We start from the raw sequence: 57,671 nt of genomic DNA, 5'->3' as shown, positions 1-57,671 counted from the left end.
CTACCTGGAGCAATCGCTGTGGAATGGCCTGATCGATCTCAAATTCGGCCGCATGGATATCGGCGTCGACTTCTTCCCGTTCGCCTGCAATTTCCAGAACCTGGGTTTCTGCGGCGCTCTGCCGGGTTGGATTTCCAAGGGCGTGGACGCCTGGCCGCTGGCGCAAACCGGTGGCGTGATCGCGATCAATCCTTCGGCGGCCTGGACGATCAAGTTCGGCGGCTTCGAGGTCAATCCAAACAACGCTTCCACCGCGCAGGGCCTGAAGCTTTCGACGGCCGGCCGCAACATCGGCACCCTGATGCTGGCGCAACTGGATTGGCATACCAATCTGGCCGCGGGGCAGGATGGACAACCCCTGGCCGGCACCTGGCGCATCGGCGGCTGGCGCAACACTGCGCAGTACAAAGACGCCTACCTCAGCGTGGATAACATCGAGGACGTGCTGGGCAGCAACGCGCCGATGATGCAGAACAGCGTGTCGGGCAGTTACTTCATGGGCCAGCAGGAAATCACCCACAACGGTGCCGGCGGGGGACTCAGCGTATTCGGCAATATCGTCCAGGCCGACCCCAACACCGACCTGGTCGACCAGATGATCGACATCGGTCTGCTGTACAACGGCCCCTTCGCTTCCCGGCCGGACGACCGCCTCGGCTTCGCCATCGGGCGCAACCGGGTCAGCAGCCAGGTGGCCAACGCCGAGCGGCTGGTCAATGCGGCGGGGCTCGGTCCGCTACCGGTGCAGGGCTACGAGTACGTCACCGAGCTGAACTACCAGTTCCAGCTCTGGCGCGGCCTTGCCCTGATGCCCAACGTCCAGTACATCCGTCACCCCGGCGGTACCAGCGCAAACCACGATGCCACGGTGTTAGGCCTGCGCTTCGTGGCCAAATTCTGAGCTGGCAGGCCGCGGCGTGCCGTGGCTGGGTCCGAGGCGCCAGCCATGTATGATGGCGGGCAGTATCCGGACAAGCGCCGATTCGGGGCTTGCCACGAGCGTCGTCCCGGCCAGCATCGGGATTTTCAGCCCCTGAGACGCAAGCGCGGCAAGATGGTCCCATGGCGCCATCCGGAACGCCTTTACCCAGATTCAGTTTTTGAGGTCATACATGGCACGCGGCATCAATAAAGTCATCCTGGTCGGCAACCTTGGCGCGGATCCCGAAGTCCGCTACACCGGCAGCGGCACGGCGATCACCAACCTGCGCATCGCCACCTCCGAGCAGTGGACCGACAAGCAGACCGGCCAGAAGCAGGACCGCACCGAATGGCATCGCGTGGTGCTGTTCGGCAAGCTCGGCGAAATCGCCGGCGAATATCTCAAGAAGGGCCGTCAGGTCTATATCGAAGGCTCGCTGCGCACCAGCAAGTACACCGACAAGGACGGCGTCGAGCGCTACACCACCGACATCATCGGCAACGAAATGCAGATGCTCGGCGGCGGCAGCGAAGGCGGCATGGGCGGTGGCGGTGGCGGCGGTTACCAGCAGCGCCAGCAGGGCGGCGGCGCACCGCGCCGTGGCGGCGGTGGTGGTGGGGACGACTTCGGTGGCGGCAACAGCTACGGCAACGCGCCGCAGCGCCAGCCGGCGCCTGCGCAGGACACCGGTCCGGCGTTCAACAACAACTTCGATGACGACGATATTCCGTTCTAACGATTGCCGGAGCTATCTCGGGCATATTTTGTTGCAAAACCCCCTGAATTTTCAGGGGGTTTTGCTTTTATGGGATGGTGAAAAGTAGTGTTGGCTTGCCGGATTCCGCATTCGGGTGACGGCTTGAGCAGATGGCACCGCTTCCATTAATAGCGATCGCCCTTATTAAAGGCTGGCAGGAGCTGCCTGGCCGCCGCCACGAGTGCTGGAGATTGCATAACTTCATGAAAATAGAAATTATTCTTGGTTTTTGATCTCGGGACCAACGATCTAAGCCTCGTCGCATACGATTAAGCCAGACCCGTTCCGGGCATAGACTCCAAAGGCTATACAACACGGCAAAACAAGGAATGCCATGAGCGAACAGGCCACTTCGACGCCACACGCGGTTTCCGTCCGTGGCATCAACAAGACCTACAGCAGCGGTTTTCAGGCTTTGAAATCCATCGACCTCGACATCCGGCGAGGTGAGATCTTTGCGCTGCTTGGCCCCAATGGCGCAGGCAAGACCACCCTGATAAGCATCATTTGCGGCATCGTGAAGCCCAGTGGCGGTACGGTGAGCGCCGATGGCCACGATGTGTTGCGCGATTACCGCGTTACGCGCTCGAAGATCGGGCTGGTGCCGCAGGAGCTGTCGACGGACGCGTTCGAGACAGTGTGGGCGTCGGTCAGGTTCAGCCGGGGTCTGTTCGGGCGTGCCCGTGATGACAAGCACATTGAAAAGGTGTTGCGCGATCTTTCGCTCTGGGAAAAGAAAGACGCGAAAATCATGACGCTGTCCGGCGGCATGAAGCGCCGCGTGTTGATCGCCAAGGCGCTGGCGCACGAGCCAAGTATTTTGTTTCTGGACGAACCGACTGCCGGCGTGGATGTGGAGCTTCGTCACGATATGTGGGAAATGGTGCGCGGGCTGCGGGCAACCGGCGTTACGGTGATCCTGACCACGCACTACATCGAAGAAGCACAGGAAATGGCCGATCGCGTGGGCGTGATCACTCGCGGCGAGTTGATCCTGGTCGAAGACAAGGACGTGCTGATGCGCAAGCTGGGGAAAAAGCAGCTGTCCATCAGCCTGCAGGCGCCGATGCAGGCATTGCCCGAGGGCCTGGAGGAGTACGCGCTGGAACTCTCCGATGACGGCGCGATGCTCACCTACACTTTCGATGCCCAGAGCGACGACACCGGCATTGCCGTGTTGCTGCGCAAGCTGGGCGAACGAGGCGTGGACTTCAAGGATTTGCACACTCTGGAAAGCTCGCTCGAAGACATTTTCGTCAGCCTGGTACGGGGAACGCGATGAACATTCACGCCATTCGTGCCATCTACCGCTTCGAGATGGCTCGCACGTTCCGCACGCTGACGCAGAGCATCGTTTCGCCGGTGCTGTCGACATCGCTGTATTTCATCGTGTTCGGCACCGCCATCGGGTCGCGCATGGGCGAGATCGGCGGCACCAGCTACGGTGCGTTCATCATCCCCGGCCTGATCATGCTGTCGCTGCTCAACGAAAGCATCTCCAATGCCTCATTCGGCATCTATCTACCCAAGTGGTCGGGCACTATCTACGAGTTGCTTTCCGCTCCTGTTTCACCGCTCGAGGCGGTATTCGGCTACGTCGGGGCGGCCTCTACCAAATCGGTGATGCTGGGCTTGCTGATCCTCGTTACGGCGCGTTTCTTTGTGCCTTACAGCATCCTGCATCCGGTATGGATGATTGCCTTCCTGCTGCTCACCGCCGTTACCTTCTGCTCGTTCGGTTTCATCATCGGCCTCTGGGCCGACGACTTCCAGAAACTGCAGGTGATCCCGTTGATGGTGGTTACTCCGTTGACGTTTCTGGGCGGCGCCTTCTATTCGATCGGGATGCTTCCCCCGTTCTGGCAGAAGGTTGCGCTGTTCAATCCCGTGGTGTACCTGATCAGCGGATTTCGCTGGAGCTTCTACGGCCATTCCGACGTCAACGTCGTGTTGAGTGCGGGCATGACCATCGCCTTTCTCGTGTTCTGTGCCGTAGCCATCGCGTGGATTTTTCGCACCGGCTACAAGCTGCGTTCGTAGCAAATGAAGAGATGGCCATCGGGAGCATGCCGGCGAGCGCAGCCGGAGGGCCTCGCTTTGCACCGAGATCGAGCAAACGTGTCTCCACCGCGCTTTTCACCGTGGCAGAGAGGTCGAAGTAGCCAAAGGAGTCAGAACACTTTTCTAGGTCTCCCTAGTGGTCGAACTTTCACCATGCGGCCGAGTTCTGCTGGCTGTCGACCAAGCTTGCCTTGAATCGGCCTTCCCGCAGCGTGTCGGTGCGGTGGTAAGTCTTGTTGAAGTAGGTGACGTATCGCCGACCGAGTGCCCGCATGCAGCGGGACAGAGCACTTCTGACGATCGGAGTGATGAGTAGAAGAGCGTGTTTGGTCGTCAATACACAAGTGTGAACCAGGCAATTCTCTTGCCTGGCGGCTTCCTGCAACAGCCGCAGATAGCATCGATAGTCTTGATCGGATAGGAAGCAAGGTTGCCGATTGTTTTCACGTTGAACCGCGTGCTGCGGGAGACCGGTGAGATTGAGACGAGGCTGGCGTGGCATGATGAGGCTGCAGATAGAGGTAACCTTCCACCTTATTCGCAGTTGGTCCATCGCAGGAGCTCGTAACTAAAGCTCCTTGTCCTGGCTCCCGTTCTGAAACGCCTTGGGTTGTACCAATACGGATACTCATCCAAAACCCCCGATTGATCGGCTTTTTCGGAAGCAGAGTCGGGGTTGTCTCCACGCGAGGCAACGACCATTGGCTCAATTCGTGTGCGCTTTTGCCGATGCGCCGCTTCGATGTACGGTTTGGGCGATGGCCATCAACGCGCTTTCGGTGCCGGTGCAGGCATCGTTGGCCAGCAAGGCAAAGCCTTCGTGTTGTTTCGGATAGAGCACGACCTGGCTGGACATGCCGAAACTGCCGCCGCTGTGCCAGATGATGGGCTGGCCGTGGTCGTTGCCGAGACTCCAGGCCATGGCATGGCCATCGTTCGTGTTGCCCATCAAGACCTGGTGTGACAGGCGGATGGCTGGATCATTGCCATCCAGTTGCCAGCGGACATAGCGCGCCAGGTCTTCAGTGGATGAGTACAGTCCCCATGCCGCGCCCGCGTTGTCCGGATGGTATGGCGCGATGCGACCGTAGTGATCGTAGCCGGTGACCAGCCGCGATTGCTCGCTGCGATTCAAGGTAAAGCCGGTGGATGTCATATCCAGTGGCTGCGTAATGTATTGACGCAACAATGGGTCGAACGGCATGCCGTAAACCTTTTCCAGCCCAAGTCCGATCACCAGAAAGCCGGCATTGGAGTAAGCCTGCTTTTCGCCAGGCGCGCTACGCAGCCTTGTCTGGTGCAGCGCCTTCAGAAACTGTTCGCGACCGAAGCCCTGGTTGAGTGCGACCATGCGAGCATTGAAGTCGGGTGCATTCTTGTTTGCGAAGAGCGCATCGGTGTCGGGAATGTCGCGGGGCATGCCAGAGTAATGTGTGGCCAGCGTGCGCAGGGTGATCGGCCGACCGTTCGCGGCGAGATTGCCGTAGTCACCCGGAAGATCGTTACGGAAATCTCCGTCCAGGCTCATGCGCCCGTCGATGATGGCTTGCGCTGCCAATGTCGCGGTAAAGGTTTTGGTGACTGATGCGATTTCGTAGATGCTCTGGGGTGTTGCCAATGCGGCTTTGTCGCGAGAAGCGCTTCCGTAGTCGTAGTAGTGGGAATGACCGGCTTCGACGACAGCAATGGAAACGCCCACGTGGCAGCGATTGCGAAAGTATTGATTGGCTGCCTGGTCGACGGCGCGGTCGAGTGCTGAATGAAGCGGATTGTCACTTGGCGTCATCGCCGTTGCGGCGTAGGCCGAAACGGAGGCAATCGAGAGCAGGATCAGCGCGGCGCAATTCAGCCCATGCATCTTGGCGGTGAGAGCTGTCGCATTCCGCGTAACGTGCTCAGTCATGGTCGTCCTTTTGAAGGGTTGGAAAGTTTCGTTGCCGAGAACGTCTGCCGCGAGCGAAGAAGTGCTTCGGCAAAGGCTCAGGTCAGCATGGCTGCCAGGGTCGACACGCAAATCGCGGCGCAGGCGACGAACAGGCTGTTGAGCATCAGGGTTTCGAATTTCATGGCGATTGTCCTTTTGATGAGTGGGCGAGGCTTTCGAAGTAGGTACTGCAAAGCCGATGCCAACCTCATCGATGCCTCGAAAATCGCGTAGTAGCGCCATTTTTAAAGCTTTTTCGCGCCATGGCTCGTTGTCCGCGGACAACTGTCCGTGGTGTCCGGACAGTGCTTCGCCATGGAAATGAGGGTTTTTTCCGGCCGGATGTTCGGCGCTGCGAGGGTCGGTGAGTCATGGGTGGCAATATGACGTGAAGCCCTATGCTTAATCCTTCGGCGCTTTCTTGCGTTTCGCTCTTTCCCGGTGCTGATCGTGATTGCCAGAAAAATCAAGGCATTAAGTTATTTTTGGGAAAAAGGGGCTGGTTCAGGCCTCGGAAGCATCGGTCGTTGACAGGATGTTCCTACGAATGAGTAAATGGACGTCTATACCGCCATACCTGCGATGGCGGTTCCAGACAAGCACGATTACCACCATGACCAGCATCCGCATCCGCCCATTCATTGTCCGCACAGCCCGAAAGATGGCCTGCGGATGCTGTTGCTGAAAGTCCTTTTGCCGTACCGGCCGTCCCCGCGGCCCTGACCTGACGTCAACCCCGACGTTTCTCCCCTGACAGCTTCGTGCTGTCCACATCGATGCGTCCTCATCCCCCGACCTAAGGCCGGGCAGGGATGCTGTATCCAGGAACCTGCCATTCCATGTTCAAGCACAGTCTGCTTACGCTCGCCATTGCATCGACCCTGGCAGTTCCCGCGCTGCGGGCCCAGGATGCCGACAAAGCCAACGCCACCCAGCTCGAGGCGGTCACGGTGACCGGCTCCAACATCAAGACCACCGATCTGGAAGGGCCCAATCCGGTGCAAGTGATCACCGCGGCGCAAATCCAGGCCAGCGGCAAAACCACCTTGCCGGATTTCCTTCGCTCCATTTCCGCCAATACCGGCAACAGCGTCAACGAGCAGCTTACCGGCAGCTTTTCGGCCGGCACGGCTGGCATTTCACTGCGCGGCCTGGGGCAGCAAAACACGCTGGTGTTGGTCGACGGCAAGCGCGTCTCCAACTACGCCACGGCCTACAACCTGCAGGAAACCTTTGTCGATCTCAATTCGCTGCCGCTTGCCGCGGTCGAGCGGATCGAGGTGCTGAAAGACGGCGCTTCGGCAGTCTATGGATCGGATGCCATTGCCGGCGTGGTCAACATCATCCTCAAGCAGAATTATCAGGGCGCCGAGGCCGGCGTCAGTTACGGCGGCAGCACCGAGGGTACCGGCCAGACGGAGCACGACTTCCACATTTTGCTCGGCCACGGCGACATCAAGAAAGACGGCTACAACGTGTTTTTCGCGCTGGATGGTACACGCAGCAATCAGTTGAGCCAGGACGACGTCAGCTGGCTGCGCAACAGCGATTTTCGCAATCAGCCCGGCGGCACGCTCGCGTGGGTGCCGACCAACTATTACAACAACGATCCGACGCAAGGGTTTGCCAATGCGGTCGGTCCGGTGCAGCGGGTGCCTTATGGCGCCATCACGCCGGGCATGGCCGGAACGGTATGGGCCTATAACCCGGCGCAATACACGACCCTGATTCCGGGCATCGAGCGGTATCACGCCGTGCTCAAGGGAACGCTGAAGCTCACCGACAGCATCCAGGCCTACGCCGAAGCCATCTACAGCCGCAGCAATGCCTCTTTCATCTTTGGGCCGCCATTGGCGATAGGCAGTGGCCTGCGCTCGTGGAACAACGCTACGCAGCAGTTGGTGAATATCGATACCACGTTGCCGGTAGGTAACCCCGCCAACCCGTACAGTGTGCCGACGCCGGTGAATACCAATCTGTGGCAGCTGGGTCAGCGCAACAAGCGCGACCACACCCAGTTCAATCGCGTGCTCGCCGGTCTGCAAGGGCATGACGGCGGTTGGGATTGGGATATATCCGTGGAGCACTCGGAAAGCCAGCTCGACGAGAACGTCACCAATTTCGGCAACCGCTATGCGTTCCAGTCGTTGCTGGCCGATGGCGGTTACGATCTCGCATCCGACGACAATCCCGCGTCGGCGACCGATGCGTTGCGCATTGCCACGCAACGTCCCGCCAGCAGCACGCTGTCCTCTTTGGATGCCACGGCCACCCGGTCATTGTTCGATCTGCCGGCTGGCACGGTCGGTTTTGCCACTGGCTATCAGTTCCGCAACGAATCGATGAATTCTCAGACCTCCGCCCAGGTACTTTCGGGTACCGAGCTGCGGCCGGCCATCGACATCATCGACGGTTCGCGCAACGTGCAAGCGGCCTATGCGGAATTCAACGTTCCCATCCTCAGCACGCTGGAGGCCGATGTCGCCGGGCGCGTGGATCACTACAGCGATTTCGGCAAGGCCTTCGCACCGAAATTCAGCCTGCGCTACCAGCCATTGGACTGGTTGCTGTTGCGCGGCTCGTTTTCGCGCGGCTTTCGCGCGCCGTCGTTGCCGGAAATCACACACAGTACGGCGGTGGCATACAACGCGGTGATCGATCCGTACGATCCCATCACGCCCGGTCAGCCACGCGGGTTTACCGAAGTGTATGCCGCCAATCCGAACCTGCGGCCAGAGCGCTCCAGAAACTTGAATGCCGGCTTTGTCGTTTCCCCGACGGCCAATACCAGCTTCGGCGTGGATTACTACCACATCGTGCAAAACGGCATCATCGCGCCGGATAACGAGCAGCAGATGGTCGACGACAAGGATCCGCGCGTCATCCGAAACGCGCAGGGCCAGATCATCACCCTGTACAACCAGTACATCAACCAGCAAAGCCTGACCACCGACGGTGCTGATATCGACCTCAAGCACGTGGTGCACACCCAGCAGTTCGGCAGCTTCACACTGGACGGCAGTTGGACCCGGTTGTTCAAGTACAGCCAGCCATTGGGCGCCGGCCAGGCGCCGGTCAACAGTGCCGGCACGAACATCTTCGGCTCGCTGCCGCATTGGCGCGGCACTACCGGTTTGAACTGGGCGCTGGCGGATTTTTCCAGCACGCTGACCTGGTATTACGTCGGCGGATATCGTCAGAACCCGGCCAATCTGTTGACGCCGCAGTGGCCGACCGAGGTGAAGAGCTGGAGCACCTTCGATCTCTCCGTTGCCTATTCCGGCATTCGGCACACGACGATCACGCTGGCGGTACAGAATCTGCAAAACCGCCGGCCGCCGTGGGACCCTTCCAACACGTATTACGACCTGACCCAGGCCGATCCGCGCGGCCGCTTTGTCAACCTTGGCGTGAACTACAAGTTCTAGCGGAGCGTGTGCCGTGGGCCGAGTCGGATGGTGCGCACTCGGTCCACGGCATTCCCGACGGTTGTCGGATGTGCCAGGCGACGGTCAGGAATACTCCATCAATTTGCTGAACGAATCGGGCCGCCCGGTGAGATAGCCCTGCATGAGATCGCATCCCAGCGCCAGCAACTGCTCGCGTTGCGCTACTTGCTCGACGCCTTCGGCAGTGACCGTCATGCCCAAGGCATGGGCCAGGCTGATGATCGCCGCCACGATATTCCGGTCCCGGTCGCTGGTATCGATGGATTGCACGAATTCGCGGTCGATTTTCAGCGTTTTCACCGGCAGACGGCGCAGGTAGTTGAACGAGGAAAAGCCGACGCCGAAATCGTCGATGGCGCAGGTGACACCGGTTTTGTGGATGTCGTTCAAGGTGGCGCTGGCGCGCTGCAAGTCCTCGATCAGGCTGCTTTCAGTGATCTCCAGCTCCAGGTCGCCAGCTTCCAGCTTGGCGCTGGCCATCACGTCGCGCAGAAACTCGGTGAATTCCGGGTCGCGCAATTGTTTGCCGGAAATATTGATGGAGATGGGTACGATCGAGCGGCCCTGTTCCTTCAATGCCATCAGATCCTGCACGACCTCGTGCAGCACGAAGGCGCCGATCCGCACGATCAAGCCGGATTCCTCGGCAATGGGAATGAAATCCGTCGGCGGCACGTCGCCAAGAGTAGGGTCGGCCCAGCGCAGCAGTGCTTCGGCGCGCACCAGCCGGCCGGTCGCCACCTCCACGATGGGTTGGTAGACCAGGTAAAAGCGCTCGTGGACGATTCCTTCGCGCAAGCGCTCGAGAATGTCGTCCTTGAATTGCGTCGGCGTTTTCCCCGCGGAGGAATAAACGCCGACATTGAGCAATTTGTCGGTGCTGGTATGCGGCGGCATGACCTTGTTGGCCAGCTGCAGCAGTCCGCGGGGCGAATGACCATCCTGGGGAAATGTGCTTACGCCCAGGCATACCGTGGCGTAGCGGCCGTGGTGCGGCGATTCAAAGGATGCGTAGAAGACTTTTTCCAGATCCGAAAGCAGCGCCGTGGTGGCGACGGGCGGAACGCCTTGGCGAAATGCGATGAATTGATCGTTACGCCACACGCCGAACGTGACATCGAGCGGAAGCGCCTTGAGGCAACGCTCCAGCTCCCTGCGCAAGGTGGCGTCGTCGATCTGCATCGAGGAGGCTAGTTCGAACGGCCTGACCTTTCCCAGCGCAATCACCAGCGGCTCACCCTTGCTCATCAGTTCGGCGAGCTGATCGTAGACATCTTTGCGCCCCGGAACCGGTGCACTCACGCCGTGGCTCTTGTCTTTCTCGATTTCGCTGAGCAGTTGCCCTACCAGGTTTTTCTGGCGGATTTCCGATTCCACCAAGCGCGCAAGACGCAGCAATTGTCGGCGCTCGGATTCGGTAAGCACTCTTGCTTTGCGGTCGATCACACACAGCGTGCCGAGCGGCTGACCGCGCGGACTGCGGATCACGGCACCCGCGTAGAATCTTATGTGCGGCTCGCCGGTGACCATGGGATTGTCGGCAAAGCGAGGATCGGTGCTGGCGTCTTCGACCACCAACATTTCTTCCTCTTTAATGGCTTCGGTGCACAAGGAAATATCCCTGGGCGTTTCCGCGACATCCAGGCCGACGCACGACTTGAACCATTGCCTGTGCAGATCCAGCAATGAGATCAATGCAATCGGCGTATCCAATGACTTGGCGGCCAATTGCGTAATGACTTCGAATTGCTCTTCACGTGGTGAATCGAGCAGATTGAGAGATTTGAGATCCGTCAGGCGCTTCTGTTCTCTGGCGGGCGGACCATCGTGATTGATCGCATTCACGTGCAACCTCGGACGAAGGTTAGGTTGTTGACCAACGAACGTGCGGGAGTGCCAGGCCAGGGGCGGCTGTTTCTTGCGACGCCAAGCGTACCTGCGCATGCGCAGGAATGGCACGTCGGTCATGATGGCCCGTCAAAAGTCGTCGTAGCGTGAGACCGCCCCGGGCATGGGGCGGCCGTCTCTTAATAATTGATTTTAAATAAATTTATGGCCGTTACTTGAGCGCATCCCAAAGAAAATCGTAAGTCAGCGCGTAGCGGAAAGCCGCCTGACGGTAGTCCGCCATGCCGCTGTGCCCGCCTTCGGTGTTTTCGTAGAACCACACCTTTTTCACGCCCATGCCCTGCATCTTCGCCGCCATCTTGCGCGCCTGCACGGGACCGACGCGGTCGTCGCTGGTGGCGGTATAGAACAGCACCGCGGGGTAATGGGTGCCGCTTTTCAGATTGTGATAAGGCGAAAAGGTTTTAATGAAAGCCCATTGCCTGGGGTCATCCGGATCGCCGTATTCGGCTACCCAGGAAGCGCCGGCCGCAAGATGCGTGTAGCGCTTCATGTCCAGTAGCGGCATGCCGCAGACGATCGCGCCGAACAGTTGCGGATACTGGGTAAGCATGTTGCCGACCAGCAAACCACCCTTGCTGTCGCCCTGCGCGCCCAGGTGTTGCGCTGAGGTAACGCCACGGGCGATCAGGTCTTGCGCAACGGCGGCAAAGTCCTGGTAGATGAGCGGTGTATTGGCCTGCATCGCACCGAGATGCCATTGCGGGCCGTATTCGCCGCCGCCACGGATATTGGCGAGCACATACACGCCGCCGCGCTCCAGCCAGCCGCGGCCGAGGCCTCCGCTGTAGGAGGGCAGCATCGATATTTCGAAGCCGCCGTAGCCGTAGAGCAGCGTGCGATTGCTGCCGTCCAGCTTCATGCCCTTGGGGTCGACCTCGAAGTAGGGAATGCGCGTGCCATCTTTCGACGTGGCAAAGTGCTGGCTGACATTGAATGCGGACGCATCGAAGTAAGCCGGCGCCTGTTTGAGAATTTCCGGTGCACCCTGGCCAATCACGCCCCGTGCGAATGACGTGGGATGCAGAAAACCATTGACCGTGAGCCAATACTCATCGTCGTGCTCGGGATCGCCGCCGGATACGTCGATGCTGCTGAAGCTTGGGGCACCGGCCAGGGACTGATGCAGCCACTGGCCATCGGCCTGCGGCGTCACGATCTCGAGCCGGCTCTTTACGTCGTCCAATACATTGAGAATGAGGTGGTGGCGGGTCCAGCTGTAGCCGGAAAGTGCACTGTGTGCACTGGGGGAAAACAGCGTGGTGAAATCCCGCTTGCCCGCCATGAAGTCGTCGAACTTGATGGCAAGCAGGGCGCCCGGCGGATACGTCTTGCCGCCCGTGGTCCACGCCGTGCGAAGTTGAACCAATAGCCATTGGCGAAACGTGGAAGGCAGGGCGTCGCCGGGCACGTCGATGTGGATGCGCTTGCCGTTTTCCAGCAGGTAGCTGTCGGTGTGAAAGAAATCCCGGTAGACCGAGGCGATGTCGCGCTCGTAGCCCGGTGTCGGATCGTGGTTGGCCGAGGCCGACAGATCCTTCGTTCCCGCTTCGAAGACCGTGGTGGCTGCTGAAAGCGGCGTGCCACGCGTCCATCGCTTGACGATGCGCGGGTAGCCGGAATCGGTGAGCGAGCCCGGCCCGAAGTCCGTGCTTACGTACAGATGGTTTTCGTCAATCCAGCCGACAGTGCTCTTTGCGGCAGGCAGCGCGAAGCCGCCTTCGACGAAGGAGCGACTGGGCACGTCGAATTCGCGTACCGCCACCGCATCGCCGCCGTCGGGAGAAAAGCTGATCAGGCAGCGCTTGAAGGCCGGTTCGAGGCATTCGGCGCCCTTGAACACCGCGTGGCTGTTCTGCGCTTTGTTGAGGGCGTCGACGTCCAGCAACAGCTCCCAATGGGGCTGGGTATTGCGATATTCGGCCAGGGTCGTACGGCGCCAGATGCCGCGTGGGTGGGCCTTGTCCTGCCAGAAGTTATACAGGTAGCTGCCTTGCCGATAGACGTAGGGAATGTGTGCATCGGAACCGTATACACCAAGCAGCCGATCGCGAGTGCCGGCGAATTCAGGGGTGCTCGCGAACTGCTTTTGCGTCGAGGCATTTTGCGCACGTACCCAAGCCATGGCGTGGGGGCTGCGCACATCCTCAAGCCACAGATAGGGGTCGGCATTCGACGTGGACGTTCCTGCCGGCGATACGTCGCCCGCATGGCTTGCCGTGGCGCCCATGGCAAAAAAAGCCAGTGCAAACCCGATGGTCGTTTTCAGATGCACGCGTACACTCCCCGTAATTTCGTGATGAGTCATTGATTGCCAAAGACGCGAAAGCTTTCCCCACGCCTAGCATCCGGAAAGAGAAGTCGGTGTGTCTTGAGTATTTGAAACGTTACACGTGCAGAAATGGGCACAACCGCTTCTCCATCGCCACGCGCATGGAACTTACGGTGTGGAAAGCGGTGCGGGGCAGGGCGTGGATGGTCCGTTTTCCGATTGAAGGCAATGCAGTGCGGCGGCATGCACGCGCAGGATGCGGCGCAGTTCGATGATTGCCTGCGGGGTCTCCTGCACATCGTGCCAGGAGGGCACGGCCAGTTCGGAATCGGCGCCATCCAGGTGTGAACTGGCATAGGGCACGACGCCATCGTCGGAATCGGTCAGCGGTCCCTTCGATTTATAAGTTCCGACGATGGTGTGGTAATGCACCGCGGGCGAAATCGGCAAGGTGCTCGACGCGCGGATGAACGGGTCGGTATCGCTGAGGTTGTCGATGCTGTTGGGCAGGCGTGCCGGCGTGCCCGGCGCGGTGTTCTTGCCTTGCATGGCATCGGTGATGTTCTTGCCTTCTTCCAGCAGCGTCAGCGGCAGGCGGATCAGGCCGCCGATCCAGCGCGCCAGCTTCCAGCGTGCCACCGGCGTACCGCGATGCGGTGCGGCGAGAAATACCGCGCGCGTCACCTGAGGCATCGGCGAAAACTGCAGGTACGGCGCCAGTCGCTGCCGCAGTCGCTGCTTGTCGGCCTCGGAAAGGCCCTGGCGTTCGGGAACGACGCCCCACAGCTTGTCGCCGCTGGAAGACACCAGCAGCCGTGCGATCACGCCGCCCATGCTGTGGCCGATCAGCACGATGTGGTTGGAAGCGACGGCCTTGCCGGAGGGATCGAAGTGATGCAGCGTGTCGTCCAATGCACGGCGGATCTGCGCGAGGTTCACCGCCACCGGAACGTTGGTCGGGTAATACACCTCCCACACCTGGTAGGTGCGGCGCAGTTGCTGGTCGCCCATGACTTCGTTGACGACGTTGATCCATGCCTCCGGGCTGCTGGCCAGGCCGTGCAGCATGATCACCGTGAGGCGATTGGGGTCGTACGGCTGCATCAGCAGCACTTCGGGCTTGGTCAGGCCGCCGCGTCCAAGCAGCGAGCGGATCGATTGCTGCGCAAACCCCGAGCGCGCCAGCCACACGCCATACGGTGCGGTGAAATTGGCAGCCAGCGGAATGCTCTGGCCATCGAGCTGGATGCTGTTTTCCAGGTACGGGTTCTTGGCGGACAAGTGCACGTCGCTGGTGTCGAGTACCTGCGCCAGGGAGTCGCCGGGGAACTCCAGCACCGCGGTGAGCGGTACGTAGTAGGGTTCGCGCCAAGGCTGACCGGTATCGGCCGGCACCGCACCCACGGCAACAAATTCAGAGCCAAAACCATCGCGCCGGTAGATGTTGCGCAAACCGCTAAAGCGCAGCCCTTCGGCCGGCAGCAGTTCTTTCGGAACGTAGTCGCCCGAGCCCAGGTAGACGTCGGTGCTGGGTTTGAACACGTTCCAGCCGGCTACAGGCACGCTGGTCCAGTTCGTGCCCAGCTGCGGCAATCGCTGAAAAAAGCCGCCAACCGCCCGCTGCACGGCGTAGTTATAGAAATCCAGCACCTGTGACTGACGGGTTTCGAACGCGCGCTCGCCCGGCTGGCGGTGGGTGTAGAACAGATAGGCGTAGGCGTAGCGGGCCGATTGCAGATAATCGTCCAGCGCCGCGTCGCTCAGGACCTTGCCCTTATCGCTCTGCTGCAAGCCATAGGCGAGCCACAATTCCGACAAGGCGGACAGGCGTCGTTCGTCGTCCAGGCCGTCGGAGTAGAGCAGGGTATGGGTGCAGCGGGGGAAATTGGCTGCGCAGTCGTCGCGGCTGAGCGCCACCACATTGAGGGTCTGCAGGGTGCTGTCGCTGAGCGTGCGGGTGCTCAAGACATCGCTGCGGCGCTGGGCCGCGTATTGCTTGGGTGTGATCTGCTTGATGCCGACCATGCTGCAAGCGGAAGCCAGCAAGCCTGTTGCCAGCACGACGACGCGTAGAATCCCTGTTGGCGTACGGCGCTTCATCGATTCTTCTCTGGCAAGAAAGCGGGCTAAGCGATCGTTGTCGTCCTATTATCCATACCGTGACGGTTCTGGGGAGATGCCCGATGCTGCTGCGATGGATGCTGGGTGCGCTGATCGTGCTGGTCGTGGTGCTGTCCGGTGGCTGGGGTGCGCTGGCACTGTGGTATCAGTTTCCCGGCAACGCCGTGGCTCGTGGAGTGGCGGGCGTGCTGTGGGCGCTGGTGGCGTTGGTGGCCCTGGTGTGGACCCTGTCCAGAGGTACCGGCCTGCCGGTCGCCGTGTATGCCCTGGCTTTTTTGTTGTTGCTGGCGTGGTGGAGCACGATCGCGCCATCCAGTCAGCGCGACTGGGCCGATGACGTAGCGAAGTTGTTGACTGGCAGCGTCGATGGCAATCGGGTGACCTTGTACAACGTACGCCATTTCAACTGGCGGTCCGACGACGACTACGACGCACGCTGGGAAACGCGAACCTACGATCTGGATCACCTGGCCTCGGCTGACCTGATTCTCTCCTCGTGGGGTGTGCCGGGCATCGTGCATGCCTTGTTGTCGTTCGGCTTCGACGATGGCTCCCACGTGGTGTTTTCGGTCGAGATACGCAAGAAGAAGAACCAGTCCTTCACGCCCCTGGGTGGCTTCTTCAAAGACTACGAACGCGCTATCGTCGCCGCCGACGAGGACGATGTGATCCGCGTGCGCACCAATGTACGCGGCGAAACCGATCATCTCTACCGACTGCAAATGAACAAGCCGGCGATGCACGCCTTGTTTCTGTCTTATGTGAAAGAGGCCAACGAATTGGCGGTGCAGCCCGCCTTCTACAACACGGTGACGTCGAACTGCGTCACCATCGTGTATGGCATGGCCAAGCAGATCGACCCTGGTTTGCCTTATGACTATCGCCTGCTGCTTACGGCGTATCTGCCGGGCTATCTCTACGGAGTTGGTGCGCTGGACAAGCGCTATCCGTTGCAGGTTCTTACCGAGCAGGGAGATATCACCGCGCGTGCTCGCGCGGTAAGGCCGGGAGAGGATTTTTCGACGGCCATTCGCACGCCGCCGGAGCCGTAGATCCTAGGGCGGATTACCCTGGACTTGATCCGAGGTAATCCAACATGCCACGCGACATCGTTGGGTTACGCTGCGCTAACCCAGTCTACGCTGTCATGCCAAAGTGGCAGGATTTCGCAAGATTGGCCCCTCACCCCAACCCTCTCCCCGGAGGGGAGAGGGAGCAAGGCGGAAGCGAATTACTTCACCGTAAAGGTGTTATTGCTCCGATCCACATCCGGAATCGCGTGCTGCGGATCGATGGTGGCGGACTTCACCGGCTTGTTGCCGTCCACGCGAATCACGTAGCTGCGATGCTGCATCCAGGTTTCCACCGGCACGCGAAGATCCTGCTTGCTGCCATCGGTGTAGACCACTTCCAGGGTCGACGGCATCACCAGCTTGTCGAGATTGGCCACCGTCACCTGCGCGCCCTTGTGCCAGTCGCCGTCCACCGGCGCGACATTCTGCACGGCCAGATCCAGCTTCCAGTTGTGCTCGTACCAGCCGCGCCAGAACCAGCCCAGGTCTTCGCCGGTTTCGCTTTCCATGAAGCGGAAGAAATCCGAGGGGCTGGGATGCTTGTAAGCCCAGGTCTGGATGTATTGGCGGAACGCGGGATCGAAACGTTCGGGGCCAAGAATCTGTTCGCGCAGCAACACCAGGCCAAAGGCGGATTTGAAGTATGTCACCGGATGGCGGTACTTCTCCTGGATCGCGTCGGCGCGCGTGAGCAGCGACGGTGCATTCGGATCCATCAGCACCTTGACGATCTCGTCGGCCGGATTGCCGCCGCCGGGCGCGTATTCCGGATCACGCTTGGGCGCGTATTCGCCGTGGTTGAAGTGGTCCGCTTCATACACGTCGATAAACGTGTTGAAGCCTTCATCCATCCACGCATTGCGGCGCTCGTCGGTGCCCACGATCATCGGGAACCAGGTGTGGCCGATTTCGTGCGCAATCAGCGCATGCAAATCGCTGCCCTTGGCTTCCTTCGAGTCGAAGGTGATGCTCGGGTACTCCATGCCGCCGGCCGATCCCGCTTCGTTGATGGCGACCGGGTAGGGGTAGGGATACCACTGCTTGGAGAAATACTCCGTCGAAGCTTTGACGTATTCGGTAGCACGGCCCCAGGCTTCCTTGCCGGCGCTTTCCACCGGATAGGCGGATTCGGCCAGCGCCGTCTTGCCATTGGGCAGGTTAATCCGCGCGGCATCCCAGATATATGCCTTGGATGCGCCGAACACGGCGTCGCGGCTGTTCTGGATGCGGAAATGCCAGGTAAGCGTACCGCTCTGCTTGGGACGGCTGCTGGGGTCGTTCACCTCGGCGGCCGAACGGATCATCACCGTTGCATCGCTGTGGCGCGCCTGCTCCAGGCGCTGCTGTTCGGTCTTGGTCAGCACATCCTGCGGATTGAGCAGCTCGCCCGCGCCCACCACGATCATGTCCCACGGCACGGTGACCGAATAGTCGTAATCGCCGTACTCGAGATAGAACTCGTTGTTGAGGTAAGGATCGGTATTCCAGCCGCGCAGGTCGTCGTACACGCACATGCGCGGATACCACTGCGCGATCTCGAAGATGTCGCCGTTCTTGGTCGGGTTGACGTCGGTGCGGCCGCCGAATTCGCCGGGCACGGTATAGCTGTAGCTGATGTGCAGACGCAGCTTGCCGTCGCGCGCCTTCAGTGACTGCGGCAGACGCACCTGCATGCGTGTATCAGAGATCACCCAATCGGCTTTCTGTAACGTTCCGTCGGCACTTTCCACAGCGACCGAGGCGATGTGTTCGCCGTCAGTGAACTCAGTGGGGAACTTGCCGTCGTCGAAGGCGCCGCGGGCGTCCTTCAGGTAACGATTCTGTTCCACCTGCAGCCACAGCACGTCCAGATCGTTCGGGCTGCGGTTGGTATAGGTGATGACTTCATCCCCCGTCAGCTTGCGGGTAGCCGGGTCCAGCGCGGCCTTGATCTGATAATCGGCACGGTTCTGCCAGAACAGCGGCCCGGGTTGTCCGTCGGCGGAGCGGTAAGCGTTGGCCGGCTGCGGATAGACGTACGGGGCAAACGTTTCCAGCGGGTTGTAGCCGGACGACTGCGCATCGGCGGCGCTCGCAGAAACGGATAGGGCGGCGAGCACGGCGCCGCAAAGCGTCGGGATGATTTTCATGTAGGGCCCTGTAGCGGTGGGGAGTGGCTCGCCATCCCTGGCAACCGTCCGACAATACTGCAAGCTCGCAAAATGGCGCTAGTGCGAGAGGATGGGTCTGGATAAGTCGAGCCACACTTGGCTTTCGCCGGTGCCAGCAGGCATGGAGAAACAGCCTTCCTTTTGCGTTTAAGTGATGACTTACATGCCGCGTAAGTGGTGGCGCCTTTTTCTTAAAAGTGGCTATTTACGTGGTTTTAGTTGTTGTGTTGCCCGCTCAACGGCTTTGCTTTTGGCGCGATTCCGAGGAAATACACGTCGCTATGGCTAGGTCTTTATTTTTGTATTCGATTCCCGCCCGTCATGATCCGCAACTCCGCCTGCGCGACGCACCGCCGGCCCATCTCCACCAATAGCGCGATGCCATTCAATGCCGAACAAAGTCGGTCGCTGTTGGGGATGTCATCTTCGCTCATGACGTCGCTCATCGTTTGGGCGATGCCGTGGGCGCTGTCGAGGAAAATCTGGGCGTCCATGAGCAAGCCGTGGCGGCTGACTTGAGGGTCGACGAGGTATTGGGCGTGCAGGGCAATCCATTGATCGCGTGAGTGGGTGCTCATGGTGGGCTCCATTCCATGTTGGGGATGGCCGCCACGATCAGGATGGGTGGCGGACGCGCCAGGGTAGGAAACTGAGTTCAACGAATTCAGCCAAGCTTGCGCTTGCCCGACACGTCCGCCATAGGCGAACTTGGACACACAAAAGCGCCTTGCGGCGCCCTGTGCGCGTTGAACATCGGGTTCCTACACCCGGCCGCTGTTTTAGCAGCGACATATCAACGCTAAAACCCGATCCTCTTGGCGTCAACGCAAAAGCGCTTCAGTCGCGCTGTGCATCCGTGTAGGTATTTTGCCTTACGTATGTCAGCGTTGGGCGATGGGGGCTTTTTTTCGTTGTAATTCGGGTGTCGGAATTTTGCGTGTTCGGTGACATGTTGGGTGGTTAGTCGAGCTGAATGGCGGCACTGCTCTGTTTCGGCAAAGCGCAGTGATGTGGGTGGGGCGAAAGTCGCTGGACCCCGGCCTTCGCCGGGGTGACGGTGGTTTTAAGGGTGATGGTGGTTTTGTTGGGCGTGCTCGGTGCAGGGTGGCTCGGCTTCGTCGGATGTGTGGAGAGTGCTACATCGCGTTTTGGTGCGGATGATTCGCCCAATAAAAAAGGCGGAAGCGATCACTCGCTTCCGCCTTTTTTATTAACGCGCCTATCGAATCAGGGCTTGCCACCATCCCGGATCAGCGCCATCACTTCATAACAGGCGCCCATGGTGTGGTAGTCCACTTTGCCGGCGGGGCTTTTTTCGTCGTCGTACTTTTTATTGTCCTGGGTGAGGATGCGATACCAGGCGCCGTACTGGTGATCGATGAAATGTTCCCAGGAGTAGGCCCAGAGCTTTTCGTACCACTGGTCGTATTTCGCATCGCCGGTGCGTGCGTGCAGCAGGGCGGCGGCGGCCAGCGATTCGGCTTGCACCCAGAAATACTTGTCGCCGTCGCAAACGCTGCCATCGGGTGCGAAGCCGTAGCAGATGCCGCCGTTGACCGGGTCCCAGGCGCGAGCGAGGGCAGTGTCGAACAGATGTTGTGCGGTGGGTACCAGCCACTTTTCTTCGCGGTTGCGTTCCAGCAGCAGCGATTCGAGGATCAGCAGCAGCTTGGCCCACTCGGTCTGGTGGCCGGGCTGAAAGCCCCAGGGGCGGAACAGGTGCTTGGGATTGTCGCGGTTGTAATCCCAGTCGATGGTCCAGTCGATTTTGTAGTGTTCCCACACCAGGCCGTCGGCGAGCTTGGCCTGGCGCTGGGTCATGGTTTGGGCGAGCGTAAGGGCACGCTCCAGGTAGCGCGGCTCGTCGCTGGCCTGGTATGCGGCGAGCATCGCCTCGCACATGTGCATGTTGGCGTTCTGGCCGCGGTAGCTGGTGAATTGCCACTGATCGTTGGCTTCGTCGCGATAAAGCTGCGCGTCGGCGTCCCAGTAGTGCTTTTCCAGCAGATTCCAGGTTTCGTCCATCCACGCCTTGGCTTCGTGGATGCCCGCTTTCACTGCCGTGGAATAGGCCAGCAAGACGAAGGCCACGCCGTAGGCGTGATACATGGTGTCTTCCGGCTTGCCGTCGCGGATGGTCCAGGCGTAGCCGCCGGTGTGCGGATTGCGATGCACGTCGCGCAGGTAGCGCAGGCCGTGATGTGTAGCCTTGAGGTAGTCCTCGTGGCCGAACTCGATCGACGCCATCGCGTAGTTGAAGACGAAGCGCGTGCTGCTCACCAGGTGGCGATGGCTGGTGTCGTAGATGGTGCCGTCATCGCGGTAGTAATGAAAAAAGCCGCCGGCCGGGTCGATGCAGTGCGGGTGGTAGAACGCCATGGTCTTGGCGATGTGCTCGCGCAGGAATTTCTCGGAGCGAAAATCGGGGGCGGGGGGCGTGCTCACGCGTGAGTCTCCATGAATTGTTCCACGTCGGTGGTGTTCGGCATCGCGGCGAACGAGCCGTGGCGCGTGACAGCGACGGCGCCGCAGGCGCTGGCGTAGCGCAGCGCGGCATGCAGGCGCGGCAGGGTGCCGACCCAGGCGTCGATGTTCTCGCGCGTGACGTGTTGTTCGGCCAATTGGTGCAGCAGGCCGCCGACGAAGGCGTCGCCGGCGCCGGTGCTGTCCACCATCGGTACGTTGTAGCAGGGCAGTTCGCCATCGGCGTCGGGGTGGTACCAGCGCAGCGGATGCGGGCCGTCGGTGACCACCAGCAAACGTGCGCTGCCACTCCACAGGCGATCCAGCAAGACTTGCTCGCCTTCGTTGGCGAGCCAGTCGAATTCTTCGGCGCTCAGTTTCACCACGTCGGCCAGCAGCAGCGCCGGCCACACTTGTGTGCGCGGTTCGCTGCCACTGAGCCACAGGGCCGGGCGCAAATTAAGGTCGAAGCTCACCAGTGCGCCAGCAGCGCGCGCGCGCTGCATGCCTGCCAGTGTGGTCGCGGCGAGGCCGGCATCGGTCAGGCTGTTGGAGCAGATGTGGAAGATGGCGGTGTCGTCGAAGGTCTGCGTGCGGAAATGTTCGGCGCGAAACAGCAGGTCGGCGGAAGGCGGGCGATAGAAGCTGAAGCTGCGTTCGCCGCGTGCATCGAGCGTCACGAAAGCAAGTGCGGTATTCGCTTCGCCGGTGCGCGCCACGTCGGCGGTATCCACGCCGGCCTGCTGCAGGCTTTGCAGCAGGAAGTCGCCAAAGCGGTCCGTCCCCAGCATGCCCGCGAAGCGTGCACGGCATCCCAGTTTGGCGAGTGCCACGGCGACATTGGCCGGCGCACCGCCGGCAAAGGGCAGGAACTGCCGCGCAAAGCCGTGGCCATCGCTGCCTTCGCCGTGCATATCGATCAGTGCCTCGCCGAAGCAAAGGATGGAGCGAGTCATCAAAAAACCCCTAGGGTGGATGCGTATGTGTAATGAGTCATGAGGGATCGGCTTTTCGCTGCCCCTGGGATGAAAACGGGCGTTGCGTCAGGTGGCCTGCATCGGAGCGCTGCGTATTTTCGAGCCGCTCAGTCCGTAGAAAACGATGTACGCGTAGCACAGCAGCGGCAGCACGAACGCGTGCTGGATGCCGATGTTGTCGGCCAGCACGCCTTGCAGCCAGGGCACCAGCGCGCCACCGACGATGGCCATGATCAGCAGGCTCGATGCCTTGCCGGTCAACGGTCCCATGCGTTCGATGCCGAGCGCGAAAATGGTCGGGAACATGATCGAGTTGAACAAGCCGATGGCCACGATGCTGTACATGGCTGTCGTACCGGTGGTCGACATGGTGCCGACCAGCAGCAGCATGTTGATGGCCGCGAAGGCCGTCAGCAGTTTGCGCGGGGAAAGCAGGGCGAGCAGCCACGAACCGAGGAAGCGGCCGATCATGGCGCCGCCCCAATACAGCGAGACGTAATGCGCGGCCTGCTGTTCGCTCATGTGGCCGATGTCGGGTTGCGACAGGTAGTTCACCATGAAGCTGCCGATCGAGACTTCCGCACCCACGTAGAAGAAGATGCCCAGCACGCCGAACAGCACGTGCGGATAGCGGATGGCATCCAGCAGCGTGTGGCGGCTGGTGTCGGCCTGCTCGGTGCTTTCTTCCAGCTTGGGCAGGCGGAAGATCCACACGAAGATCGCAAGCAGTACCAGCACCAGGGCGAGGCCGATGTACGGCATCTGCACGGCCTGTGCTTCCTGCGTGCGATAGAGCATTTGCTGGGTGGCGGAAAGCTGCGTGATGTCGGCCGAGCTCTTGACCTGATTCGACAGGATCAACAAGCTGCCGAACCACGGCGCGAGGAATGTGCCGAACGAATTGAGCGCCTGGGCCAGGGTGAGGCGGCTTGAGCTGGTTTTCTCAGGCCCCAGCAGCGCGACATACGGATTGGCCGCCACCTGCAGCAAGGTGATGCCGGTAGCGAGCACGAACAGTGCGCCAAGAAAGGCCGGGTAAAGGCGCAAGCCGGCAGCCGGCCAGAATCCCGCGGCGCCGATGCCGGCCACGACCAGGCCGAGCACGATGCTGCGCTTGTAGCCCAGGTGCGCCACCACGCGTCCTGCCGGCAGGGACATCAGGAAGTACGCGCCGAAGAAGGTGAACTGCACCAGCATCGCCTGCGCATAGTTCAACTCGAACACGGCTTTGAGGTGCGGAATCAGGATGTCGTTCAAGCAGGTGAGAAAACCCCACATGAAGAACACCGTCGTCATCACGCTCAGCGCCATCGGGTAGTACGTATAGCGGCTGCTGTTGTCGGCCGTCGCGGAAGCCGTTGACGGCCGGGTGGGTGCAGTAAAAGCCATGATGGTTTCCAGGGAATCAGGCGTGCGGCGGGCAGCTGCTGGCACGTACCAGCAATTGCACCGGGACAATGGTTTGGCGCGGAGGGGCGGAGGGATCCTGCAAGCGCAGCATGATCAGTTCCGCCGCCTGGCGTCCGCGCGCGCGCGGCGTTACGGCCAGCGTGGTCAGCGGCGGTGCGCTGACGGCGGCTTCGGCGATGTCGTCGAAGCCGGTCAGGGCGAAATCGCGGCCGGGCTGCAATCCGCGCTGATGCAAACCGAGCATCAGGCCCAGCGCCACCGCATCGTTGTAGCAGACCGCCGCAGTAGGTGCCTTGCCGCTGTTGAACAGGTGTTCGCTTTGCGCCACGGCATCCAGGCGATTGGGTGCGCACTCCACCATCCAATGCGAATCGACCGGCAAGCCGTGCGCCTGCATGGCTTCGGCGTAGCCTGCGCGACGTTGCTTGCACGAACTGGAGCTGCCGTGTCCGCCATAAAAGGCGATGCGCTGGTGGCCCTGCGAAATCAGGTGTTCGGTGGCAAGCCACGCACCGCGCTGGTTATCCAGGAACAATCGATCCCAGTGATCGCAGGTGCTTATATCGCCGCCGACTTCGCGGTTGAACAGCAACAGCGGCGTTTGTCCGCCCACGGCGGAAAGCAGCTGTTGCGCATCGCCGCCTTCGGCCGGCGAAAGAATGATGCCGGCCGGGCCGTGTTCCATCAGCGAGCCGAGCACGGCCAGTTCGCGCTCGATCGATTCGCTGCTGCTGCCGAGCAAGGTGACGTAGCCGGTGTCGCCCAGCACTTCGTCGACGCCGGCGGCAAATTCCGCGAAGAACGGGTTGGCCAGGTCGTTGAGTACCAGCGCAATGCTGGACGACGTGCGGCGGCGCAGATTGGCAGCGGCCCGGTTGTACACGTAGCCTTGCCGTCGCAGCTCTTCTTCGACGCGAGCGCGGGTGTGCTTGTTGACCAGCGGACTGCCCCGCAGGACAAGCGATACGGTAGCGCGGGAGACGTCGCAGCCCGCGGCGATGTCGCTGAGGGTGACCTTACGGCCGACCGGCGGTGTGTTCCCCATTAAGAGCCCGTCCTCATAGACCAATCCTAGCTATTGGAACGATCTAAATTTACCCGAATCTGCGGAAATAGGATCACGCAGTGCAGCATGCGAAGCGTCCCCACCGATGCTAGTTTGCAGCATTTGGAACGATCCAAACCACTCCCTCCGGATCCAAGCCCCTTATGAACAGCCGTCGCCTGCTCCATGCCTGCCTCGCCGCGCTCATGATGACACCCCTGGGGGCGGCTGCAGCCACCCAGAGTGCCGGACAGCATGCGTCAGAAGTGGATCCTCGCATAGGTACCGGAGGCGATGGACACCTGTTTCCGGGCGCTACGGTGCCGTTCGGGATGGTCCAGCTCTCCCCCGACACGGCCATGCCCGATTTCAAGCATGCCTATAAGTGGGCGGCCGGGTACCAGTACGGCGACCCCACCATCATGGGCTTCTCGCACACGCATTTTTCGGGGTCCGGCCACTCGGACATGGGCGACGTGCTGGTGATGCCGATCGCCGGCGACGTGAAGCTGGACCCGGGCGACGAAAAGGTGCCCGGCAGCGGCTACCGCTCGCGCTTCGACCACGCCACCGAGGTCGAGCAGCCCGGCTATTACGCCGTGACGCTGGCCGACTACGGCGTGCGCGCCGAGCTCACCGCCACCCGTCGCGTGGGTTGGCACCGCTACACCTTCCCGGCCGGCAAGCCGGCGCACCTGCTGCTGGATCTGCGCCCGAGCATTTACGACTACCCCGGCAAGGTGCTGTGGGCGGAACTGCAAGTGCACCAGGACGGCACTGTGACCGGTTGTCGCACCACCCGCGGCTGGGCGCCGGGCCGCGAGTTGTGCTTCGCGATGCGCTTCAACCAGCCGATGATCTCGCGCGAGCTGTACAACCGCGAGACCGACCTGGTCTACAAGGGCTTCAAGGGGCCGGGCTATCAGCAGCAGGATGCGAATGCGCAGAACGGCCGCGCCCTGGAGGGCGTGTTCGATTTCGGCCAGCTCAAGCAGCCGCTGTTGGTGAAGGTGGCGATCTCGTCGGTCAGCGAGGCCAATGCCGTCGAGAATCTGGATAAAGATGGCGAGGGCTGGAATTTCGATGCCCACCGCGCCGATGCCATGGCCGCCTGGAACAAGGCGCTGGCGCCGATCGACGTGGACGGTCCGCAGGTGTTGCGCACGCAGTTCTATACCGCGCTCTATCACGCCATGATCGCGCCCAGCCTGAGCATGGACGTCAACGGCGAGTTCCGTGGGCCGGATCACCAGGTGCATCACGCCGACGGTTTCGATTTTTATTCGAGCTGGTCGATGTGGGACGTGTATCGCGCGCAGCAGCCGTTGCTGATCCTGCTGCATCCGGATCGCACCGTCGATTTCGTGCGTTCGTTGATTGCTGCGCAGCAGGCCAGTCCGTTCGGCATGCTGCCGGTATGGGCCTACCAGGGTCTGGAAACCTGGTGCATGACCGGCTATCACGCCGTGGCGATCATCGCCGATGCGTACATCAAGGGCATCCGCGGCTTCGATGCCGACAAGGCGATGAAGGCGATGGTGTCCACCGCCACCTATGGCGATTACGGCGATCTGGCCGACTACGAAAAGCTCGGTTACGTGCCGATCGACAAGGAAGTGGAGGGCGGCTCCAAGACCCAGGAATACGCCTACGACGACTGGGCCATCGCGCAGATGGCCAAGACACTGGGCAAGCAGGACATCTACGCCACATTCGAGAAGCGCGCGACCAACTGGCGCAACGTGTGGGATCCGAAGACCGGCTTCATGCGCGCGAAGCTGAGTAACGGCCAGTTCCGCGAACCGTTCGATCCGACCAGTGCCGGCTACGGCGACGACTACACCGAAGCCAACGCCTGGCAGTATTCCTGGTATGTGCCGCAGGACGTGGCCGGGCTGATCGCCGCGATGGGCGGCGACAAGGCGTTCACCGACAAGCTCGACCAGATGTTCGACGCCAAGGTCGATCCGTCCATCTTCAAGAACGTGGAAGACATCACCGGCCTGATCGGCTGGTACGCACACGGCAACGAACCGAGCCACCACATCGGCTATCTCTACGATTACGCCGGCGAGCCGTGGAAAACGCAGCAGCGCCTGAAGCAGATCATGGATAACGAATACGGCCCGGGCCCTGCGGGCTTGATCGGCAACGACGACCTGGGCCAGATGTCGGCCTGGTACATCTTTACCGCGCTGGGCTTCTATCCGGTCACGCCGGCCAGCGACGAATACGCGATCGGCCGCCCGTTCCTGCCGCGCGCCGCGATCCATCTGAGCAATGGCCACACCTTCACCATTACCGCGACGCCGATGGATGCCGCGCATCCGTATGTCGGCGCAGTCACCCTCAACGGCAAACCGCTGAACCGCGTTTATCTGCGGCACGCTGACATCCTGGCCGGCGGCGAACTGCACTTCAGCATGCAGGCGGAGCCCAACAAGAGCTGGGGCACGGCGATTTCGGCGCGTCCCACGGCGATGAGCCCGTATCCGCACTGACATCCTTGCCGCTCATCTTGCATCGCCGACGCGTCGCTCCTGAGGGGCGGCCGCGGCCTCGCACTGGTCAGTAGGGGCAAACATGCGCAGAATGCAGGCATCATGCCAGCGCGCATGTCGATCAAGGGCCATCGATGATCCGTGGGAGGGTGCGACAAGTAGCGGCTTTGCGCTGGCGCACCGGCGGACTGCTGTTTGCAGTCCTGGTCATCGTCGCGTTGCCGTACCTGATCACCCGCGGCGGTTCGCAGCAGTCCCTGGCAGCAGGAGAACGGGTCACCCGTTCGGCGGAAGTGCAGGCCCTGGTCTACCGGATCGCCGATCAAACCTACGACAGCGAAACGGCGATCCAGCACCTGCTGATGGACGACCCTTCCGGTCACGCCGAGGTCGCCGTGCAGAACACCCAGCGAATGGTGCCGGACCTGCTGGATCAACTGCGCCGCATGACCGAAGACAATCCCGACCAGGCGCGCCTGGTCGAGCGGCTGGGGGCGGTGGAAAACGGACGGCTCGCGCTGCAGCAGCAGGCCATGCGGCGCTACCAGCAGAAGGACGCGGTGGGCGCCGCGCAAGCCTTGCACGACGCAGGCACCCTTTACCGTACGGAAGATGTTGCCGACAAGATCGTCGCCGGCGCCGAACAGGAGCTGCAGCACCGGCGCGAGGATGCCCGCACCCAATCCCGCGACAACAGCGCCGCGCTTGCGCTGACTGCACTGGCGCAATTGGTGATGCTGACGATCGTGGTGGTGGTTTCGGAGCGGCAGATCGGCAAGCGCCTGCGCGCCGAAGTGGGCGAACGCCAGGCGGTACAGCGGTCGCAAATGATTTTGCAGGCGGTGCGCGAGCCGATCGCCCTGCTCGACCACCACCTGCGCACTCTGCTGGTGAATGCGGCCTTCAGCGAGTTGTACGGCGTGCCGGAAGACAGCCGGGCCGAGCACGTCGACGATATCGGCCAGGGCGCCTGGGCCGATGAGATCCTGCAACAGCGCCTGCGCGACGTGCTGTTGCGCGACCGCGAGCTGTGGGATTACGAGCTGACCCAGCGCACCGTCGACGGCGTGGAGCGCCACGTGGTGATCAACGCACGGCGCTTGCAGCAGCAGGACAGCGAAAGCCCGGCCTTGCTGCTGACGGTCAGCGACGTCACCGCGCGCGCCCTGGTCGAGCAGCAGGTGAAGGAACTCAACCACCAGTTGGAAGGCAAGGTGGCACAGGTCTCCGACGTCAACCGCGAGCTGGAGGCTTTCAGCTATTCGGTCTCCCACGATCTGCGTGCACCGTTGCGGCACATCACCGCCTTTGCACAGAAGCTGGAAACGCACCTGGGTGCGGAGGTGGATGCCACCACGCATCACTACCTGGGCGTGATCCGCGATGCTTCGCAACGCATGGCCCAGCTGATCGAAGACTTGCTGGTGTTCTCGCGGCTGGGCCGTGGCGCGTTGCGGTTGCAGGCGGTGGACATGCAGGCGCTGGTGGAGGAGACGCGCACGCTGGCCGAATCGGAAGCGCCGGGGCGGCACATCGAATGGCGGGTGGAGAGCCTGCCGACCGTGGTCGGCGACGAAAACATGCTGCGCACCGTGTGGCAGAACCTGATCGGCAATGCCGTCAAATACACCGGGCAGTGCAAGACGGCGCAGATCGACATTTCCATGCAGCGCAACGACGGCGGCGACTACGAATTCACCATCGGCGACAACGGTGCGGGCTTCGACATGCGCTACGTCGACAAGCTGTTCGGCGTATTCCAGCGCCTGCACAAGGCCAGTGAATTTCCCGGCAACGGCATTGGCCTGGCCAACGTGCAGCGTATCGTGATGCGCCATGGCGGGCGGGTCTGGGCCGAAGGCGAGCCCGGGCGCGGCGCACGGTTCCACTTCACGCTGTCAGCGGTGGAGCCGCCTTCGCCCGATGGCTGGATGGCGTCATGAAAAACGGTCCTTTGCGCACGATCCTGCTGGTCGAAGACAGTCCCGTCGATGCCGAGATGACCATGGATGCGCTGCGCCAGGCGAATCTTGCCAATCCCATCGTGCACGTCGAGGATGGCGAGGAGTGCATGGACTGGCTCTATGCCCAAGGCGCCTTCGCCGGCCGCCAGGGCGAGGACCCGGCCGTGGTCCTGCTGGACATCAAGATGCCGCGCATGAACGGGCTGGACGTGCTGCGGCAGATGCGTGCGGACGAGCGCTTCCGCCGTACGCCGGTGGTGATCCTGTCGTCGTCGCGTGAAGAAAGCGACCTGGCGCGCAGTTGGGACCTGGGCGTCAACGCCTATGTCATCAAGCCGGTCGACGTGTCGCGCTTTTTTGAGGCGGTGCGTACGCTCGGGCAGTTCTGGGGAGTGCTGAACGAGGCGCCGGATCAGGCCTGATTGCAGGGCCACCCTCGTCGTTCGGCGCTGAATTATGATGCTTGGATTGATCAAGCGGGTTAAGGGATGCCGGACAAGGCCAACCATCAGCGATCGTTGCCGCGCATACGCGTCCTGCAGGTAGAGGACAGTCCGCTCGATGCGGAGCTGGTCCTCACCGAGCTGCAGGCGGACGGTATCGACTACGACGTGCGGCTGGTCGATGACGAACCGGCTTTTCTGGGCACCCTGCAGGATTTCGATCCGCACATCGTATTGTCGGACCTGAGCATGCCCGGCTTTTCCGGGCAGCGCGCGTTGGAGCTGCTGTTGGCGCACAGCCCCGACACGCCGTTCATCTATGTGTCGGCCACGCTCGGCGAAGAAGCTGCCATCGCAGCATTGCGCGAAGGGGCGACCGATTACATCCTCAAGCAGAACCCCGCGAGGTTGGCCAGCGCCGTGCGCCGCGCCATGCGCGAAGCGGAAGAGCAACGCGCCCGTGCACGGGCCGAGGCAGAGCTGATCCGGGTGCAACGCTTCGAGAGCCTGGCGATGCTCGCCGGCGGTCTCAGCCACGACCTGCGCAATCTGTTGCAACCCTTGTTGCTCGCGGGTGACAGCCTGCTCGATTACCAGGACGATCCGCGCCTGGCCCGACTCGGCGCGTTGGTGCGCGACTGCGGGCGCCGCGGGCTGGAGATGGTGCAGTCCATGCTGTCTTTTGCGCGTGGTGCACGCCGTGCCGAACAAGTGCGGGCGCAGGCACTGGTCGACGCGCTTTCCCTGCTGTTGCAAGGCAGTGTGCCGCGCGCGATCCGCCTGGATATCGAAGTGGACGACGGCGAGCTTAGCTTCGAAGGCAACCACACCGAGCTGCAGCAATGCCTGCTCAACCTCTGCCTCAATGCGATCCAGGCCATGCCGAGCGGCGGCGTGTTGCGGGTGGTGGCAAGCAAGGCCAGGCTGGAACAGAGCTTTTTCCTGGAACAGGAAGAAGCGCAGCCCGGCGATTATGCGCGCCTGACCGTGTCCGACACCGGGCACGGCATGCCCGAAGAAGTGCGCAAGCGACTATTCGAGCCGTTCTTCACCACGAAGGAAGGCGGCACGGGGCTGGGGCTGCTGTCTTGCCGCCGCATCGTCTACAGCCACAGCGGCGTCATGCGCCTGGACAGCATCCCCGGCGAAGGCAGTTGCTTCGATCTGTACATTCCAGTGGTGCGTCCGGTGGCCGAGACCCCGGATATGGTGGAGGGCGACACCACGCTGCACGGCAACGCCGAGCACGTGCTGCTGGTAGTGGAAGAAGCGGGCCAGCTCACCTTGCTTACCGACACGCTCGATACCTGGGGCTACGAAGTGCATGCCAGCCAGAGCGGCACCGCCGCCCTGCAGTGGATCGAGGCGTGCGGTCTGCCTGACCTGGTGGTGATGGACGCCGACATGAGCCTCTTCACCAGCGAACGCACGCTGGCCGCGTTGAGCGACTCCGGTTACCGCAAGGGCGTACTGGTGCTTTGCCGTGTGGATGATCCGGCCGATGCGCCGATCTTCCAGGTGCCGGGGCGGTTGCATCGCCTCAACAAGCCGGTGAGCACGAAGGAACTGTTGCAGGCGGTGCGCGATACCTTGCGCAGGAGCGACAGGTAGATCGGGTTACCCCGGACTTGATCCGGGGGTAACCCGCAACGCAGGCATCAATCGATGCCGAGCTTTTTCAGTTTGTAGCGCAGCGCACGGAAGGTGATGCCCAGCTTTCGCGCCGCTGCGGTCTTGTTGTAGCGCGATTCTTCCAGCGCCTTCATGATCGCCGTGCGCTCGAGGTTGCTGATGTAGTCGTCCAGGCCAAGCTCGCTGGAGGGCGTCGATGCCGGCGCCGGTGCAGTTGGCGGATGCGCATGGGCAAAGCCGCCGGCTGGCGCGTGATGAGCCGCATGCCCGGCCGCGCCAGGTTGTTCTGCGCCGTGGCGCTGCGGGCGCTGCGGCAGCATCAGGTCGCTGGCATCGATGCGGTCGCCGTCGCACATGGCCACGGCGCGCTCCAGGATGTTTTCCAGTTCGCGTACGTTGCCGGGGAAGTCGTAGTCCTCCAGCGCCTGCTTTGCCTCGGGCAGCAGGCGGGCCGGCGCATCGCTACGGCTCTTGGTGGCCAGCTGGCGCAGCACGAAGTCGGCCAGCAGCGGCACGTCGCCGCGGCGCTCGCGCAGCGGCGGCACGCGCAGTTCGATCACGTTGATGCGATAGAACAGGTCCTGGCGAAACTGGCCCTGGTCGACCAGCGCTGCAAGATTCTTGTGAGTGGCCGACAGGATGCGCACGTCGACGGCGATTTCCTCGCGCGCGCCGATCGGCCGCACGGCTTTTTCCTGGATCGCGCGCAGCAGCTTTACCTGCATGTGCAGCGGCAGCTCGGCCACTTCATCCAGGAACAGCGTGCCGCCATGGGCAGCCTGGAACAGGCCTTCCTTGTCGGCGACGGCACCGGTGAAGCTGCCTTTGCGATGGCCGAAGAACTCGCTTTCCATCAGCTCCGAAGGAATTGCACCGCAGTTGACCGGGATGAACGGTCCGGTGGCGCGCGGCCCCTGCTCGTGGATCAGTCGCGCGACCAGTTCCTTGCCCACGCCCGACTCGCCGGCGATATACACCGGAGCCTGGTTGCGGGCGAGCTTGCCGATGGTGTTGCGCACCTGCTGCATCACCGTCGAGTCGCCGATCAGGCGGTCGCCCGAACCGGGGGTCGCGCTGCTGGCGGTGACGCCGTTGCGTTTCTCCTCAGCCAGCTTCAACGCCGTGCGCACCAGCCGGCGCAGCATCTGGATGTCGACCGGCTTGGACACGAAGTCGAACGCGCCAGCCTTCAGCGCGGTGACCGCTGCGTCGACGTTGCCGTAGGCGGTGATCATCGCCACCGGCGTTTCGTCGTATTCGGCCGCGATCAGTTCGATGATCTCCTGGCCGCTGCCGTCGGGGAGGCGCATGTCGGTAAAGCAGAGGTCGTAGTGGTGATCGGCTAATGCGCGGCGTGCTTCGGCAACGGTGCCGACTGCATCGACCTTAAGGTCCATGCGGCCAAGCGTAATAGTCAGCAGTTCGCGGATGTCGCGTTCGTCGTCGATGACCAGGACGGTCTGTTGGCTCATGATTCGGAGGCGAGGGATGGGTTACCGTTCAGGATACTCGCGACGCCTGCAAGTGGCAAAGCGCAACACGTGTACATCTCGTCAACGCACCAGGTGGTGTAGGAAGAAACGCGCGATAACCCGGTAGGCATCCCGGGATTCCGGCAGCTCCGGGTCGGAAAAAAAGGAGTGCCACATGCCGTCCCAGGCGTGCAGTTCGGTCTGCACGCCGGCCTGGTCCAGCAGTTCCTGGCTGTGCAGCACCGAGCTCATGGTCACGTCGCGCGTGCCGGTAATCAGCAAAGTGGGCGGAAACCTGGCCAGCAGGGCGGCGGACCGTCCGGGCTGGACCAGCGGGTCGCGGGGATCGGCGCCGCGAAAGTAGGGCAGGTCGGCAAACGTCAGGGGATGGGCGGGGATGCCCTGGCCGTTCAACAAAGGCGCGACATAGACGGAGTCACCGTCGATGTCGTTGAGCGAACCGCAGAAGGTGCCGATGGCTCCAGGCACCGGCAGCTTGTCGTGGATGATCCGGGCGGTGGCCTCGCCGGTGAGGATGCCGCCTGCCGAGCAGCCGTAGATGCCGATCTGGCCAGGTGCGTATTGCTTGAGCAGCGCCCGGTAGACCGCTTCCACATCGTCGCTGGCGGCAGGAAAGGTGTGCTCGGGCCCCTGGCGGTAATCGAGACTGATCACCTTGATGCGCCCGACGCTGGCGATCGGGATGGATTCCACCAGCCCGCCGCTGTGCGCACCCCACAGGAACGCTCCGCCGTGCAGGTTGATCAGTACGCGATGCGCGTTTTCCGCGGCGACACCTGCTGCCGGAAGCACGACGTCGGCGCCTACTCCGGCGATGGTTTCGTGGCGGATCTGCACTGGATAAAGCTTTTCCATGCGCGCCACGCGATCGCTGTTCATCCGCTCGTAGAAGGCGCGGCTTTGCTCGATCGGCGCGGTGATCGGTGGCGCCTTGGCTCCGGCTGCGAGCATTTTGGGGAAGAATGCGCGGGCTTCAGGCGAGGCGTAGCTGGAATAGGGAATGGCGATGGCGGGTGAGGTCACGCTGCCATCGGCCTTGAAACCGGAGGATGCGGTTTGCGCGTGAACATCTGCACACAGCAGCAGCGCGATTGCGGCGTAGCGAAGATGGCGCACGTGCATGGAGTTTTCCTCCCATCGATTGGACTGGGTTTGAGTGCCGTGGCGTCAAGACTTTCCGAGGCGAGCCCCTCGCCAGACAGAGGGGCTCGTGAAGAGCGCTTTACTGCGCCGTCGTCGGTTGCTTGGTATCTGTGCCCTTCAATATCTCCTGCAACTTCAAATACACCCCATTGGTCCAGCCGAAACCGATCACGTTGGTGGTGTAGCCCGCGCTGACTTTCACGTCCGCATTGCCCAGCGCCATGTTGTATTTCTCGCGGATGGTGCCGTCGGCGGCGAAGCTGCGGTCGACGGTGGCGTCGAACTTGGCGGCCAGGCGGCGTGCGTCGTCGTGGAAGCCGTAGGCATCCAGTCCGCGGATCGCCAGCCAGTTGGTGGGTGCCCAGCCAAACGGGCTGTCCCATTGCGTGCCGCTGGGACGATTATCCATGGCCAGTCCGCCCGGCAATTCGAAGATGGGCAGCGTTTTGCGCACTGCCGCGGCTTGCTCGGCGGATGCCGCGCCGGCCCACAGCGGATAGAACGTGGTGATGTACGGCGCATCGGAGGGTTTGCCGGCGACGAAGTCGTAGTCCCGATACATGCCCAGCTCCGGGCGCCACAGGTACTGGTTCATCGCAGCCTTGCGCGCGGCGGCTGCCTGCGCCCAATGCTCGGCGTCGGCGGTCTTGCCCAGTTGCAGGGCGAAATCGTGCAGGTCCAGTTCGTAGCGATAGAGCAGGCTGTTGAGATCCACCGTCGCGTAATGATGAGTGGAGCCGCCGAACGGGCCGAAGTGGGAATTAGTGTCGAAACCGGATTCGCGCATGGCGCGGTCGCCGTGATAGTAGTCGGCGGTCAAGCGGTAGCCGTCCACCCAGTTGCCCAGGCAAACCTTCGATGCGCGCACGTCGCAGCTCGTCGTCTTCAGCTTTGCCGCCTCGGCATCGTCCGGATTTTTGGAGCCTTTGACGAGGTAACCGGGATCTTGATCGGGATGGGCGATCAACCATTTGATCACGCCGCGATAGAACTCGCTGTCCTGCGCTTCCAGCACGGGGCCGCTGCCCAGGTCGTAGTAGCGGGCAAGGCCGGTATGTCCGGCCTGGTGTTCCGGGCGCGTCCAGATGTCGTGGTTGCGCACCGCCAGCGGATAGGCTTTTTCCAGCCACGCCTTTTTCTCGTCGGCACTGCGGAAGCTGGCCGGATCATCGAGCACGGCCACCATCATCGCGCTGAGGAATGGCGGCTGCGACCGGCTCAGGTAATAGCTGCGGTTGGCGTTGAGCACTCCGCCGTAATACTGCACTTCGAACAGCGCGTTCTCGGTCATGTCGCGCGCCAGTTCGGTGCGATGGTCGGCCACCAGTCCCAGCACGATGAAGTAGCTGTCCCAGCCGTACATCTCGTTGAAGAAACCGCCCGGCACGACATAGGGATGCGGCAAGTACAAAAGGCCCTGTACCGGCAGCTTGGTTGCATCGACATCGCCGAGCCGGTCGATCACGCGCGGCAACGGGTGAATATCCACGTTGCAGCGCTTCGCCGTCTGCGCGAGCGATGCCGGCGCCGTGAATTGCGCCGGCACATAGATCACGGGACGTCCGTTTATCTTTGGATCGGCGAGTGCGTAGCAGTTGTCCTGCGAGCGCGTCAGCGTGGTCCAGGCGTGATCGATATAGGTGCGTGTCTTTGCAGGGTCCGGTTGCGCGGCCATGGCGGTCGCAACCAGGGTTGCGGAAAGGATCAGGGCGAGGCTGCGAATGCTTTTTTTCATGGCGGTTCCCCGGTAAGTGCATCGACACGGCGTGGGCGGCAGGTCGATCACGTGATGCGGCGTTTCATGATCCGTGGCGCGTCAGGCTGACCTTGCCCTGCGCATCGCGACGCAGTTCGACGTCGTAGTGTTCGCCGCGAAAACTGATGTGCTTGAGCGTCAGCGCGTTCCATCCGGCTGGCAGCATGGGCGGATAGGCCTGCACCAGTCCGTCCTGTTCGATGCGCAGGCCGGTGAACCCGAACAGGATGTTCTGCAGCATGCCGCCGCTGGCGGTCATGAAATAGCCGGTGTTGTTGGTGGCGGTTTCAGTGCGCACGTTGAAGGGCGCCTTGAGCACGTGGCCGACCAGGAAGCGTTGGAACCACGCCGTGGCCTCTTTCTCGTCGCCGGCGGTGGCGGCAGCGATCGACAGCGGCGCGAAGCCCATGCTGTTCGGGTCGTGACGCGAATGCGCGATGGCCGCTATGGCGTAGGCGTAGTTGCGTTGGCGCACCTCGGGATCCATCGGCAAGTCCAGCGACGGCATCGACAGCTTGGGCAGCGAACTGGCGCCCCAGGAGTCGAGGTCGTGCGGTACCGACGGATCGAAATCCAGATAGTGCCCATCCTGTTGCGCGAACGGCAGGTACAGGCCCTTCGCAACCTCGGCCCAATGCGGGTCGGGCTTTTCATTCAGCACCGTTGCGGCAGCCGTGGCGATATCCAGAGCCTTGCGCGCCGACGCATTGGTGAAGGTGTCGTTGGGCACGTCGCTGTAATCCTCATCGACCGAGGTGACGTGCTGGATGTCGTAGCGGTGCTGGCTCGCATTGTAGGTGGCGCGGTGGGCCCAGAAATCGGCAACGGCGCGAATCACCGGCCAACCGTAGTGCTGCAGCCAGTCGCGATCCTGGGTGGCCAGGTAATACTGCCATTGCGCGATGGCGATATCGGCGTTGACGTGAATCTCGCGCTCGTCCAGCACGGACGCGAAGTGCGGCGTTTGCGAAGTGCCATCATCCGGATCGGCTTCCCACGGATACATCGCGCCTTGCAGGCCGCGCGCATGTGCTCGCTCCTGCGCCTGCTTGAGCGTGTTGGCGCGGAACATCACCAATGACTTGGCGCGTTCGGGATGCAGCAGGAGCAGCGCGGGAAAGATCCAGGCATCGCCGTCCCAGAACACGTGCCCGGTATAGCCGGGGGTGAGGCCGCAGGCGCCGATCGGCCAGGCGGTATCGGGAGTGGAATTGGCCAGCAGGTAATAGAGGTCCGAATGCACCATCAACTGCGCCTGCGGATCGCCTTGAATGGCGATATCCGATTGCCACAAGGCATGCCAGGCCGTTTCGTGCCGGTTTAGCAGGTCGTCATACCCGTTCGTGCGCGCGGCGGTGACCAGGGCAAGATCCTGCTTGGCGTCGCCGCCCCAATGGTCGCGCGAGATCGCGACATATTTGGTGAAGGCGTAACTGTGTCCGCGTTGCACGGCAACGCGCAGTTTGAGCGCAAGCCGATACTCACTCTTTTGCAACTGCACGTCGCTGGCTTGCATGCCCGCAGGCAGGGCGATGGCGACGGCCTGAGCCATCTTCGCCCCACGTTCGGCCTGCCCATCCAGCCACAGCGTCAAGGTCTTGGTATCGCCCCCGCTGGCGACTACGCGGGTGTCGCCGTGATACCACAGCGCCGCGCGATCGGGCGTTGCGGGTGCGCTGGCCTGCAAGGCCAGATTGTTGGCGGCAACGGCCTCCTGCATCTGCTGGCCATCCAGTTTGGCCAGCGCAAGACGCGGCTGATGCGGCGCCCACAGATCCAGGGTAAAGGACAGCTCCACCTCGCCATCGAAATCCGGGGTGATCGACAACTGGCTGGCGGCCAGGTGCGGCGAGGCCTGGCTGACCAGTGTGGCGACGCTGACCTGGGTCGATTTCGGTCCGTCGATGTAGCGGTAGTGAGTGGTCAGCACGCCGTTGTACATGTCCAGCAACTGCCCGTAGTGCTGGAAGTGCGCCGGATCGAGGCTGGCCTGGTTGAGCCATGCCTGCCCCCTGCGCGAAGGCCCGGTGCTGTAGTCGATGCCGGTCCAGCCCGGTATGGCCGCGGGGCGCGAGACGTCGCCCTGGGTGCGGTCCATGAAGGCGACCACATAGGAAAGATTGCCTTCGGTGCCGCGCGGCGCGGTCAGCGTGGAGACGTAGCCGTTGGCCAGCTCGCCCGGAAAATAGCCGGGCAGACTGCCATCGGACGCGCCCAACAGGAAGCTGGGATCGGTTGCGCCCCACGCGCACGATGCAAACACGCAACCGAGAACGAGGGTTGCGAAACTGGCCGACTGGTTACGCTCAAATCTCATCACGACTCCGCAAGGCTGCATTCGACAGGCCGCGCATGGTGGCCGGCCTGTGTGATGTTGCCGTTACAGTGCCTCGTGCACCAGGGCGGCCAACGGCGCCGATGCGGGATTTGGACGTCGAGGTGATTGCAAAACAGCCTGGGCGGCGTTTCATCGCTCACGCTCCGGTACCACGTCGAAAGCCACCGTAAGCCGGGTCTGCGTGCTGTGGAATGGCAGGGTGCCGTGCCAGAAATACGACGGGAACAGCACCAGCATGCCGGGCTCCGGGCGAACGACGTGCTGTACGGGCAACGGCGGCGCAGTCGGCATGCCTGGTTCGCCGAAGGCCAGGCAGCCCTCTTGCGACGTCGCATTGCCGGCCATGCCCTCCGGAAGGTCGACGTAGAACGCCGAAGAGAGCCAGCCGCGCGGATGTACGTGGTTGGTGTGATAACCCGCGCTGCGCAACCGCACCGACCAGCCGCCGTTGTATTGGTATGTGCCGCGGTTGCGACGGCGCAGCGGATCGTTGCCGGTGCCGATATAGGCGAGATAGTCGCGGATCGGGGCGTCGAAAGCGTTGAACAGCGCCTGGATCACCGGGTCCTGTTCACGGGTCAGGTCGCCGGTGGTCTCGGTGCCGCGGCGCAATGATTGGAACAGCAAGGGATGATCGTGCCGTTGATGCAAACGTTGCAGGCTGCGCTTGAGGTCGGCGAGGAAGCCGGCCAGATCCTGCCACGCCGGCGGTGCCTGCAGCCGCCGCGGACGCACCCGTTGCGGATAGTTGCACCAGACGTCGTAGCGCGCGTCGCCGAGCATGCGCCAAGCGGTGGTTTGCAGCGCGATCAGGTATTGATCGTCGGGCGCGGCCGATAGCAGCAGCTCTGCATGTTCCAGAGCACGGCGCGCATCGCCGATGCCAAGCAATGAGGCGGTGAGCAGGGTGCGCGACGGCGTGGCGTTTGGCGAGAGTTGCAGTGCGCGTTCGGCCAGCGTCAATGCCGTTGCCGGATCGAATTCCAGTGCGGCGAGCCCTGCACGAACCAACAGTGCCGGACTCGCGTGGGGGCGCGCGGCCGCTGCGGCCAGGCATGCATAGGCACCGCGCACGTCGTCCGCGCCTTGCAACACCGCGGCTTTCGCGGCGAGCAGTGCTTCGTCTCCCGGAGCACCTTGCAGCGTTTGATCGAGTGCGGCGGTGGCCTGCGCGGCATCGCCGGTGCGCATCCACACCAGCCGTGCCAGATGATCGTGCGCATCCAGGTGTCGCGGTTCCAGGCGCAGGCATTCGCGCAGTGCCGTTTCGGCCGCTTCGAAATCGCCTAGCGTCACCAAGCTGCTGGCCTGAGTGAAATAGACGGCGGCGCTGCGATGTCCGCGATTCAGTGCATGCCGCGCGGTGCGTTCGGCTTCCGTGTGCTGATTGGCGGCGCCCAGTGCAATGGCCAGCGCATGCATGGCAGCGGGATGGTCGGGGGCGGCGTCGGCGAACCGGCGATAAAGCGCCACGGCTTCGTCCTGGCGTCCCAGTGCACTCAGCGCGGCGACGTGCTGGGTCACCAGGTCAGGCTGCAGCTGACCGGCCTCGCACAGAGGGGCGGCAACGGCGAGTGCTTCCGCCGGTTGCTGCCGATCGTTGTAATGGCGTGCCAGCAGCAGCGCCGCTTGGGGCATGCGTTGCGCCGCTCGCTTCAGCAGCGGCACCGCTTCGTCGGAACGCCCGCGCTGCAGCAGCAATTCGCCGAGCGTAAACAAGGTGGGTCCCCAGCCGGGGTCGAGCGCCATCGCCTTGCGCAACAACGCCTCGGCACTGTCCGTTTCGCCAAAGCTTTGCCGCACGCCGCCAAGCAGGCGCAATGCCTCGGCGTAATCGGGATGTGCTTCGACCACCGCCTGCAGCCGGTCGTGCGCGCCGCGCAGATCGCCGCGCTTCAGCAGCCCACCGATGTGCTGCATGGTATCGAGCAGTTCGGGTGGCGGGCTGGACATGAAGGCAGTGGCTCGTCGACGTGGCGGGTTATAGCGGCTGGCGCTGCAGTTGGACCTTGCCATCGGCATCGCGGCGGACGCTGATGTCGTAGGTCTTGCCCTGGAAATGCACGCGCTTGAGCGTCAGAGCTTGCCACGACGGCGGCAGCGTCGGCGCATACGCCTGGTCCAGTCCTTTGTCGTCGATGCGCAGGCCGGTAAGGCCGTATTCCAGGCTTTGTAGAAAGCCCGCCGAGGTGGCGAGGATATACCCGGCGTTATTGGCCACCGTTTCGGTGCGCACGTTAAACGGCGGTTTGAGGAAGCCGACCAGGTTGCGCTGGATCCATTCGCCGGCCGTCTTGGCGTCGCCCTGTTCGGATGCGCCCACGGCAAGCATCACCATCATCATCTCGTTCGGATCGTCGCCGTGGACCTTCAGCTCGTGCAGTTGGAAATCGAAGTCGTTGCGGCGCACCGTCGGCGACATGGGCAAGTCGAGGTTGGGATACATCAGCCATGCCAGCGACGAACCCATCCAGGTGATCTTGTCGTGCGGCACCGAGGCATCGAAGTCGAGGTGGCGCTGTTCCTTGTCCAAGAAGGGTATGTACATCTGGTCGGCGATGACCTGCCATTGCGGGTCGGGTGTTGCGCCTACCTGTTTCGCCGCCTCGATCGCGATCTGCAAGGCCTTGCGTGCCGCGGCGTTGGTGAAGGAGTCGTTCGGCACGTCGTCATACGCTTCATCGGGCGAGGTGACGTGCATGATCTCGTAGCGGTCCATCGCCTTGTCGTACGTCACGCGGCTGGTCCAGAACTGCGCAACCTCGCGGATCACCGGCCAGCCGTATTGCTTCAGCCACGCCTGGTCGCCGCTGGCGAGGTAATACTGCCATTGCGCGATGGCGATGTCGGCGTTGACGTGGATCTCGCGGACAACTCCGTACGCAAAGTGCGGCGTGTTGTCGACGCCGATCTGCGGATCGGCTTCCCACGGGTACATGGTGCCCTTGGCGCCGTACTGGATCGCCCGTTCGCGCGCCGGCTGCATGGTGCGGTTGCGGAACATCACGATCGGCTTGGCGCGTTCCGGGTGCAATAGCAGCAGCGCGGGGAATACCCACGAATCGCTGTCCCAGAAAGCATGCCCGGCGTAGTTCGGCGTCAACGCGCAGGCGCCCATCGGCCATGCGGTGCCGACCGTGGTGTTGGATAGCAGGTAATAGAGATCCGAGTGCACGGCTTTTTGCACCTGCGGATCGCCGTCGATCACGATGTCCGACTTCCACAGCTCGTGCCACGCGGCCTGGTGTCTGGCCAGCAGAGCGTCGAAACCGGTCTTGCGCGCCTGGATGGCGAGCGCGACATCCTCTTTGGAGTTTCCGCCCCAATCCTGGCGCGACGCGGCCAGATACTTGGTGAAGATGTAAGTCGCGTCCTTCTTGACGCGGGCGGTGACGTGCAGGGAAAGCAGGTCGCCGGTTTTCTCCAGCTTGATGTCTTCGATGTCCAGCGACGACGGCAATTGCACGGCGGCCGCTTCGGCCATGCCAAGCCCTTGCTTGGCGCGGCCGTCGAGCCAGAGCGTGAGCTGCTTGGTGTCGCCATCGCTGGACAGCACCTGGGTGTAGCCGGGATACCAAACGGCTGCGCGATCGGGCGTGGGTATCGGTTTGTTGTCGAGGTTCTGGCCGCTGGCAATCACCGCGGCGATCATCTGGTCGCCGCTCATGCTGCCGATCGGAAAGCGCGGCTGATGTTCGGACCACAAGCGGATGGGAAAGGTGAGTTCCACGCTGCCGTCGAAATGCGGCGTGATGGTGAGCTGCGTGGCGGCGAGGTGCTGGTCGGCCTGGCTGACGAAGGTCAGCACCTTCACATCGGTGGATTTGTTGGCGTAGTCGAAGCGGTAGCGGGTGGTGAGCGTGCCGTCGTGCATGTCCAGCGTTTGCGCGTAGTCGGCAAAGATCTTCGGGTCCAGGCGGGTCGAATTGATCCATCCTCCGCCGGGGTTGTAGTCGACCTCGCTCCAGCCGGGAATGGCCGCCGGTCGGGAGATGTCACTCTTGTCGTAATCCATGAAGGCAACCATGTACGCACGATTCGGCTCGGTGCCGCGCGGCGAGGTCATGGTGGAGAAATAGCCGTTCGCCAGGTAGCTGGGAAAATAGCTGCCGAAGTTGTCGGATGTGGCGGTGAGCAGAAAGCTCGGATCGGTCGCGGCAAGGCACGGGCAAGCGGCGGTACCTGCAACGAGCAGCAGTCCGGTAAAGCCGATGGTGCGAAAGCTCATGGAAACTCCGGCGATTGAAGCGCGCGTCTTCCTTCCGGGAAAGCGCTATTTAGCAGCGAGGGAAACACTGGCCAGGGCGGTGCCCTCGCGATCGGTTTCGCGCTTGAAAAGGAACAGCGTAACGAGGATCAGCAGCATCGGCACCAGCGAAAAATAAAACGCGTGGATGCCGTCGAAGCGCGAGAAAACGATGGCCGTGATGCGCGAGCCGAGCGTGCCGCCCAGTGCCGAGAAAATTACGATGAGGCCGGTCATGGCCGCGTGCGACGGCTTGGGCAGCGAGCTGAGCGCCACCGAATTGATCACCGGATAGATCGGCGCCATCAGCAGTCCGATCAAGGGGATGAGGTAGGCGGCGAGCGGCGCATCGTGCCAGCCGACCTGGGCACGCGCGACGACGCCACGGGCGAGCGGCAAGGTCAGCATCACCAGCAGGCCCATGCCGACCACACAGATATTCAGCAGGGTGTACCAGCGCATGCGCCGCAGCAGTTGTCCGGCGACGATGCGGCCGATTGCGCTGGTAGCCGCGAGGATCGTCGCCATCTGGATGCTCATGGCGTTGGGGAGCTTGAGAATCTCGTTGTTGAACGTGGGCAGCCAGGTGCTGAAGCTTTGTTCGATCAACACATACAGGAAGGCGGAAGCGAGAAACACGTAGACCAGCGGCCGCACGAACAGATGCAGCATTTCCAGCAGCGAGCCGCGCATCGGCTTGCCTTCGTCGGTGCGCGCGGCGGATTCGTCCATGCGCGAGATGGCCAGCAGCGCGATCACCAGCGCGCACAGCGCCGCCAGTATCCAGTACACATTCAGCCACGACGGATCAGCCGGTGCCTGGCGATCGATGAAGGCGCTGAACAGCCAGCCGGCGATCAATACGCCGACCATGAACAACCCTTCGATGGTATTGGTGAGCCGGCCGTGCTCGCTGCGGTCCGCGGTGAGCAGGCCGATCGACGAATACACCGAGACCTTGGTCAGCGCGAACGAAATACCCACGCAGGTAAACAGCAGCTCAGTAGTGCGGAAGCTGGGATAGAGCGGCATCAGCACGCAGGCACAGCCGACGATGCCCAGCGCGATCATCATCGCGCGCCGATAGCCGAGCAGGGGAAGAAAGGAAGCGACCAGGAACGAGGTGACCGCGATCGGCAAGTCTTTGAACAGTTCGAGCAGGCTGGCCTGCGGTTTGTCGACGCCGAAAGTGTAGATGGATTGCAGGATGACCGTGCCGACACTATTGAGCAGGATCGCGAAGACCACGTAGATGAGGGCCAGCGCGGCAATCATGCGAAATCGGTTCATGGCGACCTGTTGCTTTTGGCACCACATTGCTTGGAAACGGGCTTCCTCACCCTGTCGAAGCGACGAGCAGCTCGGTTTTTGGCAAAGCGGAAACGTTCGTGGAAATCCCGGCACCTCCGTGAACTCTACAACGTTCACGTTCCGGAAAATCCATGGCCGGGTGCTTTCGACACCCGGCCATGGGTGCCCCAGGGAGGGGAGGGCGACTCAAAACGCAGAAGAGGGTCGAGGAATTAGAAACGAGAGAAGAGTTTCAGGTTGCAATGCTTTGGCCCTTGCTTACCTCTCACCCCAGATTCCTCACTCCTAGAACTGATACTTGACCTGCCCTTGCACTTCGCGGCCCAGGATCGAGCGCGCCAGGATCACGCCGTTCTGGTTGGCGAAGCCGTACTCGCGCGCATTGCCCTCGGTAAGGCCGATCTGGTTGGTCATGTTGGTGCCGCTCACGCTGTAGACCCAGTGCTGCCCGACGTTGGCTTGCACACCGAAGGCGAGGTCGTAATACGAACCCAGCGGTTGCGATTCGATCTGGTCTTCATAGCGAGGACCGATGTATTCGTAAGTGATCCACGCGCGCAGGTTGCCCCAACTGGTCGGCAAGGTGTACGAGGGGGTGATGCGGAACTGCAGCTTGGGCTGGCGCTGCAACACCATGCCGTACATGCTGGCATAGGCGTTCTGTCCGGTTTCGTTGGTGTATTCCACCAGGCCGGTATTGGTGTAGTGGCCGTCCATGTAGTCGCCGCTCAGCAGCAGCGAGAAGTGCGCGAACGGCGTGAACGTGGTGGACAGGTTCACACCCTTGGTGTTGGCGCCATAGAGCAGGTACTGGATGTTGCCCTGGGGACTGGTGAAGCTGTAGGGCACGCCGTAGAAGAGGCGATGGTAGGCGCTCGCATCCACGTACACCCAGCTGCTCTGGTACTTGAAGCCGATTTCCTGGTTGTGCACCTTCTCCACCGGCGTTCCGTCGACGCTGCCCATGCCGCCGCGCAGGTTGTCGAAGCTGGGGAAGATCACGCCGTCGTTGAGGCGCACGTAGGCGCTCATGTTCGGGGTGATCTCGTAGTTGGCACCGATCGTCCAGGACGGCGCGGTCTTTTGGTATTTCATGTACGTCATGCCCGGTGCCAGGTACGACGCATTCATGTTGTACAGCGTGAACGGATTGGGATCGAGGTTGCCGGTGGCCTGGTTCTGCCAGGCGCCGTTCTGCCATTCGCGCTCGTCACGGATGCCGGCGTCGAACAGCCATTGGCCCACTTTCCAGGTGTCGGTGAGGAAGAAGGCGGTGTTCAAGCCGTACCAGCGCTCCCGCAACGCATCGGTGGGGCCGCTGACGAACCCTTGCGCGCTGCTCAGCTGATAGGTGCCGGTGGTATCGGTGAGATTGACTACGATCGGGTTCGGATTGCTCTGGCCTTGCAGCAACATGGTGTTGCCCAGGTACCAGTTGTCGTGATCATCGTAGACGGTGGTGTAGTTGCCGAAGGTCAGCGTATTGCCGTCGAATATTTCATCGCTGACGTGGAACTCGTTGCTGATCGCATTGAGCTGCTTGTGCACGTACCACAGGCCTTCGGTCAGCACATCCTGGTTCAAGTTGGCGGTCTGGCCGTTGGTGTAGTTGGCGGAGATGGCCATGCCGGCGGGAAGCTTGTCGGCTGTCTCTGCATTCGAGATGTAGTTGAACAGCGATTCCGGGTTCGCGCTGGTGTTGTAGAACGCGATCTGAGTGGAGTCGCTGTTGGTGTAGTTGAGTTTGTTGGAAATGGTCCAGCCATTGCCGAAATCCCAGTCGAAGTTGCTGCCGAACTGGTAGACCGTGGTGCCGCGGCCATCGGCGAGGTTCACCGGAATGCCGCCGGGCGTGCAGCCGGTGGTGTGGCATGGCGTGGTCTGGATGGTTTCGAACTGGTCGGCCGCGCTGCCGAGGCTGCCGGTGAGCGGATTGAAGCCGGGATACGCGCTGAACTGCCCGCGGCTGGGGTTGTAGATGGGAGTGTCGGCGATGAACTGGTTTTTGTCGGTCAGGGCGTGCGCATAGAACATCAACTCGCCGCTGTCCCAGTCGCGCGACAGTGTGCCGCTGAGCGAGCCACCGTAATCGCCGGGTGTGGTGAAGTGCGGATCACGATAGTTGTCCGAGCGGAACCAGCCACCGAAGCTGCCGTACCAGTTGTTCGCAACCTTGAAGCCGACGAAGCCGTCCACGCGCTTCAAGTCATCCGTGCCATAGGTGACGCCGATATCCCCCGAGGGCACATCGGTACCTTCCTTCAGGATGAAGTTCGCAGTGATGCCGGGCATGCCTGCGCCATACAGCACGGCCGGGCCGCCTTGCACCATTTCGGCACGGTCGATGGTGTCGTCGGGGATGCGCACCATCGAGGAGAGATCCATGAACGACAGATCGCTTTGCGGATACACCGGCGAGCCGTTGAGCTGGAACGCGACGAAGGGCGCGTCGCCGCCGCTGGGGAAGCCGGCCACTTCGATATTGGCGCCGGTCTGGCCGCCGGAGGATTCCGCGAAGATGCCGGGCGACTGCTTGAGCAGGTCGGCGGCGCTGACCGGATTGGCTTCCTTGATCTGTTGCGAGGACATGGAAGTAATCGAGTAGGCCGCATCGATCTTCTTGATGCCGGCGAAGCTGGCCGTGCCGGTCACCACGACCTGTTGCAAGGTCGATGCGTTCTTCGCGTTGGCGGCCTGCTGCGTGCCGGGGCTGGCTTTGACCGCGGGTGTCGCGGTCGCGGCAGGACTGGTGCCCGTGTTCTGGGTCGATGAGGCCTGATCGGTCTGTTGCGCGTAGACGGCGCCGGACATCAGCGTCGCGGCGATCGCCGTCGACAACGCCAGGCGCGTGAGTGGCTTGCTGTTCATCAATCGTTCTCCCCAACGGTTTGTTTGTGATCGCGTGGCTTGCCGCCACGTCGCTTAGCCGTTTATGTCTTGATAAAACGGCTGATGTCGAACGCGGCTACGTCCGGCAACAGCAGGTCCGCTCCAGCCAAAGCTTGCGGTTGGCCGATGCCTACCGCGGTCATTCCTGCAGAGTGAATGCTGGCAATTCCTGCCGCGGCGTCTTCCACGCCGAGGCATTCGCTCGGTGCCAGACCGAGGCCGCGCGCGGCGGCCAGGAAAATCTCCGGATCGGGTTTTGCGCGACTGATGTGATTGGCGTCGACCACGTAGTCGAACAAATCGGCGATGCCGAGTTTTTCCAGCAAAAGCGATGCGTTGCGGCTGGCGGAAGCCAGCGCGGTTTTCAGTCCCGCACCACGCACCGATTCGACGGCGGCGCGTGCGCCGGGCAACAGCTGCTGTGGGCCGAATTGTTGGATCTGTTGCCGGTAGTAGTCGTTCTTGCGCGTTGCCAAGGCTTCTTTCTCCGCTTCAGAGTAAGAACGCGAGGCTTGTTCGAGCAGGATCTCCAGCGAGGCACGGCGATCGACGCCCTTGAGCCGCTCGCCGATCGCGTCGTCGAACGGAATGTCGATCTCGGCAGCGAGCTTTTTCCAGGCGGCGTGGTGAACGACCGCCGTATCGGCGATCACGCCATCGAGGTCGAAGATGACGCCCTTGATGTTATGCACGGGCGAAACGGGTGTCAGCGGCACGTGGACGGTTTCTCCGCCGTGCAGCGAGATCGGTGCGCCATGGTGCAGGACCTCCAGCTGATTTCCGCGTGTCAGCGTGTATGCGACACCGCTTGCATTCACCTCCACGCGAATGTGTCGGCCTTGCCATTGCAAGCCGAAGCGATAGCCGTTCCACGTTGCAGGAAGGGTGGGAGCGAAAGCGGGACGGCCGTCGACCGGACGCATGCCGCCGAATCCCCAGGCAAGCGCCAGCCAGCTGCCCGCCATGGCGGCCATGTGCAGGCCGTGCGAAGTGTTGCCGTGCAGGTTGTCCAGATCCACGCGCAGGGTATCGAGAAAGTAGCGATACGCCTTGTCTGCATAACCCACTTCGGAAGCGACGACGCTGAAGGTCGAGGCCGACAGCGTGGAATCGTGCACGGTGACGCTTTCGTAGTAATCGAAATTGCGGCGCTTGCTGTCCTTGTCGATGGCGTTGCCGGCCAGCACGAACGCCTGCAGCACGTCGGCCTGCTTGCACACCTGATGGCGATAGATCGTTAACGGATGCATGTCCAGCAGCAGCGGCCGATGCTCGTGCTGGCCGTGTGCGGCAAGTGGCAGGCGCGGCTTGTCGAGGAAATCGTCGTCTTGCGGAAAGATGTTCAGCCGCGCATCCACCGGCAGGTACATCGCATCGGCGGCGGCCAGCCAGGCATTGATTTCGGCATCCGACAGGTCGATGGCCGCGGCAATCCGCGCGTAGTCTTCGGGCCTTTTGCTGGCCAGCTTTGAGGCCACGGTCGCGGCATGGCGCAGATGCTGCTGCGCCAGATGGTTGGTGTAGTAATTGTTGTCGACCAGCGCACTGTATTCGTCCGGGCCGGTTACCTGGCAAATGCAGAAGGCATCGTTGCGGCGCGGGTTGTAGTAGCCGACCTGCAACCACAACCGGGCGGTTTCGAACAACACTTCCGCGGCACCGCGCACCAGAAATTCGATGTCGCCGGTGGCGTCCACGTACAAGCCGATCGCAAAGGCGATCGCGGCATTGATGTGGTATTGCGCGGAGCCGGAGGGGAAGTAGGCCGAGCATTCGTCGCCGCTGATCGTGCGCCACGCATACAGTGCACCGGCGCCGTGGTTCATTTCGCGGGCGTGGCGTCGGGCGCGTTCCAGCGTATTGACGCGATATTGCAGCATGCTGCGTGCCTGTTCCGGCGACGTCAGTGCCAGTACCGGCAGCACGAAGGCTTCGGCGTCCCAGAAATAGTGGCCTTCGTAGCCTTCGCCGGTGAGTCCTTTGGCGGCCACGCTGCCGCTGCCGTCCCGGCCGGTGGATTGCAGGATGTGGAACAGGCTGAAACGCAGCGATTGTTCAACGGCATCGTCGCCGTCGACCTGCAGGTCGGCTTCCTGCCAGAACGCCTCGCAGGCCTTGGACTGGTTGGCGCGATGGACATCGAAGCCTTGCTTGGCCGCTTCGTCCAGCGTCATGGCGACCGCATCGAGCAGCGATGCCAGCGTGTCGCCGCCATCCGGGGGTGTCCAGGCATAGGCGACGTATTTCTCCAGCACGATGCTGCTGCCGGGGCGCAACTCGGCGCGATAGTGCTGTTGCACGCCTTCGGCGTCTTCGATGACGGCGCGGGCGAACGCAACATTCGTGGCGGGCAGCCGATGGCGCTGGCCGCTGGCAAGGCGGATGTGGCTGTGCTGCGTGCGCTGGCAGATCGACGCCAGTGTGTGGTCCGCATCGGAGGTGGTGATGCTCAGGCCGCCGGCGACGCGGGCGCCCATGCGCGGATCGTCGCCTTGCTCGGTGGCGGTGTTGCTGGCTATCAGCGCCGATTCGAGGATGATCGGGCCGCTGTAGTCGATAGAGGTGACGCGGTAACGGATGCACAGCAGATTAGGCTGATGCAGGGGAACGATCCGTTCCGCGTCGATCTGCAAGGTGACGCCCGTGGGGGAGCGCCATTGCAGCATGCGTTGCAGGCAGCCGGCGCGCAGGTCCAGTGCCTGCTCAAAAGCCAGCCATTCGCCTTCGTCTAGATCGACCAGGGTTTCGCCGAGGCGCAGGCCGATGCGAGTGCCGTCGGGTACCGGGATGCGTGTATCGCTGGTACGGGCGAAGCCGGGGAAGCGCTCGTGGTATTCGATCGGCGTGCGCTCCCACACTCCGCTCAGGAAACTGCCTTGGGTCGGGCTGCTTTGCTCTTCCAGTCCGCCGCGTACACCCAGGGTGCCATTGGCAAGCGCGAACAGACTTTCCAGAACGGGCCTTTCATCCGGGGTGGGGCGGCTGGCATGCACCACGCGCCACGGATCGGGAGAGTCCAGACCTGCCGGCTCCCTGGCGGTATTTGGCAAGTGGTGACTTGGCACACTTTCTCCCCTCGGCATGTTCTCGCTGGACCTTCCTGATGGCCTTAAGCCAGGTCCGGGCGAGCATAGAAGTGAATGATATCGATATCAAGATATCGATATCATCTGCGGCAACGCAGCAGCTTAGCCTCCCGGGTGTGCTTTGGATGTGCTCTACAAGTAAACGGGATTGGACGAAGGGGTAGGGGCGGGCCACACTTGCCGCGTCTATGTATGCAGCTTTCCGGAAGTGAATTGAGGGGCCTCTTTTGACGGGTATCAAGAAGAAACAACCCCTTGCGCAACGCCCGAGCCTGACCATGGCCGATCTGGCCGAGCTGGCAGGGGTATCCAAGATCACCGTTTCGCGCGCGCTGAGTGAAAGCACGCTGGTGAACCCCGAAACGCGGGAGCGAGTGCAGGCATTGGCCCGCAAGCATGGCTACAAGTTAAACGTGAGTGCGCGCAACCTGCGCCTGCGCCGCAGCCACACAGTGGCGGTGATCGTGGAAATGAAACCGTCTTCCGGGCGCACGATGTGGGACCCCTATCCCTTGTCGCTGCTCGGCGGTATCTCGCAGGAGCTGACATCGGCCGGCTATAGCGTGTTGTTGACCACCCGCCAGGATGCGGTGAACGCCGCCGTGCAGGCGGCCGATGGATTGATTCTGCTGGGCCAGGGTGTACGTCAGGATGCCGTGCGCCTGTACGACAAGGTGGGCCTGCCGATGGTGGTGTGGGGCGCGGCCGGACAGGGCGGCGACAATCACATCGTGGTGGGCAGCGATAACCGCCAGGGTGGCGTGAGCGTGGCCGAGCGCTTCTTGTCGATCGGGCGACGCCATCCGGTATTCATCGGCAATCCGGACCACCCGGAAATGGCGCAGCGCCTGTTCGGCTTTGTCGACGAACTGGCTGGCCACGGTATCAAGCCGCTGTTGTTGCGCCGTACGGATTTCACCCTAGAGTCCGGCGTCGACGCGGTGCGTTCGCTGTCGGAACGCAAGGTGCGTTTCGACTCGATCTTCGCATGCAGCGACTTGCTCGCCATGGGGGCGATCCGCGCGCTGGTGGAGCTGGGGCACTCCGTGCCGAACGACGTGTCGGTCATCGGTTATGACGATACGCCGCTGGGTGCGAGTTTCCTGCCGCCGTTGAGCACGGTGCGGCAGAACTGGCAGGAAGGCGGCGTGCTATTGGCGCGCAAGGTATTGGCGCTGATCCACGGACAGCCGGTGCAGTCGCAGATGATGGCGTCGACGCTGGTGGTGCGGTCGACCTGATCGGCTGCTCGTTACTGGAATCGCAGGTGGGTGGCGCCTGCTGGAAAGATGTCGTCGGGAGCAATGCGTATCCAAGCCGTGCTGTTTTGACTTCTGGGGGTTTTCTCGACCAGGTGGACCAATTGGAAGCGGCACTGGTCGACCAGATCGCGTAGCGCCGCCAGTTGCTCGGCGCCCAGTTCGTGGCGCCATGCCGCCGGGATGCGCTTTGCGTTGAGCATCTGCACCAGATTCTCGAGCATCCAGTACGAAGGGAGATGGGTCGGCGCGCTGTCGATGTAAATGGCTGACGTCGTGTTCACGTACGGCAAATACCCGGCCAGCAATTGAATGATCGTCTTGGGTGCGTGATTGAAATCGGAAAACAGCAAGTCGATCTTCTTGCCCTGGGCGACGGCTTCTGCCGCGCGTGCATCGAAACCGATGTCGCCTTTGACGAGTTGCACGCGGTCGGCGACGTCGACGCGCTGGAAGATCCAGTCCATGCACGCTTCGTAAGAACCCGTTTGCGACAGCCGTGCAAACTCGTGCAGCTCGCCGCCGAGTTGCGAAAGAAACGCCTTGACTGAAGCGTCCTGGAAATGGCTGCCGTTATCGAAGGTATAGATGCGCCCCGTGCCGATTTCCTTCAGTGCCGATGCGACCCATGCCGTGGTCGCTCCCAGGCCGGTACCCAGCTCCACGACGACCTGCGGCTGCTCGCGGCGCACCATGCTGTAAAGAAGCATGCAGAGGTCTTCGCTTCCGTAGACCGGGCCCAACTGGTCGCGGATCGCAAAGAGGGTGTCCAAGTGCTGCTTGATGTTCCACGACTGCACACATTTCTCCTGAAGCCGGATTACACCGCCGGCTCAATCTTCGCCGGCGGCGTCAGGACCAGCCTGAAGCAACTGCCGCCGCCTGCAACGCGCACATATTCCAGCGCCGCCTGATTGGCTTCCGCCATCTGTCTCGCCAGATACAGGCCCAGGCCCGTGCCGTATTCGTGCGTGGTGTAGAAGGGCTCGAAAATCTGCGCCGCCACTTTCGGCGCGATGCCCGGGCCGCGATCGATCACTTCCAGGATCGGCACGCCGTGCTCGCCATGGCGCACCACCACCATCACGCGCGCCGATTCGCCGGGCATGCGGCCGTAGCGCAGTGCGTTCTGCACCAGGTTCCACACCACCTGCTGCAGTTGCTGCGGATCGGCCACGGCGGCCACGGGGGCTGCGCTGTTGTCGATCACACGGAGGGAATCGCCGCCAAGATCGTTTCCTTGTTTGTATTCCTCCACGAAGCTGTGCGACCAGTCGCCGAGGTTCAGGGTTTCCGGGCGTGAACGTTCGCGTCGCGAAAGCTGCAGGATGTTCTCGATGATTTCGTTGAGGCGGCTGCAGTGGTTGTTGATGATCTCGACCATGCGCAGGTCGGTGTGATTCAACTCGGTCGATTCGGCCAGCAACTGCGCGGAATAGCGAATGGCCGCTAGCGGGTTGCGGATCTCGTGGGCGATCGATGCCGACAGGCGCCCCAGCGAGCTGAGCGTGAGCTCTTCGGCGCGGCGCGATACCAGCGAGGTATCGTCCAGGAAAATCAGCACCAGCGAGTCGTCGTTCGGCGCCAGGCGGCTGAAGCGCGGAACGACCTCCGGCATGCCGTCGGCCAGTTGCGTGGCGTTTTCGTCGAGCTTGCCCGAGGTGATCCAGTGATAGAGCCGGCGCGACAGTTCCGGCGCCACCCGGCCCAGGTCGCGCTGGTCCGAAGAGGGGTTGCCCAGCAGCATCCACGCCGATTCGTTGATCTGGTGGATGCGGTTGGCGTCGTCCACCAGCATCACGCCGGTTTTCATGCGGCGGATGATCAGCTCGTTGACCTGCGAGAGGTTGACCAGGTCGATGCTGCGCTGCTCGGCCAGCGCCTCGCTGGCGCGCAGTTGCCGGCCCAGCACGTTGCAGAGCACGACAATCGCGAAATAGGCCATGCCGAACAGGCCCGACTCCAGCAGGTCGCGGTCATCGGCCGAGCCCAGGTGGGGCAGGCCCAGCAGGGTGCGGCCCAGGATGCCGAGGGTGGCCAGGGCTGCCAAAAACAGAGCCAGCCGGAGGGGCAGCAGGAGGGCGCCTGCCGCCAGGTTCACCGCCAGCATCATGGCGATGCCGATGCGCGCGTCGTTCATGGCGGCGATCGCCAGCACGGCGGCGACGATATCCATGAACAGGGTGGCCAGGATGCCCAGCCAGCCCAGCGTGCGCGCCAGGTGGATGGAAGCCACGATCGCCACGGCAAACAGCAGATAGGCAACCGCGACGGTGCGGGCCAGGCCGGCGTTGTCCAGGTGGGGCCAGCCCATGCCGACCGGGGTGAAGGCCAGCCCGATGTAAACCAGGGCCTGGGCCAGCCTGAAGTAATTCAGGAACAACAATTCGTGGCGGGTCGTCGTGCTGTTGGGCGAGTCGGACATCGCGCGGTTGGACACGGGGGCAAGGACTCTCAAAGTGGGCATGGTTATTCCCTCTCCCCTCCGGGGCGATGGCAGGGCGAGGGGCCAGACACGCAGTCCGCCGGCATCGAAGCGGACTCCGATGCGCCACTTTCGCAAGATTGGGCCTGCACCTCAATCCTCAGAAGGACTTACCCCTCATTTTTGCGGGACCAGCGCAAGAGTGGACCCTCGCCTCCATCCGCTCCCCGGAGGGGCGAGGAGGCGGGTGCGGAGAGCCATTTTCCCCCGGCCCCTTTCCATCAGGACCCGCTTCCGCGAAAATACCTGGCCGTATTGCGCGGTTTTCGTCACGTTGACCCGTGGCCGCAGCGCACTGCACGCCGGTAGTGCGTATCACCGCCGTCCGTTCTCCCAAGTCTGTGCTGTGTCTACCGCGCAGACTCGATCCTTCCCCATTCACTCGAGGTATCGAATGAATTTCCACGAGTACCAGGCCAAAGAGCTGTTCGCGCAGTACGGCATTGCCGTGCCGCCGGGCAAAGTCGCCAACTCCCCCGACGCCGCTGTCGATGCCGCCAAGCACCTGGGCGGTTCGCAATGGATGGTCAAGGCGCAGATCCACGCAGGCGGCCGCGGCAAGGCCGGCGGCGTCAAGTTCTGCAAGAGCCTGGATGACGTCCATGCCGCCGCCAAGGGCATGCTGGGCAAGAACATGGAAACCTACCAGTCGGCCGGCCGCGCGCTGCCCGTCAATCTGGTGCTGGTGACCGATGCCACCAACATCGCCAAGGAACTGTACCTGTCGATCCTGGTCGACCGCGACAGCAAGGCCGTCACCTTCATCGCCTCCAAGCACGGCGGCGTGGACATCGAGCAGGTGGCGAAGGAAACGCCGGACGACATCCACACGATCGTGGTCGATTTCGTCGAAGGCCTGCAGCCCTACCAGTGCCGCCAGCTCGGCTTCGCGATGGATCTTAATCCGAAGCAGGTCACCCAGCTGACCAAGATCATGCTCGGCCTGTACAAGCTGTTCAACGAGAAGGACCTGTCGCTGGTCGAGCTCAACCCGCTCGCCATCCTCGAAGACGGCAACCTCGCCGCCCTCGACGGCAAGGTCAATTCCGACGACAACGCCGAGTTCCGCCATGCGGACCTGGCGAAGATGCGCGACCTCTCGCAGGAAGACGCCGCCGAAGCGGCTGCCGTGCAGCACAACCTCAACTACGTCACCATGGACGGCAACATCGGTTGCATGGTGAACGGTGCGGGCCTGGCCATGGCCACCATGGACGTGATCAAGCTGGCAGGCGGCGAGCCGGCCAACTTCCTCGACGTCGGCGGCGGTGCCACCAAGGAGCGCGTGACCGAAGCGTTCAAGCTGATCCTTTCCTCCGACAAGGTGCGCGCCATCCTGGTGAACATCTTCGGCGGCATCGTGCGCTGCGACCTGATCGCCGAAGGCATCATCGCCGCGGTGAAGGAAGTGGGCCTGAAGATTCCGGTGGTGGTGCGCCTGCAGGGCACCAACGTGGAGAAGGGTCGCGAACTGCTGGCCAACTCCGGCCTGGCGATCACGCCGGCCGACGATCTCAACGACGCGGCGAAGAAAGCCGTGGCCGCCGCGAAGTGAGGAGCGCACAACCATGAGCGTTTTGGTTAACAAGAACACCAAGGTCATCGTGCAGGGCTTCACCGGCCAGCAGGGCACCTTCCACGCCGAACAGGCAGTCGACTACGGCACCAAGGTGGTCGGCGGCGTGACCCCGGGCAAGGGCGGCACCGAGCACATCGGCCTGCCGGTCTTCAACAGCGTGGCCGAAGCGGTCGACGAAACCGGCGCCGACGCGTCGGTGATCTTCGTGCCGCCGCCGTTCGCTGCCGATTCGATCCTCGAAGCGATCGACGCCGGCGTGCGCGTGATCGTGACGATCACCGAAGGCATCCCGGTGCTCGACATGCTGCGCGTGAAGAACGTGCTCGCACAGCATCCGGAAACCGTGCTGATCGGGCCGAACTGCCCCGGCATCATCACCCCGGGCGAGTGCAAGATCGGCATCATGCCGGGCCACATCCACAAGCCGGGCAAGGTCGGTATCGTGTCGCGTTCCGGCACGCTGACCTATGAAGCCGTGTTCCAGACCACCAACGAAGGCCTGGGCCAGTCGACCTGTATCGGTATCGGCGGCGACCCGATCAACGGCCTGAACTTCATCGACTGCCTGAAGCTGTTCCAGGACGATCCGCAGACCGAAGGCATCATCATGGTCGGCGAAATCGGCGGCAGCGCGGAAGAAGAAGCGGCTGAGTTCATCGGCGAATACGTCAAGAAGCCGGTGGTGTCGTTCATCGCAGGCGCGTCGGCTCCGGCCGGCAAGCGCATGGGCCATGCCGGCGCCATCATCTCCGGTGGCAAGGGCACGGCGGCAGCGAAGTTTGCTGCGCTGGAAAAGGCAGGCGTCACCACGGTGAAGTCGCCGGCCGATCTGGGCAAGACGCTGGCGGGCTTGCTGAAGAAGTAAGCCGCGCAGGTTCGGTGTCGCAAAAAAGGGCCGCGGTAACGCGGCCCTTTTTTCGTGCCGACTCGGCAAGCGCTTCGAGGCAGCCTGCAAGACGGCGAAGCCGTTGAAAACAAAGCAGGCGCCCGCCAGGGTGCCGAGGGTCCAGAAACTGCTGCGGGCCATTCGGCGATCAGCGTGGCACCCGGCAACGGGCGATTGCATGGTCTGCCAGCGTCCAGCCGGCGATGCGCTAGTTACTCATACGGCAACGAATTTGAGCCGTCTGCCGAAGTGCGGTCGGCTGCTCTTGTTCTTCGCCTTTGCACTACCATTTAGCGCCAGTCGCCCCTGGATTCGAAACAACGATGGCTGTGCTCCGATTGGCCCTGGCCCAATACGATTTCCCCGTCGGCGCGGTCGCCGCCAATACCGCGAAAGTGCGCGATTTGATGGCGCAGGCAGAGGCCGGAGGGGCATCGCTGGCAGTATTTCCCGAGCTGACGATCAGCGGCTACCCGCCGGAGGATCTGCTGCTGCGACCGAGCTTTCTGGCCGCGTGCCAGGAAGCTGTCCAAGACCTTGCCACGCATACCAACGGCATGACCGCGATCGTCGGCTTTCCGCATAGTCAGGGCGAGGTTTACAACGCCGCCGCCTTCATGCGCGGCGGCGAGATCGTGCAGATCACGCACAAGCAGATCCTGCCCAACTACGGGGTGTTCGACGACAAGCGCTATTTCCGCCCCGGGCGGACCAGTGCCATCGCCGTCATCCAGGGGGTGCGCGTGGGTTACCTGGTATGCGAAGACATCTGGCAGGCCGAGCCGGCCGCCGCCGCGGCCGCGGCGGGCGCGGAGTTGATCGTGGTGATCAATGCCTCGCCCTGGGATGAAGCCAAGCAGCTGGCGCGCGAGGAAGTGCTCGCCGCGCGCGCCAAGGAAACCGGTTGCGCCCTGGTGTATCTCAATCTCGTCGGCGGCCAGGACGAAGTGGTGTATGACGGCGGCAGCCTGTTGGTGAATGCCGACGGTAGCATCGCGGCGCGCGCGCCGGCTTTTGTGGATGCCTTGCTGTGGGCGGATTTCGATCCGGCCGAGCGCACCCTGCATGCGCGGGATTGGCCGGTGGTTTCCGACACCTCACGCGAAGCTACCCTCTATGCCGCGCTGGTGCGCGGCATTCGCGACTACATCGACAAGAACGGTTTTCCAGGTGTACTGCTGGGACTGTCGGGAGGCATCGATTCGGCGCTGACCCTGGCGCTGGCGGTGGATGCCCTTGGCTCCGATCGCGTCACCGCAGTGATGATGCCCATGCGCTACACCTCGCAGCTTTCGCTCGACGGCGCGCGCGGCCAGGCAGAACACCTTGGCGTGGACTATCGCGTGATCGGCATCGAGCCGGTCTACGAAGCTTTCATGACCTCGTTGACGCCGCTGTTCGAAGGCAAGAGGCCCGATACCACGGAAGAAAACCTGCAGTCGCGCACGCGCGGCGTGATGCTGATGGCCCTGTCCAATAAGCACAGCCGTCTGCTGCTGGCGACCGGCAACAAGAGCGAAATGGCGGTGGGCTACGCCACGCTCTATGGCGACATGTGCGGCGCTTATGCACCGCTCAAGGATGTGTACAAGACCGAGGTCTACCGGTTGTCGCGCTGGCGCAACCAGGAGCAGGTGCGCATTACCGGCAACGAGGGCGAGTGGGCGATTCCGCCGCCGGTGATCGAGCGGCCTCCGTCGGCCGAACTGCGCGACAACCAGACCGACCAGGATTCCCTTCCGGCCTACGATGAGCTCGACGCCATCCTGGCGCGTTTCATCGAAGAAGAGCAATCGCAGGCCGAAATCATCGCGGCAGGTTTCGACGAGCACACCGTGCATCGCGTGGTCCGGTTGGTGCTGGTCAACGAATTCAAGCGGCGCCAGGCGGCTCCGGGGCCGCGCGTCACGACGCGCGCATTTGGCCGCGAGCGGCGCTATCCGATCACTTCCGGTTGGAAATAGCCGCTTCGCAGGTTGGGGCAGGTTGGGTTACCCCGGATGTGCGGACTGGGGACATGGGTAACAGGTGTTCGGAGACATGGGTAACACCTAGTCTCACGGGATGTCGACTCTTGGGAGTGCGTCATGCCGTGGAAGGAGAAGACCCTCATGTCCTGTCGCCACGA

General features: G+C 62.4%; 36 protein-coding genes and 1 pseudogene (1 of these 37 running past the window's edge). 15 read left to right on the top strand and 22 right to left on the bottom strand.

The features are described 5' to 3' along the window. The 4 genes from ISS99_RS01840 to ISS99_RS01825 form a co-directional block, all read left to right on the top strand. Window positions 1-901, top strand: the 3' portion of a protein-coding gene (locus ISS99_RS01840) for a carbohydrate porin (RefSeq protein ID WP_204629864.1). The gene continues 407 nt to the left of window position 1, outside the view; the window shows 901 of its 1,308 coding nt (coding positions 408-1,308); its start codon lies off the left edge, out of view; it ends in the stop codon at window positions 899-901. Between the two features lie 211 nt (window positions 902-1,112). Further along, a complete protein-coding gene (ssb, locus tag ISS99_RS01835; RefSeq protein ID WP_204629863.1) occupies window positions 1,113-1,658 on the top strand; it encodes a single-stranded DNA-binding protein in 546 nt (181 codons plus the stop codon). A gap of 355 nt (window positions 1,659-2,013) precedes the next feature. Beyond that, window positions 2,014-2,961 (top strand): ABC transporter ATP-binding protein, encoded by a 948-nt coding sequence (locus tag ISS99_RS01830; protein ID WP_204629862.1) that lies wholly within the window; start codon window positions 2,014-2,016, stop codon window positions 2,959-2,961. Beyond that, window positions 2,958-3,719: an ABC transporter permease gene (locus ISS99_RS01825; RefSeq protein WP_204629861.1), complete on the top strand. Its 762-nt coding sequence runs from the start codon at window positions 2,958-2,960 to the stop codon at window positions 3,717-3,719. Before ISS99_RS01830 ends, ISS99_RS01825 begins: the two co-directional genes overlap by 4 nt. 727 nt (window positions 3,720-4,446) lie before the next feature. Here ISS99_RS01825 and ISS99_RS01815 read toward each other — a convergent pair. Next, on the bottom strand, window positions 4,447-5,643 hold the full coding sequence (locus ISS99_RS01815; RefSeq protein ID WP_204629859.1) for a serine hydrolase domain-containing protein: 1,197 nt from the start codon (window positions 5,641-5,643) through the stop codon (window positions 4,447-4,449). Window positions 5,644-6,219: 576 nt separating this feature from the next. On the opposite strand from ISS99_RS01815, the gene ISS99_RS01810 reads away from it, so the two are divergent. Continuing rightward, entirely contained in the window at window positions 6,220-6,387 is a 168-nt protein-coding gene (locus ISS99_RS01810; RefSeq protein ID WP_204629858.1) for a hypothetical protein, read from the top strand. Between the two features lie 116 nt (window positions 6,388-6,503). Then, entirely contained in the window at window positions 6,504-9,092 is a 2,589-nt protein-coding gene (locus ISS99_RS01805; protein WP_204629857.1) for a TonB-dependent receptor plug domain-containing protein, read from the top strand. An 84-nt stretch (window positions 9,093-9,176) separates the two neighbouring features. On the opposite strand, the gene ISS99_RS01800 is transcribed toward ISS99_RS01805, so the two are convergent. From ISS99_RS01800 to ISS99_RS01790, 4 genes and pseudogenes are all read right to left on the bottom strand, one after another. Continuing rightward, the gene (locus ISS99_RS01800; protein WP_425490417.1) at window positions 9,177-10,361 is read right to left on the bottom strand and encodes a putative bifunctional diguanylate cyclase/phosphodiesterase; all 1,185 of its coding nucleotides are present in this window, start codon (window positions 10,359-10,361) and stop codon (window positions 9,177-9,179) included. 126 nt (window positions 10,362-10,487) lie between these two features. Further along, window positions 10,488-10,859 (bottom strand): annotated as a pseudogene (locus tag ISS99_RS23720) (GAF domain-containing protein); the annotation flags it as partial. A 313-nt stretch (window positions 10,860-11,172) separates the two neighbouring features. After that, window positions 11,173-13,251, bottom strand: coding sequence for a prolyl oligopeptidase family serine peptidase (locus ISS99_RS01795; RefSeq protein ID WP_204629943.1), 2,079 nt, complete (start codon window positions 13,249-13,251; stop codon window positions 11,173-11,175). A gap of 210 nt (window positions 13,252-13,461) precedes the next feature. Then, window positions 13,462-15,393, bottom strand: a complete 1,932-nt coding sequence (locus tag ISS99_RS01790) for an esterase/lipase family protein (protein WP_204629854.1) — start codon at window positions 15,391-15,393, stop codon at window positions 13,462-13,464. Between the two features lie 83 nt (window positions 15,394-15,476). Here ISS99_RS01790 and ISS99_RS01785 point away from each other — a divergent pair, with 83 nt between their 5' ends. After that, window positions 15,477-16,466 carry an Lnb N-terminal periplasmic domain-containing protein gene (locus ISS99_RS01785; RefSeq protein WP_204629853.1) on the top strand — a complete coding sequence of 330 codons (990 nt, stop codon included), beginning with the start codon at window positions 15,477-15,479 and terminating at the stop codon, window positions 16,464-16,466. Window positions 16,467-16,645: 179 nt separating this feature from the next. Here ISS99_RS01785 and ISS99_RS01780 read toward each other — a convergent pair whose 3' ends face one another. The 6 genes from ISS99_RS01780 to ISS99_RS01755 form a co-directional block, all read right to left on the bottom strand. Beyond that, window positions 16,646-18,616, bottom strand: a complete 1,971-nt coding sequence (locus tag ISS99_RS01780; protein ID WP_204629852.1) for a M1 family aminopeptidase — start codon at window positions 18,614-18,616, stop codon at window positions 16,646-16,648. A gap of 314 nt (window positions 18,617-18,930) precedes the next feature. Beyond that, window positions 18,931-19,215, bottom strand: a complete 285-nt coding sequence (locus ISS99_RS01775; RefSeq protein WP_204629851.1) for a hypothetical protein — start codon at window positions 19,213-19,215, stop codon at window positions 18,931-18,933. A gap of 649 nt (window positions 19,216-19,864) precedes the next feature. Then, a complete protein-coding gene (locus ISS99_RS01770; RefSeq protein WP_239537579.1) occupies window positions 19,865-21,016 on the bottom strand; it encodes an AGE family epimerase/isomerase in 1,152 nt (383 codons plus the stop codon). A gap of 62 nt (window positions 21,017-21,078) precedes the next feature. Beyond that, window positions 21,079-22,056 carry a carbohydrate kinase family protein gene (locus ISS99_RS01765; RefSeq protein WP_204629850.1) on the bottom strand — a complete coding sequence of 326 codons (978 nt, stop codon included), beginning with the start codon at window positions 22,054-22,056 and terminating at the stop codon, window positions 21,079-21,081. Between the two features lie 87 nt (window positions 22,057-22,143). Then, window positions 22,144-23,388: an L-fucose:H+ symporter permease gene (gene fucP / locus ISS99_RS01760; protein WP_239537578.1), complete on the bottom strand. Its 1,245-nt coding sequence runs from the start codon at window positions 23,386-23,388 to the stop codon at window positions 22,144-22,146. Between the two features lie 94 nt (window positions 23,389-23,482). Next, window positions 23,483-24,532 carry a LacI family DNA-binding transcriptional regulator gene (locus tag ISS99_RS01755; protein WP_204629848.1) on the bottom strand — a complete coding sequence of 350 codons (1,050 nt, stop codon included), beginning with the start codon at window positions 24,530-24,532 and terminating at the stop codon, window positions 23,483-23,485. 164 nt (window positions 24,533-24,696) lie between these two features. Here ISS99_RS01755 and ISS99_RS01750 point away from each other — a divergent pair, with 164 nt between their 5' ends. The 4 genes from ISS99_RS01750 (at window position 24,697) to ISS99_RS01735 (ending at window position 31,051) form a co-directional block, all read left to right on the top strand. After that, entirely contained in the window at window positions 24,697-27,033 is a 2,337-nt protein-coding gene (locus ISS99_RS01750) for a GH92 family glycosyl hydrolase (protein ID WP_204629847.1), read from the top strand. Window positions 27,034-27,167: 134 nt separating this feature from the next. After that, a complete protein-coding gene (locus ISS99_RS01745) occupies window positions 27,168-28,976 on the top strand; it encodes a sensor histidine kinase (RefSeq protein WP_204629846.1) in 1,809 nt (602 codons plus the stop codon). Further along, window positions 28,973-29,419 carry a response regulator gene (locus tag ISS99_RS01740; protein WP_204629845.1) on the top strand — a complete coding sequence of 149 codons (447 nt, stop codon included), beginning with the start codon at window positions 28,973-28,975 and terminating at the stop codon, window positions 29,417-29,419. The genes ISS99_RS01745 and ISS99_RS01740 overlap by 4 nt, the downstream gene beginning before the upstream one ends. Window positions 29,420-29,485: 66 nt before the next feature. Further along, window positions 29,486-31,051, top strand: a complete 1,566-nt coding sequence (locus ISS99_RS01735) for a response regulator (protein ID WP_204629844.1) — start codon at window positions 29,486-29,488, stop codon at window positions 31,049-31,051. A gap of 47 nt (window positions 31,052-31,098) precedes the next feature. Here the strand turns inward: ISS99_RS01735 and ISS99_RS01730 are convergent, their stop codons facing one another. The 9 genes from ISS99_RS01730 to pgmB all read right to left on the bottom strand — a co-directional run bounded on the left by ISS99_RS01730 (window position 31,099) and on the right by pgmB (window position 49,313). Beyond that, window positions 31,099-32,544 carry a sigma-54-dependent transcriptional regulator gene (locus ISS99_RS01730; RefSeq protein WP_204629843.1) on the bottom strand — a complete coding sequence of 482 codons (1,446 nt, stop codon included), beginning with the start codon at window positions 32,542-32,544 and terminating at the stop codon, window positions 31,099-31,101. Between the two features lie 81 nt (window positions 32,545-32,625). After that, a complete protein-coding gene (locus ISS99_RS01725; RefSeq protein WP_204629842.1) occupies window positions 32,626-33,687 on the bottom strand; it encodes an alpha/beta hydrolase in 1,062 nt (353 codons plus the stop codon). Between the two features lie 100 nt (window positions 33,688-33,787). Further along, on the bottom strand, window positions 33,788-35,443 hold the full coding sequence (locus tag ISS99_RS01720; protein ID WP_204629841.1) for a trehalase family glycosidase: 1,656 nt from the start codon (window positions 35,441-35,443) through the stop codon (window positions 33,788-33,790). 64 nt (window positions 35,444-35,507) lie between these two features. Beyond that, a complete protein-coding gene (locus ISS99_RS01715) occupies window positions 35,508-37,781 on the bottom strand; it encodes a glycoside hydrolase family 65 protein (RefSeq protein WP_204629840.1) in 2,274 nt (757 codons plus the stop codon). 150 nt (window positions 37,782-37,931) lie between these two features. Further along, window positions 37,932-39,755 (bottom strand): putative 2OG-Fe(II) oxygenase, encoded by a 1,824-nt coding sequence (locus ISS99_RS01710; protein WP_204629839.1) that lies wholly within the window; start codon window positions 39,753-39,755, stop codon window positions 37,932-37,934. 28 nt (window positions 39,756-39,783) lie between these two features. After that, a complete protein-coding gene (locus ISS99_RS01705; RefSeq protein ID WP_204629838.1) occupies window positions 39,784-42,030 on the bottom strand; it encodes a glycoside hydrolase family 65 protein in 2,247 nt (748 codons plus the stop codon). A 45-nt stretch (window positions 42,031-42,075) separates the two neighbouring features. Continuing rightward, window positions 42,076-43,338 (bottom strand): MFS transporter, encoded by a 1,263-nt coding sequence (locus ISS99_RS01700; RefSeq protein ID WP_239537572.1) that lies wholly within the window; start codon window positions 43,336-43,338, stop codon window positions 42,076-42,078. 306 nt (window positions 43,339-43,644) lie between these two features. Beyond that, the gene (locus ISS99_RS01695; RefSeq protein WP_204629837.1) at window positions 43,645-46,227 is read right to left on the bottom strand and encodes a TonB-dependent receptor; all 2,583 of its coding nucleotides are present in this window, start codon (window positions 46,225-46,227) and stop codon (window positions 43,645-43,647) included. A gap of 62 nt (window positions 46,228-46,289) precedes the next feature. After that, window positions 46,290-49,313 carry a beta-phosphoglucomutase gene (gene pgmB / locus ISS99_RS01690; RefSeq protein WP_284343852.1) on the bottom strand — a complete coding sequence of 1,008 codons (3,024 nt, stop codon included), beginning with the start codon at window positions 49,311-49,313 and terminating at the stop codon, window positions 46,290-46,292. A gap of 299 nt (window positions 49,314-49,612) precedes the next feature. On the opposite strand from pgmB, the gene ISS99_RS01685 reads away from it, so the two are divergent. Then, window positions 49,613-50,575: a LacI family DNA-binding transcriptional regulator gene (locus tag ISS99_RS01685; protein ID WP_204629940.1), complete on the top strand. Its 963-nt coding sequence runs from the start codon at window positions 49,613-49,615 to the stop codon at window positions 50,573-50,575. Between the two features lie 11 nt (window positions 50,576-50,586). Here ISS99_RS01685 and ISS99_RS01680 read toward each other — a convergent pair whose 3' ends face one another. Both ISS99_RS01680 and ISS99_RS01675 read right to left on the bottom strand, forming a co-directional pair. Further along, entirely contained in the window at window positions 50,587-51,393 is an 807-nt protein-coding gene (locus ISS99_RS01680) for a class I SAM-dependent methyltransferase (protein ID WP_204629835.1), read from the bottom strand. 20 nt (window positions 51,394-51,413) lie between these two features. Continuing rightward, complete coding sequence (locus tag ISS99_RS01675; protein ID WP_204629939.1) at window positions 51,414-53,018, bottom strand: sensor histidine kinase; 1,605 nt, start codon at window positions 53,016-53,018, stop codon at window positions 51,414-51,416. A 454-nt stretch (window positions 53,019-53,472) separates the two neighbouring features. On the opposite strand from ISS99_RS01675, the gene sucC reads away from it, so the two are divergent. The 3 genes from sucC to ISS99_RS01660 all read left to right on the top strand — a co-directional run bounded on the left by sucC (window position 53,473) and on the right by ISS99_RS01660 (window position 57,507). Next, complete coding sequence (gene sucC, locus ISS99_RS01670) at window positions 53,473-54,633, top strand: ADP-forming succinate--CoA ligase subunit beta (protein ID WP_204629834.1); 1,161 nt, start codon at window positions 53,473-53,475, stop codon at window positions 54,631-54,633. A gap of 13 nt (window positions 54,634-54,646) precedes the next feature. Continuing rightward, the gene (gene sucD, locus ISS99_RS01665) at window positions 54,647-55,522 is read left to right on the top strand and encodes a succinate--CoA ligase subunit alpha (protein ID WP_204629833.1); all 876 of its coding nucleotides are present in this window, start codon (window positions 54,647-54,649) and stop codon (window positions 55,520-55,522) included. Window positions 55,523-55,866: 344 nt separating this feature from the next. Continuing rightward, on the top strand, window positions 55,867-57,507 hold the full coding sequence (locus ISS99_RS01660; protein ID WP_204629832.1) for an NAD+ synthase: 1,641 nt from the start codon (window positions 55,867-55,869) through the stop codon (window positions 57,505-57,507). Window positions 57,508-57,671: the final 164 nt, after the last annotated feature.

Origin of the sequence: Dyella mobilis (genome assembly GCF_016904945.1) — a bacterium.
Classification (GTDB): Bacteria; Pseudomonadota; Gammaproteobacteria; order Xanthomonadales; family Rhodanobacteraceae; genus Dyella_B; species Dyella_B mobilis.
This window is presented reverse-complemented; position numbering and strand designations above follow the sequence as displayed.

Bases quoted from the DNA above. Each gene is read 5' to 3' on its own strand.
- ssb (WP_204629863.1), top strand. From the start codon at position 1,113: ATGGCACGCGGCATCAATAAAGTCATCCTGGTCGGCAACCTTGGCGCG.
- ISS99_RS01830 (WP_204629862.1), top strand. From the start codon at position 2,014: ATGAGCGAACAGGCCACTTCGACGCCACACGCGGTTTCCGTCCGTGGC.
- ISS99_RS01825 (WP_204629861.1), top strand. From the start codon at position 2,958: ATGAACATTCACGCCATTCGTGCCATCTACCGCTTCGAGATGGCTCGC.
- ISS99_RS01815 (WP_204629859.1), bottom strand. From the start codon at position 5,643: ATGACTGAGCACGTTACGCGGAATGCGACAGCTCTCACCGCCAAGATG.
- ISS99_RS01810 (WP_204629858.1), top strand. From the start codon at position 6,220: ATGGACGTCTATACCGCCATACCTGCGATGGCGGTTCCAGACAAGCAC.
- ISS99_RS01805 (WP_204629857.1), top strand. From the start codon at position 6,504: ATGTTCAAGCACAGTCTGCTTACGCTCGCCATTGCATCGACCCTGGCA.
- ISS99_RS01800 (WP_425490417.1), bottom strand. From the start codon at position 10,361: ATGAGCAAGGGTGAGCCGCTGGTGATTGCGCTGGGAAAGGTCAGGCCG.
- ISS99_RS01795 (WP_204629943.1), bottom strand. From the start codon at position 13,251: ATGGGCGCCACGGCAAGCCATGCGGGCGACGTATCGCCGGCAGGAACG.
- ISS99_RS01790 (WP_204629854.1), bottom strand. From the start codon at position 15,393: ATGAAGCGCCGTACGCCAACAGGGATTCTACGCGTCGTCGTGCTGGCA.
- ISS99_RS01785 (WP_204629853.1), top strand. From the start codon at position 15,477: ATGCTGCTGCGATGGATGCTGGGTGCGCTGATCGTGCTGGTCGTGGTG.
- ISS99_RS01780 (WP_204629852.1), bottom strand. From the start codon at position 18,616: ATGAAAATCATCCCGACGCTTTGCGGCGCCGTGCTCGCCGCCCTATCC.
- ISS99_RS01775 (WP_204629851.1), bottom strand. From the start codon at position 19,215: ATGAGCACCCACTCACGCGATCAATGGATTGCCCTGCACGCCCAATAC.
- ISS99_RS01770 (WP_239537579.1), bottom strand. From the start codon at position 21,016: ATGGCGTTCTACCACCCGCACTGCATCGACCCGGCCGGCGGCTTTTTT.
- ISS99_RS01765 (WP_204629850.1), bottom strand. From the start codon at position 22,056: ATGACTCGCTCCATCCTTTGCTTCGGCGAGGCACTGATCGATATGCAC.
- fucP (WP_239537578.1), bottom strand. From the start codon at position 23,388: ATGGCGCTGAGCGTGATGACGACGGTGTTCTTCATGTGGGGTTTTCTC.
- ISS99_RS01755 (WP_204629848.1), bottom strand. From the start codon at position 24,532: ATGGGGAACACACCGCCGGTCGGCCGTAAGGTCACCCTCAGCGACATC.
- ISS99_RS01750 (WP_204629847.1), top strand. From the start codon at position 24,697: ATGAACAGCCGTCGCCTGCTCCATGCCTGCCTCGCCGCGCTCATGATG.
- ISS99_RS01745 (WP_204629846.1), top strand. From the start codon at position 27,168: ATGATCCGTGGGAGGGTGCGACAAGTAGCGGCTTTGCGCTGGCGCACC.
- ISS99_RS01740 (WP_204629845.1), top strand. From the start codon at position 28,973: ATGAAAAACGGTCCTTTGCGCACGATCCTGCTGGTCGAAGACAGTCCC.
- ISS99_RS01735 (WP_204629844.1), top strand. From the start codon at position 29,486: ATGCCGGACAAGGCCAACCATCAGCGATCGTTGCCGCGCATACGCGTC.
- ISS99_RS01730 (WP_204629843.1), bottom strand. From the start codon at position 32,544: ATGAGCCAACAGACCGTCCTGGTCATCGACGACGAACGCGACATCCGC.
- ISS99_RS01725 (WP_204629842.1), bottom strand. From the start codon at position 33,687: ATGCACGTGCGCCATCTTCGCTACGCCGCAATCGCGCTGCTGCTGTGT.
- ISS99_RS01720 (WP_204629841.1), bottom strand. From the start codon at position 35,443: ATGAAAAAAAGCATTCGCAGCCTCGCCCTGATCCTTTCCGCAACCCTG.
- ISS99_RS01715 (WP_204629840.1), bottom strand. From the start codon at position 37,781: ATGAGATTTGAGCGTAACCAGTCGGCCAGTTTCGCAACCCTCGTTCTC.
- ISS99_RS01710 (WP_204629839.1), bottom strand. From the start codon at position 39,755: ATGTCCAGCCCGCCACCCGAACTGCTCGATACCATGCAGCACATCGGT.
- ISS99_RS01705 (WP_204629838.1), bottom strand. From the start codon at position 42,030: ATGAGCTTTCGCACCATCGGCTTTACCGGACTGCTGCTCGTTGCAGGT.
- ISS99_RS01700 (WP_239537572.1), bottom strand. From the start codon at position 43,338: ATGAACCGATTTCGCATGATTGCCGCGCTGGCCCTCATCTACGTGGTC.
- ISS99_RS01695 (WP_204629837.1), bottom strand. From the start codon at position 46,227: ATGAACAGCAAGCCACTCACGCGCCTGGCGTTGTCGACGGCGATCGCC.
- ISS99_RS01685 (WP_204629940.1), top strand. From the start codon at position 49,613: ATGGCCGATCTGGCCGAGCTGGCAGGGGTATCCAAGATCACCGTTTCG.
- ISS99_RS01675 (WP_204629939.1), bottom strand. From the start codon at position 53,018: ATGTCCGACTCGCCCAACAGCACGACGACCCGCCACGAATTGTTGTTC.
- sucC (WP_204629834.1), top strand. From the start codon at position 53,473: ATGAATTTCCACGAGTACCAGGCCAAAGAGCTGTTCGCGCAGTACGGC.
- sucD (WP_204629833.1), top strand. From the start codon at position 54,647: ATGAGCGTTTTGGTTAACAAGAACACCAAGGTCATCGTGCAGGGCTTC.
- ISS99_RS01660 (WP_204629832.1), top strand. From the start codon at position 55,867: ATGGCTGTGCTCCGATTGGCCCTGGCCCAATACGATTTCCCCGTCGGC.